Here is a 57671-nt window from a genome sequence, read left to right on the forward strand (position 1 = left end):
TGTTATTTCTACCGCCGTACAGTCCCGATTTAAACCCTATTGAGAAAAAATGGGCACAGGCTAAATTTCTACGCCAAGGATGGATGGAGAATAATCTACCTAAACTATTTCATAATATGGGTTGTACCAATTTTATTTTGGATTGACTATAAGGCCGCATTAACCCTGCCACAGGGAGCACTAACAACACATAGTTTGGATATAGAAGATACATCGACACAAAACCCCTTAAGCTGTATTACCCCGACTATTAGTACTCGAATTTTTGCCAGCTCTAATACAGGTGTGGATGAGGCCCGTAATGTCTTGGGTTTACAGCGCTTGACTTGTGCTGGATTTGATATCAAGAATCCTGAAGTATTAAGGCGCAGGTATTTGCGGTTCGGCGGTACAGACCAGCAGCGCATCAGCGACTTACAGAACATGGCCACTGGTGCCATTGAAGTACCCAAACTGCTATTGGCAGCCCGAGGCGGCTATGGGGCCATGCGTCTTTTGGAGCAGGTGAATTGGCAAAGCCTGGGTGATCAGATGCGTGAAAAAGGTACGATTTTGGCAGGTTTTAGTGATGTGACCGCCGTGCAATGTGCACTGTTGGCTCAAGGCAAAATGAGCAGCTTGGCGGCACCCATGCTATATAGCGAGTTTGGCAAAAAGCAGCCGGATGTGGTCAGTTGCCAAGGCTTTATTGATGCCATTACCCAGCCAAAGCTCAAAATAAGTTTGCCGCAGCAAGACATTTCAATGCTAAAAACACCTATGACAGGCACGCTATGGGGCGGCAACTTAAGTGTGGTATCGGCGCTGGCAGGTAGCCCTTATATACCTAATCCTGAAGGCGGAATTGTGTTTTTAGAAGATGTGGGGGAGCAGCCCTATCAAGTAGAGCGTATGCTATATAGCTTATATTTATCGGGTGCCTTTAAACGTCAGCAAGCTATTGTGCTTGGCGCCTTTAGTGGGACAGGGCAGGACAGTTATGATGCCCGCTATGACATGAGTTTGGTTGTTAAACAGTTAAAACAGATAACCCACTTACCTGTATTTACCGGCCTTCCATTTGGCCATGTGGCTCGTAAACAAAGCTTCCCACTGGGCGCGCAATGCCAGTTAAGTGCCTCTGATACTGGTATTGAGCTTGAGTTTAGCGGCTACCCAACCATAGCTGGTGAGTTGATTTATCCTGAAGGATTATGGCGCTAGATCGCGGCTAAGAAATATTAACGTATTAGGCATAATACTTTACATTAAAGTACTAAAGGTCGGTTTTCATTAAGCTATTATTGGAGGTCAATAAATAATTAAATAATAAGGATAATAAATATGTCAAATTCATCTAATAGCTCTAACGACAAGCAAGACAACAGCATCAATAAAGCTTTGGAGTCTCTTGAGAATACAACAGAAACTACCAGCAATGAAGAAGTTGTGGGTGTGGAAGTTGTGAAAGGCGATAAAATTATTTATGAAGAGGGCGACTTTGAAGAATTTAATAAAGCGCAGGACTTAGACTCTGATTCAGATAATTTGGCACAAGATTCAGCCGATTCTGATAAAGATGATGCCAGTCAAGTATCTAAAAAACAACAGGCCTCATCAGCTAATAAAGATCAAGAGTCTAATGATTCTAAAGAGACTGATTCCAAAAAAGATAATTCAGAGGCTGATGAACAAGACAGTGACTCTGACGACGAGCAAGCTAAAGACGAGCAGTCTGAAGATAACCAAAAAGATTCAGAAAGCAATGACTCTGACCAAGAAGGCTCAGGCAAAGACAAATATACCGCTGCTATCGCCAACCTGTATCAGTGGGCGGCTAAGCTAAAAGATGAGTTCATCACAGACAAAAAATCTGGCTTAGCAGACAGCGCTGAGTCTAAACAAGAATCAGACCCAGCAGATAGCGATAAGCAAGCGGACTCTGATAACTCAGATAACAAAGACAGCTCTGAGAAACAGGATTCTGAACAAGAGGATAAGCACAGCGTCTCAATTGCCAATATCTATCAATGGGCTGCAAAGTTAAAAGAAGATTTTGCCTCTGAAGCTTCTAATGTTACCCATGATGTGTCCGAAAAAGCCCTAGCTATGATGCTCACTAAGCTGCTTAATGCTGCACAGAGCGAGCTTAAAGCGTTTGATGCAAAACTTGATGGGGCAGAATCGCCTACAGAAAATTCAGAAGAGGAGCGTAGCAAGATTGCAGCCAAGAAAGACAAATATCAGGGTATGATTGATTTACTGCAAGGTGAATAATAAATTATATTATCGTAATTGAGCCGCTCAATCTGATTTTTAATAGTTTAATGTCAAGGCCTAAGATGATCCTTTTAGATTGTCTTGGGCTTTTTTTATTATCAATAAATAGAAGATAGCGACATATTATTTCTTATGATCAACAACCAGCTGCTCGGAATAGGAGTAATATCAAAGGTTTACTCCTTTAGTATGACTTTAGAAAGTTATGTTAACAATAAATAGTTTAGAAAAGCTTTATTTTTTTGAAGTTTAAGAGTATAAATACAGTTAAGGGCAATAGCAGACAAATGTCTGGTATCGCTTTTAGTCTACTTTGTATCTATGACGTCCAGTAGGCGTAACTTTTTTACAAATGCAGCAAATGCAGAGAGACATACACAAACGTAAGTAAATACAGGCATGCCATTGGCTGTCTATATCTACCTAATTTCATTAGTCAATAACCCTATAGGGTTAGTTCGCTTGTTTTCTTCCCTATTGACCCCATATATCTATTATGATAGCTGGAGTATTGTTGCTGCCTAATTCGATTATCGATAAGCTAAATTGAACTAAATTTCGATAACGTTAAAAAAAATGTACTTTGAAAGGTTCGTACTTTAGTAATACATAATGTATGAATAATTATTTTTGACAGAAGAAGTTTTTTTCATATTTTCTGAGTTGATAAGTTAAGTAGGAACGAGCATAATTCAGCCCACTCTACACAGATACTGGGCTAGCGTATCCATGTTGTTTTTTGTGATATCGTTAAAATCAGCTTGGTCTTTGGTAGAGTTAAACAGAGTTTTTAGTGGTTTATGATTAAGTAAGTAATTAAATTTAAATGGATTTTTAGTTATAGTGAATTCTTTTACTTATTTACACATAAGAAATACTAAAATAAGTTGCAGTATCTTTTTTTTAGTGTATAATACGTCGCCATCAAAGCCATATGTCGTTTCTGACTTATGCTATTCCAAACTAGCATAATAGATTCTGGATATGGTTAACACCACCTTTCTTTGAATACCTTTTGTCACAACGCTTTCTCAAAATTTAATGGAATAAAGAATTAGCTAAATGCATGTATATGTAGGATTTTTTGACCCTATAAGTATCTGCATATGACTGATTTTGGTGCCTTATGGACATTGGGTAAAGGTAAGCTAGGTTTTTTTAGTCGGAGTGTTAGTTTAAAACATCGTTTTATGTTTATTTACCTTAATAAAAGCGAAAACATAAAACAAAAAACATTTCTCTTTTAATGGAATCCTTATGAAAAAAATCATTTTAGCTACTTCTGCAATTATCCTAGGCTCAGCTGCTGCACATGCAGCCGACGGTACCATCACTATCACAGGTCAAATTACAGACAGAACTTGTACTGTAGACAGTAAGTCTAAAGATTTAGCGGTAGCACTACCTACTGTATCTGCTGCGTCATTAACTCCAGGTCAAACTGCAGGTCGTACTCCTTTCACTATTAACCTAACCGGCTGTTCAGAAGGTAAAGTAGCTACTTACTTCGAACCAGGTTCTACTGTAGATTATGATTCAGGGCGTCTAAACAACGCTACTGGCACTGCGACAAACGTACAGGTTCAGTTACTAGGCGATAACAACGCAGTTATTCCAGTACTTGCAAAAACAGCAGGTACTCAAGCGAACTCACAAGAGGTTACCGTTGCAGCTAATGGCTCAGCCGCTCTAAACTACTATGCTGAATACTACGCTAAAGCTCAAGCCACAGCCGGTGACGTAAAGACTTCTGTTAAGTACACGATTGTTTACCCATAGTCACTACTTTAGTCACTAGAAAGTTAACCATGTTGTAAGACTAAATGAGCTAAGGTAAGCAATTACCTTAGCTTTTATATTTTAAATTTCAGAAGGAATACAACATCATGCTATTGAATTGCAAATTATTAAACCGCAAAATGTGTAGAACGGCTCTACTGGCATTAATGCTACCTTTTACAGCTGCTAATGCTGATGTGGTTATCCATGGTACTCGTGTTGTATACCCTTCTGATGCTCGTGAAATAACCGTTAAGGTAACTAATGAAGGCACAAGCCCCGCCTTAGTGCAAGCTTGGATCGATGAAGGGGATGCTAAAATCACTCCCGATCAATCAAAATCCCCATTTGTTATTACCCCGCCTATCACTCGTGTTGAGCCGGGTAAAGGCCAATCATTACGAGTTAGTGCTTTGCCTGGGGTTAATTCACTTAGCAAAACTCAAGAAAGCTTGTTTTGGTTGAATGTATTAGATATTCCGCCGAAACCCACTAAAAAAGATGCTGATAGTGGCTCAGATAACTTTTTGCAATTGGCGATTCGCTCACGTCTTAAGTTCTTTTATCGTCCTGCAGGTCTTAAGGGGGATAGCTTGTCTGCTCCTAAACAATTACAGTGGTCAGTTCAAGGCAATACCTTGACCATTAAAAATCCTACTCCTTATCACGTTACTATTACTTCTATTGTGCAAAAACCTGTCGGTGCTGCAACAGATAAAGCAGAGGTGTTAACCGATGGGATGATGTTACTACCATTTTCTGAACAAAAAATTAATGTTAAAAATCCTAATCTAAAAGGTATGACCTTTACCACAATTAATGATTATGGTGGCCGAGTACAGCAGGCAGTTGAATAAAGGGTTGTTTCACCCCTTTGACTATTTTTAATCGTACGTGTTCAAATCATGCGTGAAGGATATGGGGTGGCTGAAACTATGGATAAGGCAAAAATAATCAAAAATTCTGTAAAGCGTACGTTTAGCTACTCGCTATTGTGTGGCGTGGTAACCTTAAGTCTTTCAGGTTTGGCATTGGCCGATGAGACTGCCGGAAATGAGAATGCTGGAGCGATTTCTGCAGATTTTGATTCAGCATTTTTGATTGGCGATGCCAAAAAAATTGATATTTCCAAGTTTGCTAATGGTAACCCTATTTTGCCAGGTGAATATAGCTTAGATGTTTATGTTAATGGTAATTGGTTTGGCAAACAGCGCTTGGTATTTAAACCTACCCCAGATGACAAAAGCTCATTTACTTGCTTTACGCCCAAACAGCTACTTGAATTCGGTATCAAAGCGGAACTGATTAAACAAAAGGCCAAAAACTCTGCCAACAGTTGTTTGCCACTTGAGCAGTGGGTAGATGAGGCCTTTTATAACTTTGATATGTCAAGTCTAAAGCTTGAGGTATCTATTCCTCAAGTTGCTATGCAGAATAATGCCCGAGGTTATGTCGATCCTAGCATTTGGGATAGGGGTATTAATGCTGGCTTTGCTTCTTATAACGCCAGTGCCTACAAGACCTTTGATAGTACTAACAATCAAGAAAACACCAATGCCTTTGTCTCGCTCAATGCTGGGCTTAACCTAGCCAGCTGGCAGCTGCGTCATAATGGCCAGTGGACGTGGTCAGACAATGAGGATGGTAAGTCAGAATACACTGCGGTAAACACCTATTTACAGCGTGCTTTTCCTGAGCAACGTGGAATACTTACTTTAGGTGATAGCTTTAGTCAAGGTGATATATTTGATACTTTCGGTTATCGCGGCGTAGCTTTTGCCAGTGATGATCGTATGTTGCCCAGTAGCTTAAGTGGTTATGCGCCACGCATTCGCGGTAATGCGAAGACCAATGCTAAGGTAGAGGTTCGCCAGCAAGGCCAGCTCATTTATCAAACCGACGTATCTGCCGGTAGCTTTGAGATTAACGATTTATATCCCACAGGCTTTGGTGGACAGCTAGACGTGTCTGTTATTGAAGCCGATGGCGAAGTACAGAAATTCTCTCTTCCTTACACCTCAGTGGCTCAAATGCTACGTCCTGGGCTAAGCCGCTATGCGGTGGTAGCGGGCAATTATCGCAATAAAGAGATTGATAAAGATCCTTTGATTTTACAAGGTCAATACCAGCGCGGTATTAATAACTTTATTACTGCCTATGGCGGTGCACAGGCCTCTGAAGACTATAAAGCTGTGACTTTGGGTAGCGCTTTTGCGACGCGATTGGGTGCGGTAGCTTTTGATGTCACCCACTCAGATACGGACTTTAAAAACCGGTCCCCAGAGACTGGACAAAGTTATCGTGTCAGTTATAGCAAACTTATTAGCCCGACCAATACCAATGTGACTTTAGCTGCTTATCGTTATTCAACACAAGGCTTTTACCGTTTGGCAGATGCTTTTAAAGCACAAGAACAGGATGAAGAGGGTATTGGTACCTTATATATTGGTAAACAGCGTAGTGAGTTTCAGGTGACCTTGAACCAAGGATTACCTAATAAGTGGGGTAACTTCTATTTAACTGGGGCTTGGGTGGATTATTGGGACAAACAAGAAGATACTAAACAGTATCAGTTCGGTTATAACAACACGTACAAAGGTGTCAGCTATGGCTTATCTGCCAATAAACGTGTGGTAGAAAATGCCACATCAGGCAAAGTTATCGACGATACTGAATATATGTTGACCTTGTCACTGCCACTATCGATTAAACGCAAAGCAGTCACTCTTAACTCATACGCTACTCAAGACAATATCACGGTGGGTATCAATGGCTCGCTTGGGGATAGAACAAGCTATGGCGCTACGTTATCTACTGACTATGGCGAAAACCCAAGCTTAAATACCAATGCTCAGTATCGCAGTAACTATGCTACTTTAGGCGGCACTTACTCTGTAGCCGATGGCTATCAACAACTGGGTCTGTCTGCTGGAGGTAACATAGTAGTACACCCAGAGGGTGTGGTATTTAGTCCTGATCAGGGAAGAACCATGGTATTGGTTTATGCACCAGGTGCTGAAGGTGCTAAAGTGAATAATACCGATGAGCTTACCATTAATAAATCTGGCTACGCAGTTATCCCTTACGTTACTCCTTACCGAATTAATGATGTATCATTAGATACCGTAGGCATGTCCGATGATGTAGAGCTTGAGGGTGCAAGTCAACGAATCGCTCCGTATGAAGGTTCGGTAACTAAGGTAGATTTTTTAACCAAATTAGGTAAAGCCATATACATCAATACGGTTGATGACAAAGGCAATACACTGCCTTTTGGTGCAGATGTTGTTGACTCAAACGATGAACATATTGGTATAGTTGCTCAAGGAAGCTTGGTATACTTACGGACACCAAAGTTATCTGATACCATCACCGTTAAATGGGGTGATGAACAAAATGAGCAGTGTCAAATGTCGTATGATATAACCAATTTAGCCAAAGATAAAACTCAACCAATGATTACCCTAGAAGGGGTATGTCATGGATTGTAAGAGCTACTTCTTGGCAGCGGCTGTACTTGTGGGCTGTAGCCTTGGTGCAACCCAAGCGCAGGCAGGCTGTTCTTTAAGCTATGGCTTTACTACGGTAAATATTAATATGGCCATTGGTAAGGTAGTGGCTAAGCCGAACGACCCAGTGGGTAAAGTTTTATACACTCGGCGCGTTAATATACCTGCTAATCCTAACTCTCAAATGGTTTGTGACTTTTGGAGTGGGGGCACAGTACAGGCAGTTATCTTAAATAATCAGGGGCTTGCAATGCAGCCTAGTATATATAAGACCAACGTACCAGGTATTGGTATTCGCTTGTATCGAGAGTTGATAGGTGGAGATGGTTTTTCGGGATATTACCCTTATTCTTCAAGTTTAAATAGGAATACAAGATACTCTTTAGGTGAAGGGTACTTTGTTATTGAAATTGTTAAGACGGGCGAGGCTACTGGTACAGGCAGCCTAGCGCAAGGTCTATACAGTAGTTATTACCTTGAAGGTTATTCTAATCGTCCCATTCTAACCAGTACTGTTACTGGTGATACCATTACGATTACCTCTTCTTCTTGTGAGATAAAAAGTAATGCCAATAAAGTGGTTCAGTTACCCACAATGAAGAATACAGACTTTAAAGGTGTGGGTTCTACCCAAGGCGAGCAGGCCTTTGATATCAATATCTTGTGTAATGGGGGTAAAAACATTCAGACACCTGATAAAATTAGTGTCAGCTTTGACTATGAAACTGCTAATAACAACAATAGTGTTCTAAAAAATATTGCTCCTACTAATACACAAGCAAAAGGGGTGGGTACGCAACTGGTATCTAAATATAATAAGGCTGATAAAGTTATTGCCAAGGGCGAGCCGCTAAGCCTTGGTACACTTAATGCCAGTCAAACCATAAGCTATACACTGCCAATGGTAGCCCGTTATTACCAAACCGATCGTGTGGTGACTGCAGGTGAGGTGAAGTCGATAGCCACAGTGACTATTGATTACGATTAATCTAAGTTAAGGTTAGTGCTTATCGTAGCGGTAGATAGCTATTTTGCGCTATAAATTAAAAAGCTCCTATTTCTAAAGCTGCTGTAATTGGCAAATTTTGGAATAGGGGCTTTTTAAGTTTATGAACACTTATTTAGAAATATTTATTTTAATAAGTAAGACAAACTCACTGCAAACAAAAAAGGCTTCCAATTGCTTGGAAGCCTTTTTCGTCGTACTTAATATGGTACCCGGAGCCGGACTTGAACCGGCACGCTATTGCTAGCGAGGGATTTTAAATCCCTTGTGTCTACCAATTTCACCACCCGGGCAAAACTTGTGATACTTGAGTCCTTAGTGGAGAACTCTGTAAGTGCGCGTATATTATCATAAAATTAATATTCGTCAACACTTTTTTTCTTTAACTTGTTAAAAGTTTAAGATCAAAATTGGAGGCTGAGGTCGGAATCGAACCGGCGTCCACGGATTTGCAATCCGCTGCATAACCACTCTGCCACCCAGCCATTTGAGGTGACCTATAATACCAAAAAAAATTAAAAATACAAGCTATGTTGGCCGTATTTTGCAAAAATAGTGATTATTCCGGCACATTTTTGCTATTTGACCTAAAAAAATGGCTTTTAACCAAGCGATATAGGCAATCAGCTGTGTTTAAACCATAAAAAGGGATATGTATGAGCTTATTTTTAATGCCAGAAATAAGCATAAAGCTGAGATAAGCCAACTAATTTTTATTAGTGACTTTAAGGGAGAATTTTATAGGGTTTATGGCAAACTGGGCGGATTATTTGACGCTCATAGGTTACAATATTGCAGAAAGCTGCCCCATACAGGGCTGCTTTTAAAATGATTGATTGTGTCCCTTAAACTACCTCTTAAATTTTGAGATGATGGAGCCAAAAATGAATGATGCTACTGCCACACGCCTTGATGGTAAAGCACTTGCAAAACAAATTGAGACAGAGTTAAGCCAGCGTGTTGCTGCTGTTATCAAAAAAACTGGCCGCACACCTATCTTAGCCACCATTTTAGTTGGTGATGATCCCGCCTCTGCCACTTATGTACGTATGAAGGGCAATGCTTGTAAGCGTGTGGGTATGGAGTCTATCCGTGTTGAGATGCCAGCGAGTACCACTACCGAGCAGCTATTGGCCAAGATTGATGAGCTAAATAACAACCCTGATGTCCATGGTATTTTGCTTCAGCATCCGGTTCCTGAGCAGATTGATGAGCGTGCTTGCTTTGACGCCATTGACTTAAATAAAGATGTGGATGGCGTAACTTCGCTCGGTTTTGGCCGTATGAGCATGGGTGAGCCCGCTTACGGATCATGTACCCCTCAAGGCATTATGTATTTACTTGAGCGCTATTTCTTAAAAAATGGCATCGAATTTGCAGGTAAAAATGCAGTAGTGGTTGGCCGCAGTGCTATTTTGGGTAAACCAATGGCGCAGATGCTATTAAATGCCAATTGCACCGTCACTATCTGTCATTCAAAAACGCAAAATTTAGAAGAGCATGTGGGTCGTGCAGATATCCTGGTTGGTGCCGTTGGCGTACCAGAGCTGATCAAAAAAGACTGGATCAAGCCTGGTGCCATTGTGGTAGATGCTGGTTTTCATCCGACTGAGGATGGTGGCGTAGGTGACATCGAGCTTAAAGGTATTGAGTCAATTGCAGCAGCCTACACCCCAGTTCCAGGTGGGGTAGGTCCAATGACCATTAATACGTTGATTCGTCAGACAGTTGAAGCGGCTGAAAAAGCAGCTCAGGCCTAATAGAGTTCTGTGGTTTAAGAAAGTTAGGTGAATGGGTAATACTGCCCGTTATACTTGCATGAACCCACGCTAATTGCTGGGATATTCCCAGCAGTTAGCGTTTATTGCTCATATTACCCAGGCTGAAATTATTTTAATAAAGATAAAAGGCTTAAGGAGAGTTTGCCGATGAGTTCCCCGCACCCAGATAACAGCTGGCAGCATAAAGTACAGTCAATAGGTATACTTATGATTGATATCAGTCATTATTTGGCACTATTGGTCATCGGTTTTGTGATTATCTGGGCTGCGGGTGCGGAGTTTGTGAGTATTGTTCAAGGCGGTAAAGCCGATTTAAAAGATATCCTAATGCTGTTTATTTATCTTGAGCTGTTGGCTATGATTGGCATTTATTTTAAGACCCATCGTTTGCCGGTGCAGTTTTTGATTTATATTGCCATCACGGCCTTATCTCGACATTTGGTGGTCGATGTGCAGGCAGTATCAGATACTTTCCACTTATGGTTACTGTTGACCATTACCGTGTCGATTTTTATTCTAAGTACCGCAGTATTTTTATTGACCTGGACGGCCAGTCAGTATGGTCGACCCGAAGACAATGTGTATAAGCTGACGCAGAAGAAGCCGAATAAGCTAAGTGAGTAAACACAGAGTTTAAATAAAAAATTCGCTATGGGCTTTACTACAAAGTCAGCCTCTTAGGTATATGGCCTTAGCATAGCGTTGTTTTGTTTTGAATAACCTGCCTAGAGCCAACCGGATTTACGAAACTGGCGATATAACACCACACAGGTGGTTAAAATAACGGCAAGTACCACAAAGTAAGCATATTGATAATGTAGTTCAGGCATAACATCGAAGTTCATACCGTATATTCCTGCCACGGCTGTCGGTACCGCTAAGATACCGGCCCAAGCTGCCAGTTTACGTACCACCTCATTCTGCCCCATATTGACCATGGCCATATAGGTATCCATCGCCACACTGAGCATCTCATTTAGTCCATTGACCGCATCTATCGCGCGCAGTAGATGATCATTGACATCTCTAAAGTAGGGCTTGGCTATACTGGGGAAAACAGAAACCAGCTCATTTTTTTTATGATTAATAAAGAAGTTACAGATGTCTTGCACCGGCAACATAACGGCTCGCATATGTACCAGCTGCGACTTTAAGATGTACAAGCTTTGCAAAATCTCTTTGCTAAATTTATAAGAAAAGATATTACGCTCTTGCTCACGTAAGTATTCGCCTAAGCTGTCAGTAATCGGCAGGTAGCTGTCCACCACATAATCCAGTACAGCATGTAGCACAAATACCGGTCCCATAGACATCTTCTCAGGGCGGCGATGGCAGTAGGCACGTACCGGTGCGTACGAGTTTGATGCCCCAGTACGTATGGTAATAATGTAATTGCTGCCCATAAACATGGAGGTGGTGCCATAGTGAATGTGATTATTGGCAAGATACGCGGTACGCACTACCACAAATAGTGATTCATTACCGTAGGTCTCAATTTTTGCACGTTGGTTTTCATTAAATGCATCTTCTAACGCCAGCTCATGAATATCAAAAGCCTTTTGAACCGCTTCAATGGTTTCAATACTGGGATCATATAAGCCCAACCAAATAAACTGACCCTTATTGGCCAGTGTTCTACTGACCTCATCTAAGTCGATCTTCTCGATAAATAGGCCTGTTTTGCGTGAATAGACACAGCAGTTAACAATCTCATTAATCCCTGAGCGTTCAAAATCTTCCACGCGCTCAGCATCAGGGTCATATACCGGCATAGTGGGGGACATAAAGGCGAGAGCTTGTTGCTCTTCTTTAGTTCTCAGATCTGACATACTACAGTCTCATGGCTGGGTTAACAAAAATGCGGTTTTAATATAGCTGTGGTTTTAATACCGGCAATACTTTATAAAGCATATTTTTTTAAGGTATCTATACTCACCAATTCTAGTAAGCTCTCATGACAGGCCTCAAGCTTAATTTTGGGCGCCATATCATGGTCTAAAGCATCCAACCAACGTAGTGCACAAAGACACCAATAATCTCCCGGTTTTAATCCTGGAAACCCAAATTCAGGTACAGGTGTGATTAAGTCATTGCCTGTTTTGGCCGAAAAGCTTAAAAATTCTGCGGTCATTTTCGCGCATACGGTGTGCTGGCCAATATCTTGAGGGCCGGTATGACAAAAGCCATTGCGATAATAGCCAGTAATGGGGTCAAAGCAGCAGCTGGCAAGCGCTGTGCCAAGTACATTTCTCTGGTTAAGTTTAGGATCGGGGTGATGTGATGACATATAAGAATCTCAGAGTAATCTTGAGTGGGCACATTATGTGCCTACTCATAAGGCGGCTATGGCTGCACAATGACATAAAGGTATGTAGCAGCCTACGACCAAAAATAATACACAAGGTTTAACATAGGGGGAGCTATTACTGATTATGCCGTTATTATGAGCCTATAAATCAGCAGCTTAGCACAATGAAATAGTAACACATTCAGGGGCCTCAAATCTGTTTAAGCCGGTCACAAACCAGCTGCATCTGAGTAAAGCATAGCGCCGAAAAATAAAATACAGTTAAGATGAGCTGATCTTAGTCAAAGCTCTTGTTAGTAACCATGACCTTAAATATTTATGCCCACAAGCTGTCTAAATGGGTCACTTAGCACCGGACAAAAAAAGACCTATTTTGTTGTGGCTATTTGTGACATTAATTAAGGCTTTGTCTAGGCGAAAGCGGTCAGCTATGCTAGACTTAATAACACAAAAAATCGCCTTATTAGATACTTTAAGCGTCCTAATTATCATAAAAACGTGTTAAAATAGCCGCTGTAGTCTGCGTTTAGACCTTTAAAGCGCTCGCATGGGAGTGGCAGAAGTATCCTAATCCTAGGCAGGTCGTATTAGACCCACTTAAAAAAGACATCATAAAAAAGATATAATAACTCACAGCAAAACGGTGTACGCCGTTTAATTGTGTGCTCAGTGAAAAAATGTGCTACATTCAAAACAGCCTTAGTAAAAAGCGTCTAGCAAGATTAAGTGCTCTGTTTTCAATGGTTTGTGTTCTCAATATCTCGATTACTAATACACTTTAACTAACGATTTGGTAATGGCTAAACTGCTTAAATGAAGAGTGTCGCCTCCAAACAAGGATTACTTGTGTCTGACAGTTCTACAACCTCCAATAACGCTCAACGTCAATCTTCAGATAAATTGTCCCATGTGGCAGACATCGATAACATTTGGTTATTACCAGATGGGGTCAGTGATTTATTGTCTGAAGAGGCACAAAAACAAGAATGGCTGCGTTACAAGTTAACCCGGCTGTTGGTCAGCCGTGGTTATGAGCTGATTTGTCCACCTATGATTGAGTTTACCGAGTCCTTACTGGGTAACGCATCAGAGGACTTAAAGCGTCAAACCTTTAAAATCATTGATCAGCTATCGGGCCGATTGATGGGGGTGCGTGCTGATATTACACCGCAGATTTTGCGTATTGATGCTCACTTAAATAAGATGGGCAAAGCCAATAAAATTGCCAGATACTGCTATGCCGGCCACGTTATACGCACTTTACCAGATGGTTTGTTTGGCTCACGTACACCGCTGCAATTAGGGGCAGAAATCTTTGGTAGTGACAGCTTAGATGCTGATATTGAGCTGATTGATGTGCTGTATTGCCTCATTAATAATCTCAATCTAAAAAAACACTTACACATAGACATAGGACATGTGGCTATTTTTGCGCGTTTAAAAGAGCTTGCTGGCTTGTCAGAAAATGACGCTTCGGTACTGATGAATTTATATGCCAATAAAGCTCTGCCTGAATTAAAGCAGGTCTGTGCTGAGCTGCCGATGGGCAATGACTTTTATCAATTGGCCGTATATGGCCATGATATGAATGCGCTTAAGCAGGCCTTATCGCAGACGGCAACGGAAGATAAAGCGATTATCAAGGCCGTGCAAGAAGTGCAGGCCATGGTCGCTCATATCAAGAATACGTATCAAAGCAATGTCAGCGTAGACATCACAGAGCTTGGATACCATTATCACACTGGCATTGTTTTTAATGCCTACTTTGAAAACGAGTCACAGGCGGTGGTACGTGGTGGTCGTTTTAATGGTGAAGGCTTTGATGCTGCGAGTCAGGCGTCTACGGCTATTTCCGAAGAACTGCCCTCACGTAGTGCCACGGGCTTTAGCTTAGAGGTGACTCGTTTGCAGCGCTTTATTAGCTTAAATGAATCTAAGCTAGTTTTAGTAAGCTTCGCGGATATGCAAGGCGTGCGCAGTGATGACAATGAGAAGTTGGCAAAAGATTTAACGACCAAGATTGCAGAGTTACGTGATCTAGGTCACCGAGTGGTGCGTCCTTTAAGCAGTGAAGATGCTCCCAATAATGTGACACACAAACTAATTTTAGAAGATGGTGAGTGGGTTTTACGGGCCGTATAATTTATCTGCTCTTGCAGCGTAGACGCAGCAGGGCGTAGATAGGTTTTGGGTTTTAAACTAAGTGCGCCACAATGACGCAATTTAATTTTTACAGTTCAATACGAGTGGTTAAGGATCAGTTATGGGAAAGAATGTTGTAGTACTAGGTAGCCAATGGGGCGATGAAGGTAAAGGCAAGATTGTTGACTTGCTTACCGAAAAAGCTTCTGCTGTAGCCCGCTTCCAAGGCGGTCACAATGCGGGTCACACTTTGGTGGTAGACGGCAAAAAAACAGTTCTACACTTAATTCCATCAGGTATTTTGCGTGATGACGTGACGTGCTTTATCGGTAATGGCGTGGTGTTGTCACCAGAGGCGCTACTTATCGAGATGAAAGAGCTTGAAGACAATAACGTGCCGGTTCGTGAGCGTCTAAAAATCTCACCAAACTGTCCATTAATCATGCCTTACCACATCGCACTTGACCAAGCGCGTGAAGCTAAGCGTGGTTCTGGTAAAATTGGTACGACAGGTCGTGGTATCGGTCCTGCTTATGAGGACAAAGTGGCACGCCGTGCCATCAAGCTGGCTGATTTGTTCCGCCCAGATTTAGAAGAAAAACTACGCAACTTAATTGAATACCACAATTTCCAATTGACTCAGTATTACAAAGTGGATGCCATCGACTTTGATACCACTTTTGCCCTATGCCAGCAGTGGCGTGATGAGCTAAAAGAGCTGGTTTGTGATGTGACTGAAGCCCTAAATCAATTGCGTCTGGCTGGCAAAAACCTAATGTTTGAGGGTGCTCAAGGTACGTTACTTGATATCGACCACGGTACTTATCCGTTCGTAACCAGCTCAAGCGTAACTGCCGGTGGTGTATCGACGGGTACGGGTATTGGTCCTTTATACTTAGACTACGTTTTGGGTATTACCAAGGCTTATACCACTCGTGTGGGTAGTGGTCCATTCCCAACTGAATTGTTCGATGATGTGGGTGCGCATTTGGCCAAAGTGGGTCATGAATTTGGTGCAACGACAGGTCGTGCCCGCCGCTGTGGTTGGTTTGATGCCGAAGCCCTACGCCGTGCTGTCGTATTAAATTCACTATCAGGTATCTGCTTAACCAAGCTTGATGTGTTAGATGGTTTGGATGAAATCCGTATTGGTGTGGGTTATGATATCCCTGAATCTGAGTTTGCTGCTGCCCATGACGGCGAGTTTTATGAGACGGTAACGCCAAAATATGAGACGTTACCAGGCTGGAAAGGCTCAACTGTAGGCATTACTAACTATGATGATCTACCAGAGGAAGCCAAAGCGTATATCAAGCGTATTGAGCAGTTAATTGATTGCCCTGTCGATATTATCTCAACTGGTCCTGACCGTGATGAAACCATCGTGCTACGCGACCCGTATGATGCCTAAGTCTTGTCTTATTGTGCTCAAACGATAAGATTTATCAAAACTGGCACGTCATAGCTTAATAAAAGACCCTATGTTATTTTAAACATGGGGTTTTTTTATCACTCGAATATTTAAGCAATCATAAGTCATTCGTCATCATTTTGGGAGACAGGTCATGGTACAACAGCTGTATTTAGAGGATTTAAAGGTGGGCGACAAATGGATAAGTGGTGAGGCATCCCTCAGCGAGGCTGAGATTAAAGATTTTGCCAAGGATTATGATCCCCAGCCCTATCATTTAGACAATGAGCGGGCTCGGGATACGTTTTTTGGCACTTTGGTCGCCAGTGGGTGGCAGACTGCTGGGGTTACCATGCGTTTAATGGTGCAGACCATTCCTATTGCTACCGGTTTGATTGGCGCTGGGGCACAGATTAGCTGGCCGGCGCCAACTTATCCGAATGATATCTTGCATATTGAAGCGGAGGTTGTTGACATTAAAGCGTCCAAATCTAAACCAGACCGTGGCATGGTGGTGGTACAAATCAATACCTTTAATCAAAATCAGCAAATAGTGCAGCGCTTTACGTGCACCATGCTGGCCTTTAAACGCACCGCTGGCATACCTCCCTTAAATAATGAGCATTTATTAGGGTCGCAGGTATAGGGTTAATCATGCTACAGTTTACCTTCTTGGGCACCTCGGCAGGCATCCCCACAAAAAAGCGTAATGTCACAGCCTTAGCCATTGAATGCCTCAACCCTTACGCCGCAAACAGTGCGCAACAAAGCGGCAGTAAAAAGCCTTGGGTCTTGATAGATTGTGGCGAGGCTACCCAGCATCAATTATTACACACTAAGCTGAGTGTTAGGCACTTAGCGGCTATCTGTATCACCCATGTGCATGGTGATCACTGTTATGGCTTGCCTGGGCTGCTTGCAAGTATGGCGATGTCGGGACGCACAGCGCCGCTGACCCTCATTGCCCCTAAGGCTATTTTAACCTTGATACAGGCAGTGCAATCCACTACAGATTTGTATTTGCCCTATGATATTGATTTTGTGGCCATAGAAGATAAGGTGTGCGCAGATCAGAGCGTAGCTAACCCAGTTGTCTTACAGTTATCTGCAGCGCATAAGCTTGAGATTGAAATCGTTAAGCTATCACATCGGGTTGCCTCATATGGCTTTGTGATAACTCAAGTGGTGCAGAGCCTTAAACTCAATACTCATAAATTAAAACAGCAGGGCATTGCGGCTACTGCTGCCTGGGGTCAGCTGCAGGCAGGGCAGGATGTGATGTTGGAAGATGGTCGCAAGCTGGTCTCTGTAGAGTATACTTACCGTGAGAGTCAGCAGTTAAAAGTGGTTGTTGGCGGGGATAATGACACCCCGGAATTATTGCAACAAGCAGTACAAGGTGCCAATGTGCTCATCCATGAGGCAACCTATACTCAGAGTGTCAGAGACAAAATCATGTCACGACCTGATGGCTTTGATCCGATGCACACCACAGCTAAGTGTATTGCTCAATTTGCGCAGGCGATGCAGTTGCCGGCATTGATTTTGACACATTTTAGTGCCCGTTATCACAGTTATGATGACCCTGAGAGTAAAGCACCTAATATGGCGGATATCCGCTTAGAGGTGGGGCAGTATTATCAAGGCAAGCTGTGGCTGGCGCGTGATTTTATGCGTTTTTTGGTGGACAGTGATGGGGTTCGTCAGCTGCCCACGTAAACAGCTTTAGGATAACTTACCTGGATTTAATAACAGCTTTGATTTAACACTTGCCTTGATTTACTCGTTACCTTGATTTACTCGTTGCCTTGATTTAATAACAGCTTTGATTTAACACTTGCCTTGATTTACTCGTTACCTTGATTTACTCGTTGCCTTGATTTAATAACAGCTGACCTATCCAGTGCCGAGAAAATTGATAAGCCACACGTCCTGAGCGACCACCGCGGCTTGAAGACCATAATAGAGCTTGCCCGCGTATCTCATCTGACCACTCAATGCCCTCAGCTTGCAGATAGTGGGCGACGATATTTACGTAAGTCTCTTGATTCATTGGATAAAATGACAGCCATAGGCCAAAGCGGTCAGACAAAGAGACAGTTTCATCAATGGTCTCGTAAGGGTTAACCTCATCGGTCTGGCCATCATAGATATTAACATTGTCTTTTATCAGCTGAGGCAGCAAATGGCGGCGGTTACTGGTGGCATAAACCAATAGCTTATCCTGCTCAGAGTCGAGCGCACCATCAAGCACGCTTTTTAAAGTACGGTAGTTCTCGTCTTGCCCATTAAAGGCTAAGTCATCACAATAAACGATGTAACGGCACGAGGTGTCCTCAGGCAGCTCATTAATGGCCTGACGAATTTTGTCCAGTACTTGTAAATCGTCACGAGAGACTTCAATCATGCGCAGACCTTGGTCTTTAAACTCATTTAGTAGTGCGCGAATTATGGAAGACTTGCCTGCGCCTCGAGTACCTGTCATTAGGACATGGTTGGCGGGATAGCCGGCCAAAAACTGCTTGGTATTTTGGATTATTTTTGTTTTTTGAGTGTCAATACCGATTAAATCGTCTAAAGACAGCGCGGAGCTAACCTGGATAGGCTCAAGTCGTCCTGTCATACCACCAACCCAGCGATAAGCCAGTTGGTTTGGATCGATTTCAAGCGAGGGGATAATGTGTTGTTTTAAAAATTCAGTCAGTAAGTGAGTTAAAGTATCATCCAAGGTAAGCGTATTTACAGAATTTGCCATGCTGACTCAGCCCTATCCAATTATCATTATAAGTAACAAGCCTAGAGTCAAAAATAGTGCCAGTAAAGGCTAGTGAATGCAAGCCATAACCCATGACACAGTGAACTTAGCCCGTTATCAATTACTCTTTCATTTAACTGCCAAAACCCATGTCAACTCTGCAAGTTATACCCTTTATCAGCGATAATACAGTACCGCTTATACTACAGCGAGTAGATGGTGAGCTTACCCAGCAAGGATATGTCCCGCTTAAAGCGCGACGTTTGGGTTATGAGGCGTCTGCGTCAGATACGCCTTGCTATCAAGGCATGACTCAGGCGGAGTATAAAAATGGCGTTTATATGATTAAATGGCAGTTGCAGCCGCTATCTACCAGTGCTGACTCGAGTCTAGATGTTGAGATGGCTCATATAAAACAGCTACAGCGGCTAAGTGTATTGAATCAAAGCTTAATGCCCTATCAATTTATAAAAGTAAGCACCATTCAGATACAAGATGAGTGGTGGCAGCTTAGCGGTTTGGTTATGCCGTATTTTGAGCAAGGTAGTATAAAAGATTATTTAGTCACTCAGTCGCTAACAGAGATTCAAAAGCTGCAACTGATTTTAAGTGTGGCAAAAAGTATCGCAAGCTTGCATCAGGCCGGATGGATCCATGGGGATATCAAGCCCAGCAATTTTTTGATAGCTATGCCGAAACACAAAAGACCAGATGCTGCCTCTGACTGGCAGGTTGTCATGATAGACTTGGCCTATGCGCAAGCCATTGATCGGCCGCTTTTTGATGATAGCAGCGTTATTAATAACAGCCTTAATAACAGTGTTAATAATAGCCTTAATAACAGTGTTAATGATAAGGCTGCACTGAGTGTCATGCAAAATCATCCTAGAGGAACCGCTGCCTATTTAGCCCCAGAATGCTGGCAGGGGCAGACTGTTTCAGTTCAAAGTGATGTCTATGCTTTTGGGATCATGCTGTATGAGATGCTGGTCGGCAGCAGGCCTTTTACCGTTGCTAAGGCTCAAGATCTGCGGCATTCATCGAGGCTGTGGGCTGTGGCACACTGTCAAACGCCTGTGCCTTTGCTACCGAGCCAATATCAGCATTGGCAATCGTTAATCGATCGGCTACTTACCAAGCACAGCCAGCAAAGGCCTAACAGTATGGATTGTGTGATTGAGGTATTAGAACAAGCGCAACATGCGCTATAATCGAGCAAATAGATATCTTCTGTCCGTTTGAAAATTAACTTTAAAATAAAATGTCATCCTAAAAAAGGCGCTAATTATGTTCTTGGTCGTACAAAGCGATACTATAAATATTCATGATATCAGCAGATTATCTCGTGAAGGCCGTACTATTATTGTTTACTTTATCAGTGGTAATACACCCGCCACTTACCATTATGAGACAGATAGTGATGCCTCTGAAGTTGAGTATAAAATATTTAAGAGTTTAGAGGAAAAGAAGTTGGTGGTTTAGCTTTATGAGCGGGGCGACGACAGTGCGAATAAGACAATACAATAGCGAGGTAGCGTCGCCCTTATCCCCTTAATCCCCTTATATTGGGTTTAAATTTCAGACAATAAAAAACCCGCTTTAAAAGCGGGTCTTTTATTTAATATTTGGTCTAAGAACAACTAACCGGATAAATGGTGGGGCTGGAGAGACTCGAACTCTCACACCTCTCGGCGCCAGAACCTAAATCTGGTGCGTCTACCAATTCCGCCACAGCCCCATTTATCATCACATTAACTTAAATTAATGCTTACTGGGTTAGTGCTTCTCAGTGGTTGTGTATTATATACATTTAAAATCACTTGGCAAGTATTTTTTATCAGCCGATATTAAAAAATAATCAATTTTAATCAGATTAATCGACTTGGGCGCTGAGGCCTACGTATAGCCAATAAAAACCGTAGCCAATAAAAAACCCGCTTTAAGGCGGGTCTTTTATTTAATATTTGGTCTAAGAACAACTAACCGGATAAATGGTGGGGCTGGAGAGACTCGAACTCTCACACCTCTCGGCGCCAGAACCTAAATCTGGTGCGTCTACCAATTCCGCCACAGCCCCATTTATCATCACATTAACTTAAATTAATGCTTACTGGGTTAGTGCTTCTCAGTGGTTGTGTATTATATACATTTAAAATCGCTTGGCAAGTATTTTTTTTAATTTTTCGACGTTTTTTAAGGTTAAATCGCAAACAGCGTTAGTTTTTATAGCGTTTATGCGATTTTGGCTTTCAATAAACGCTCTATTAATCACCCTCTAACCCAAGCAGCTTTATCTTGCGAGTTAAGGTATTGCGCCCCCAGCCGAGTAGGTCAGCAGCTTCACCTTTTCGACCTTTGCTGTATTCAAGCGCCACGCGAATCAATATTTTTTCAAATGTGGGAGTGGCCTGCTGCAAAATTTCGGTTTGTCCTTGCTGCAAAGCGGTATGGGCCCAATTTTGTAGCTGATCTTGCCAGCTATGGGCGCTGTTCACTAAGGCGGGCGGTGTGATGGTGACTGAGGCGGTGCTGGTTTGTCGGTGCTCATCAGACTGAGCGGTTGCTGCAAAGCTTGGAGAGTTGCCTTGTGTATAAGACGCCGCAGATGCAGTGGTGCTGGGTGCGGCAAAACCTGGGCTATTATTTGGCAGGTTGCTGAGAGTTTGCATACCTTGGCCCTCTAGTGCTTCAGGGTTTGCGGCATGAGCCAGATAGTGCTGTGCAAACTCGGTTAAATCAGGAGGCAAATCCTCCACACCGAGCCTCTCTCCTGTGGCCATCACGGTAATCCAGCGGCAAGCATTTTCAAGTTGACGTACATTTCCTGGCCAATCAAAGGCTTGCATAATATGTAGCGCCTCTGTAGTCAGCTGTTTTTTATCGGTTTTCATCTCAGTGGCCGCTTTGCTCATAAAGAACTCAACCAAATCAGGTATGTCATCGGGGCGCGCTCGTAGCGGCGGTAGCGGCAGTCGAATGACATTTAAGCGATAAAATAAATCTTCACGAAACTTGCCTTCTTTCACCAATTGTTCAAGGTTTTGGTGGGTAGCGGCAATGATGCGCACATCGACAGTAATCGGCTTTTGACCGCCCACTCGAAAGAATTCACCATTGGCCAAGACCCGTAGCAGCCGAGTCTGGGTACTAAAAGGCATGTCACCGATTTCGTCCAAAAACAGTGTCCCACCATTGGCCTGCTCAAAGCGGCCATGTCGCAAGGTGGTGGCGCCGGTAAATGCCCCTTTTTCATGACCGAACAGCTCAGATTCTATTAACTCGTGCGGAATAGCGGCCATATTAAGCGCAATAAAGGGCTTTTTTTGACGCGGTGAGTTTTGATGCAGCGCACCGGCCACCAGCTCCTTGCCCGTGCCTGACTCCCCGGTGATTAAGACAGTAATCGGCGAGGAGGCCAAGCGGCCAATGGCACGAAACACAGTTTGCATTGCTGGGGATTGACCGATGATGGGGGTAGATTCGCTTGCCGCTGAGGCTTTAGTCGCTACAGGGGAGCCTTTTTTGGTAGCAGGTTGTTTTTTTATCTCTGATGACGGCGTGGTATTAGGGCGCTGCATAGCCTCTTTTTTATCTGAAGCAGCACTTGGCACCTCTGAGTCTTCTGCCACTATGGCGTTGTCTACTAAGACCGCTGCCGGATTGGTGGTAATGGCTTTTTTAACCACACAGATTGCATGATCTAAATCAAAAGGCTTGGGCAGATATTCAAAAGCACCGGTGTCATAGCTGTCAACTGCGGATTTTAAGTCTGAGTGAGCCGTCATGATAATGACAGGTAGGCTGGGGAAGTTGGTGTGCATCCACTGACTAAAAGACAGTCCATCCATCATCGGCATGCGAATGTCAGTTAATATCACATCAGGCAATATGTCTTTTGGCTCACTGCCATTTAATACACTATTTAACCTAGCCCAGGCCCCTTTGGCATTGCTAAAAGCTTGCACTTGCAAGCCGGCATCACTAAAGGAGTCCTCTAAAATAAGTCTTAAAGCAGGATCATCATCGATTAACCATAAGCTGTGTTTTGTTGTCATTGTCTGAGTTTCCATTGTCGTGAATATTTAGCAAGTAATTGGCAGTTTGCAGAGGATAACTTTTGCAGAGGATAACTAAGGGGCAGGGGGCATCCTCTATTTGCAGCTTTGAGTCCAGCTCATCAGTGAGCATCCGGCGCCGCCTTCGGTGTTAATTGCAGCGGCAAATAAATATTAAACTGGGTATCCCCGGGCTGTGAATGCACCTCAATAGCGCCCTCATGACTATGCAAAATCTCTTGTACTAAGGCCAATCCAAGCCCCGTACCATTAGCACGCCCCGTCACTAAAGGAAAAAATATGCGACCAATTAAATCGCTATCAATGCCGGCGCCATTGTCTTCAATACTCACTTTAATCACTTGACGATGATGCACTGTGCCAATGGTGTATTGATGCTCAATGCGGGTGGTAACTTTAAGCTGTGGCTGATAGTCAGCAGCAAGCAGACTGGTGTCTTGCTCAAGCATCGCCTCACACGCATTGTTAACTAAGTTCAAAAATACTTGAATCAGCTGGTTTTTATCGGCGGTAAGCTCTGGTAGCGATAAGTCATAATCGCGCTGGATGCTGACTTTAGGATACTGAGTCTGTGTTAATAGCAGCACATGCTCTAGCGGCTCGTGGATATTTATTTGCTGCAAATCAGGCAATTGATTGGAGCCCAAGAGCTGTTCAATAAGCTGGGTGAGCCGATCGGTTTCGCTGATGACAATATTGGCATAAGTGGTCAGTTTTTTGGCATCCACTTGCGTCATCTCGCCTAACTGATCTGAGGGCAATTTAGTATGCTGAGTTTGCTTGATTAATAGCTGCGCTGCCCCGCGAATACCCGCCAATGGGTTTTTGACCTCGTGCGCCACTGAGCGTAGCATTTCACGAGATACATCGTGCTGCTCTTGTAGCCGCTGCTCTTTATCTAGCCGGCTTTGGCGATCGCCTTGCCATATCTCAATCAAAAAATAAACCCGATCCTCTTGCTCGATAGGCGTCACGCTATAATGCACATATAAAGGATAAATAACGCCTCGAATATGACGGCTGTATTCAATAAAAGGCTGGCGATAATCACAAGCATTGTGAAACTGAGTACGCAGCTTGTCTTGAGCCTCTGCTAATTCGGCTACACTCAGCTCTGCACCACTTTCGTTGGCACTGGGCATCAGTAGCTGCAGTACATTAAGCCCGATAAGACGGGTCTTACTGACCGATAACAACTGCTCGATTTGGCCATTTACCCATTCGATAGTCAGATCATCAGCGACCCAGAGCACACCGGTATAGAGGTTTTGCAGTAATAAAAGGGTATTTGAGGGGGCCATAAATATGCTTTTAATAAGAGTTATGATAAAAGGTGCAAGAATAGTACCAAGTCCTATATCAGCTTAATCCACAACTTGCGCCAAATTGGCTCATCTTACTTAGCCAATCCGCTAAGCTTGTGCTCATAAATAGTGCAAATAAGGGTGATATTGATTTATTTTAGTGCATAACTAGTCTTGTTAATGTTGTTTTTTGACTATTTTGCTCTAAATCATAACGTTACTATGACCAAGGGGGTAGCAGGCAAGATGAGAGGTTATATAGGCTGCTTGATGCCACATCCCGCTGGGTTTAGTAGATGAAAAACATATGAATAACGCATTCGTGCTAGTATAGCGGTGTTAAAATTCGTACAATGCACCACAAAATTTTAGTGTTAGCACACTACCTCAATGTCATGTCAGTTATGTCAGCCTATCTTCTTTCAATCCACTATTCTTAAAAGTATTTGTCTATGCCAAGCAAAAACCCAGCCGATACGGTTTCTATCTATGTGCCAGGTGCGTCCATCAATTCTCAAACAGCGTCAGACAGCACTCAACCTGCTGCCAGTGCTTATCATCACAAAGCCAACCACAATCAAAATCGCAGTATAGAACAAAGTGCTCAGCAAGCCGCTGAACAGTCGCTGCATACTGACGAAATTGTGGCGCCAAAAGTGGGCTTTGTCTCATTGGGCTGTCCTAAGGCCTTAGTCGACAGTGAGCGCATTATCACTGAGCTGACCCGTGATGGGTACCGTGTTGCCTCAGATTATAATGGTGCCGACTTAGTGGTCGTTAATACCTGTGGTTTTATTGAGTCTGCAGTGCAAGAATCACTCGATGCCATTGGTGAGGCACTTAATAAAAATGGCAAAGTGATTGTCACCGGCTGCTTGGGTAAAGATGCGCAAAAAATCCGCGACATGCACCCTGCTGTACTGGCAGTGACTGGTGCTCACGCTTATGACGAGGTCATTACGGCAGTATCAACACATGCCCCCATGCCTCAGGCTATTCAAGATAAAAAAGCTTATGATCCCAAAATTGACTTGATTGACTTAGCTGGCGTGAAGCTCACGCCAAGTCACTATGCTTATCTTAAAATCTCAGAGGGCTGTAACCACCGCTGTACGTTTTGTATCATTCCAAGCCTACGTGGGGACTTAGTATCACGTCCTATTGAGCAGGTAATGGGCGAGGCGATGGCGCTAAAAAAAGCGGGCGTGAAAGAGATTTTAGTCATCTCACAAGACACCTCAGCTTATGGCGTTGATTTAAAATATAAGACCTCTTTTTGGGACGGTATGCCGCTTAAGTCTAAGTTTTTTGACATGTGTCAAGCATTGGCAAAAGTAGGTATCTGGGTGCGTCTACATTATGTCTATCCTTATCCGCATGTGGATAAGGTGGTCGAGCTTATGGCCAAGCCTGGCGACCGCGGTGGCTTACTGCCGTATTTGGACATTCCTTTGCAGCATGCCAGTCCAAGCGTTCTAAAAGCCATGAAACGCCCTGCGCACAGTGAAAATACGCTGGCTCGTATTCAAAAATGGCGCGAAATTAATCCCGATATTGTGATTCGCTCTACCTTCGTGGTCGGATTCCCAGGAGAGACAGAAGAAGACTTTGAGTACTTGCTTGAGTGGTTAAAACAGGCCAAGCTTGATCGAGTGGGCTGCTTTACTTATTCAGAAATTGAAGGTGCGGTGGCCAATGACTTGCCAAATCCAGTGCCTGAAGCGATAAAACAAGAGCGTTACGAGCGCTTTATGGCCGTACAGCAGCAAATCTCTGAGCAAAAACTGCAAGAAAAAGTGGGCAAAACCATGACCGTATTGGTCGATGAGATTGACACAGAAGAGCAAATTGCCATTTGTCGCAGCTATGCTGATGCCCCTGAGATTGACGGCCATGTATATGTCGATAATATCGTGCAGAACGGCATGATGATGGTTAAGGTTGGTGATATGCTGACGGTCACCATCGATGAGGCCAGTGAGTATGATTTATTTGCCTCTTATGATGCGGTGCAAGCTTTGGCTTAAGGCACTTGTTACCTATTTTTTAGCTGCGAAGCTTTGGCAAAATCAAGCTCAGCAGCCGTTTATCGGGCTATGGACTGCCCCAGTATCAAAATAGCGCTATAAGCAGATAGCGTTTTTTGGTAAACTTTACCGAATTTAGCTTAATTTTTCGTTCGTTTTTTATTTGGCTGAATATTTACTCTTCTATTTAGTTTTTATTTGGCTTTGAGAAGGCTTTTAGCCAGCCAAAAATGTCGCAAAAAATGCAAGCCTAATCCATAGTAACTAAATTGGTCCAAACAATATAGCAAGGTGCCTTATGTCTGACAAAAACCCGCAGTATTCACGTATTTTACTTAAGCTATCAGGAGAAGCCTTAGCTGGTGGTCTGGGAATGGGAATTGATACGTCCGTTCTGGACAAAATGAGCCTAGCCATTGCTCATTTGTGCGGTTTGGGGGTGCAAGTAGGTATCGTTGTGGGCGGCGGCAACTTATATCGTGGCAGCCAACTTCAAAAAGAGGGGTTGGTAGGGCGTGTTACAGGCGATCAAATGGGTATGTTGGCGACCGTAATGAATGGTCTGGCCATGCGTGATGCTCTAGAGCGCCGCAATATTAATACCCGTTTGATGTCTGCACTGCCTATCGGTGAGGTGACTGAAAGCTACAGTAGCCGCAATGCCATTCGTTATCTAAAAAATGGGGATGTGTGTATCTTTGTGGCTGGCACCGGCAACCCATTTTTTACCACTGATACCGCCGCTTGCTTACGTGGCATTGAGATTGAAGCGGGCGTTATCCTAAAAGCCACTAAGGTGGATGGCGTATACGATAAAGATCCTAGTGAGCATGCAGATGCCAAGAAGTATGATGCGCTGACCTTTGATGAAGTACTTGAGCAAAAACTTGGGGTTATGGATTTAACGGCCATTGCCTTATGCCGTGAGCACAATGTGCCGCTACAAGTATTTGATATGAATAAGCCTAATTCGTTATTGAACGTAATTATGGGTGAAAATGAAGGCACGCGCGTTTTTCACTAAGTCGCTGATAGCCACCCATTGGTTTTACTGAGTTAAATAATAACCCGGCTACTTTGATCGTTAGTGGCTCAAAACCGTTAATGGCTCAAAATAGTCGGACAAGCTTGATTGATAACTGTTTAGCTATAAAGGATAGATTATGATTAATGATATTAAAAAAGACGGTGAAGACCGTATGAAAAAAACCCTAGAAGCATTAGAGAATGCTTTTAGCAAAGTACGTACTGGCCGTGCCCATCCCGGCATGCTATCTGGGGTAATGGTGAGCTACTATGGCGCTGATACGCCGCTAAACCAAGTGGCCAGCGTTAACGTTGAAGACTCACGTACGCTATTGGTTCAGCCTTTTGAGCGCTCAATGGTACAAGCTGTAGACAAAGCAATTCGTGAGGCGGACTTGGGTCTAAACCCAATGACAGCCGATGTGATTCGCGTGCCTATGCCTGCATTGACGGAAGAGACCCGCCGTGACATGCAGAAGCTTGCCCGTGGTGAAGCCGAAAACAGCCGTGTGTCTATTCGCAACGTACGCCGCGATATGCTTAATGATATTAAAGAGTTGGCTAAAGAAAAAGAAATCAGTGAAGATGACGAGCGCCGCGCCAGTGACGACATCCAAAAAATCACTGACAAATATATCGCAAGCATCGATAGCAAGCTTGAAGCCAAAGAAAAAGAGCTGATGGAAGTATAAGTCAAGCCATAACACGCAAGCTGTGCCAAGCTAATTGGTGAGACGCTAATGAGCACCGCTGTGGTTGATAATGACCCAAAACAGCACAGCCTTGCAGAAAACCTAGCGGACCGGCTCAAGTGAGTGGTTCGCTAGGTTTGCCTTATTAGGTTGTATTGAGCCTATGTCTTAAGGGCTAGCGCTAGGCAGATGTTATTCCTATTGCTCACTTAGATCTAGGCTAATGCAACCCACATTCACCAAGACAATCAGATAAAGATTATTATGACTGAGCCTGTATCTTCAAATCCCCTAAACCCTGATGATTCCCTGACTGTGCCTGCAGTATTGCCCAAGCACATCGCCATTATTATGGATGGTAACAACCGCTATGCAAAAGCGCATGGCATGGCAAAGGGTCAAGGGCATGTGGCGGGCAAAGAGTCTTTAGATCCGCTGGTCGAGTACTGTGTAAAAATCGGTATTGAGGTCCTGACTGTTTTTGCCTTTTCGAGTGAAAACTGGCAGCGTCCGCCCAGTGAAGTGGCATTGTTAATGCGCTTATTGTCGGCTACCATTACCGAACAGATGCCGCGGATGCAAAAGTATAATATTCGTTTAAGATTTATTGGTGATAGAAGTCAATTAAGCGAAGAGCTGCAAGCACAAATGGCGGATGCAGAAGCAAAAACGGCTGCTCATGACGCGATGACCTTGGTGATTGCGATTAGTTATGGTGGGCAATGGGACATTGCCAATGCAGCGCGTCAGTTAGCGCAGCAAGTGGCCCAAGGGGCATTGGCGGCTGAAGATATCACTGTGGCCACTTTGGGTCAAAAGGTGCAACTGGCTGATGTTCCCGACGTGGATATGCTCATTCGTACGGGGGGCGAGTATCGAATTTCTAACTTCTTATTGTGGCAATCAGCTTATGCCGAACTGTTCTTCACCGACACACTCTGGCCTGATTTTGCTGCCAAAGAGCTCAATAGCATGTTGTTTGAGTTCTCCCGCCGTCAGCGCCGCTTTGGTAAGACCAGTGAGCAGGTAGAGGGTAGCGTACAAAGCTCAGCAGATACACATGCTAAGTGATGCTCTGGTGATTTATGTGGTAAAAGTCATGTATCAAAATTAAGGGGACTTATCTAGACTCCTTAAAGCATGATGCAATCATAATTTGAACCCCAATCATAAAATAAAAAAGGTATCTAGTATGTGGACACGCATTAAGACGGCTATCATCTTGGTCATTATTGTGGGTGTCGCAATATTTACTGATCAGTCCAAAGTCTCTGTTCAGCCTTATTTATTTCTAGGGCTTATGGCAGTTGGCGTGACTATTGCCAGCTATGAGTGGACCAAGCTTATGCCTAAGTGGCATGTGCCGGCACTGTTTGTGGTGTTGGTGTTGGCGATAACCATGGCAACTATGATGTTGCCAAACTCTTGGCCGGCTTGGTGGAGCGCTTCTACTTTGATTTGGCTGATGGCTTTGTCTTGGGTAACTCAGTTTCCAGCCACCACCGGTTGGTATGGTAAGCAGCTATCTATACTGGGCATGGTGCTGTTAACGGCTGCCATTAGCGCCATGTATTATTTATGGCTGCAGTCACCTTGGTGGCTGATGTATGTGTTTTTGCTGGTGTGGTGCGCAGACAGTGGGGCTTATTTTGTGGGCCGCAAACTTGGTAAGCGCAAAATGTCGCCCAATGTCTCTCCAAATAAGAGTATGGAGGGTCTGGCAGGTGGTCTAGCGACAGGCTTCATAGTGGTTATTGCCATCAGCTTCTTTAAGCTGCAATTGACGACCACTCAGCTTGCCTTATTCGTAGGCTTGTCTTTGGTGACCATACTGGCGTCAGTACTGGGTGATTTGTTTGAATCTATGCTCAAGCGCCAAGCTGGGGTGAAAGACTCTGGCAGTATTTTGCCAGGTCATGGCGGCGTATTAGACCGCATTGATTCGCTACTTTCTGCCACCCCCATCTTTGCTTTGGGCTTTTGGGGCCTGCAATACTCAGGCCTGTTGGCATTTGGCTAATATTTTTATTACCCACCCCATTTATGTGGCCTGTCTTTAAGGCAACTGTTAAGGCTGTTTGAGATCAGCACTGCTTTGAACTCACAGCCTTATTTTTTAGTATTTTATTTCTTCAGACGTATTAAAGGTACCTTATGACCCAACGCATTGCCGTACTCGGGGCAACCGGCTCCATCGGTGACAGCACTTTGTCTATACTAGCGGCTCACCCTGAACATTATCAAGTTTATGCCTTATCCGGTCATGGCCGTTTAGACAAGTTATTTGAATTGTGTCAGCAGTTTCGTCCTAGCCGTGTGGCAGTACCAGAGAATAAGGTAGATGATTTTGCCACACGTTTAGCCGCCGCTCAGATAGCTTGTGAGGTGGTGGGCGGACAAGCTGGCCTTGATGATATTGCGCTAGACCCTCAAGTGGATACGGTGGTTGCGGCCATTGTGGGCGCAGCAGGGCTTGCCTCAACTTTGAGTGCGGCCAAAGCTGGTAAACGGGTGCTACTGGCCAATAAAGAGGCGCTAGTGATGGCCGGCAGCTTGATGATGCAAGCCGTACGCGACAATGGTGCTACCTTATTGCCGCTAGATTCTGAGCACAATGCGATCTTTCAATGTCTGCCACCTCAAATACAACAAAACAATACCGCCATTCACGACGCCAGTCATGGGGTAAAAAAACTGTGGTTGACTGCCTCAGGGGGACCGTTTTTAAATAAAACTTGGGAGCAGATGCAGGCGGCCAGCGTGAGCGAAGCGGTCAAGCACCCCAACTGGTCTATGGGGCAAAAGATATCGGTTGATTCAGCCACTATGATGAATAAAGGGCTTGAGCTGATTGAAGCTTGTCATTTATTTGATTTGGCAGAATCACAAATCAATGTGGTTATCCATCCGCAAAGCATCATTCACTCTTTGGTGGAGTACTGTGATGGCAGCTTCTTGGCACAGATGGGCAGCCCTGATATGCGCACGCCTATTGCCCATGCTCTGGCTTATCCCAATCGCATAAGCGCTGGTGTTGAATCTTTAGATTTATATCAGCTGTCGTCTTTAGAATTTATTAAACCAGATTTGAAAAAATTTGCTTGTCTAAAACTGGCCCGTGAGGCCATGCAGTCAGGGCAGGCGGCCAGCATCACACTTAACGCTGCCAATGAAGTGGCGGTAGAGGCATTTATAAAACAGCAAGTTTCATTAACCGACATTGCATTGATTAATGCTCAGGTATTAGACAAGATGCTTGGCAAAGATAAGTCCGTTGCGGGCCATGCTGATATCAGCGTTCGCCAAATAACTGAGTTAAATGATATTTTGATGATAGATAAAATTGCTCGTGAGCAAGCCCAACTAGAGGTTATGGCATGTCGCAATTAATGACCATGTTATTGTTCTTTTTGGCCTTTGTGGCCATATTAGGGCCACTGGTCGCTCTGCACGAGTGGGGGCACTATATTGTGGCACGTATGTGCGGCGTAAAAGTGCTGACTTACTCTATCGGCTTTGGGCCAAAGCTTGCCAGCTGGACCAGCAAAAAAACCGGTATTAATTATCGTCTCTCAGCACTGCCGTTAGGCGGCTATGTGAAGATGCTAGATGAGCGCGAAGGGGCAGTGGCTGAGCATGAAAAGCACTTGGCCTTTAATAATCAGCATCCGCTAAAAAAGATTGCTATTGTGGCAGCAGGGCCCGTGATGAATTTTATCATCGCCATTGCGCTGTTCTCAGTGCTGTTTTTGGTACCAAGCGAGCAGCTTAATACCCGAATAGGCTCAATCTTACCGGACACGCCGGCCGCTACCGTTAACTTGCCCAAAGGCGACAAAATTATTGCCGTTGACGGACACAAGGTTCAAACTTGGGAAGAGATTAATTACCGCTTGGCCGATCGTATGGGTGAAAGCGGTGCCGTGGGGGTTACCTTACAACAAGTAGCGCCAAGCACCGATACCCAGACAGCGGCGCTCTCCTCTGCTGCACGCTCTGAGACGATGCAGGTTGAGATACCCATTAAGAACTTTATGCAGGGCGAAGACTCAGGAAAAGACACGTTAACCAGTCTTGGGGTGATGCCTTGGCAGCCGCACATTGAGCCCATCATCGGTCAATTGACTCAGGATGGTGCCGCCATTCGTCAGGGTATGAAGGTCGGCGATAAGATAGTGGCCATCAATGATCAGCCTATTAATGATTGGCTGGATGCGACCCGTATTATCCGTGCCAATCCAGAAACCTTGCTAAGCTTCAAGGTGCTACGAAAGGATGCGCAAGGACTTGAAAAACCTGTCATGCTTCAAATTATGCCCCAGGGCAAAAAAGCGACCGCCGGTCAGACATATGGTCAAATTGGGGCAGGCGTGAGCCCGGTTGAGATTGTAGTACCCGATGATTATAAAACGATGGTATCCTACGACCCTATCAGTGCAGTAGGTAAAGCCTTTGCTAAGACCGGTCAGCTGGCGACCATGACCTTAAATTCTATGGGTAAAATGATCACAGGTAAGGTGGGACTTGATAACTTATCCGGCCCAATAACCATTGCCGTTATCAGTAAACAAAGCTTTGAAATCAGTTGGGAGCAAGTGCTGGCCAACGCTGGCCTTATCAGCCTAAGCTTGGCTGTGCTAAATCTGCTACCCATTCCGGTATTAGATGGCGGTCACTTATTATATTACTTAATAGAGCTGATTCGAGGTAAGCCGGTGTCAGAAAGAATGCAAATTATTGGCTTTAATATGGGCTTTTTGTTCTTGCTGGCGTTTATGATATTGGCAATTACCAATGACTTTAGTCGTTATTTTTAATCAAAATTACTGGATTTTATTAATTTTATAGCTTTAAATAGTTTGTTATATTGGGTGTTTTGAACTGAATGTTTCATGACAAACTAAAAAAATTACCTTACCTTTAGCACGTTCTTTGAATTACGGATTGTATGTATGCAAACGTCTTTATTTAAAATGTCTCAACTAATAGCAGTCCCTGCCTTTGCAGCAATAATGGCTGTTTCTGCTCAAGCTGCGGATACGGTAATCACCGATATCCAATTTGAGGGCTTACAGCGTTTAACACCTGAGAGCTTATATCCTCTGCTCAATACCAATGTAGGCGACACAATTAGTGACCAAGATTTGGCGCAAAGCATTGAAGCTTTATATGCCACAGGTGACTTTGCTAACATTCAAGCAAAAACAGAAAATGGCCGCTTAACCTATTATGTGGTAGAGCGTCCTATCGTTGCTGAAATTAATTTTGAGGGTAACAAGCTTATCCCAAAACAAGGCTTAGAAGATGGTCTAAAATACGCCGGCATCGCAGTGGGTGAGGTATTAAAGCAGTCCACAGTACAAAACGTAGCCAACGAACTACAGCAGCAGTATATCGGTCAAGGCTATTACAACAGTGATATCGAAGTTGATCAGCAGCTATTAGATGGCAACCGCGTAAAATTGACTGTGCGCTTTATCGAAGGTAAAGCGGCCAAAGTGGTCGATATTAACGTGATTGGTAATAAGTACTTTAGCGATGAAGACATCAAAGATGTGTTTGCGGTAAAAGAGTCCTCATGGACGCGTATGCTGTCGAAATCAGACCGTTATGCCAAAGAAAAGCTGGCAGCAAGCTTAGAGAACCTCAAAGCCATGTATATGAACGAAGGCTTTGTTAACTTTAGCGTAGATAATGCCATTTTAAACATCAATGAAAGCAAAGATAAAGTTTTTATTGAAGTCAGTTTGACAGAAGGTGAGCAGTATAAATTTGGTCAAGCTAACTTTTTAGGTAACCCCACTTACAGCAAAGATAAATTAGACGATAAGATTGCCTTTAAACCCGGAGAGCAGTTTTCACAAGCCAAGCTTGAGCAGTCAACCACAGCCTTAAAGAACTATTATGGCGATGATGGCTACTATTTTGCCCAAATTCGACCCATTACCCGTATTAACGACGAAACAAAAACCGTTGATATTGATTACTTCATTGATCCGGCCCGTCCTGTGTACGTTCGCCGTATTAACTTCAACGGCAATATTAAGACCCAAGATGAAGTGCTGCGCCGTGAAATGCGTCAGTTAGAGGGCAGCTTAGCCTCGAGCGAAAAAATTCAAAGCTCAAGAGTGCGCTTGATGCGTACCGGCTTCTTTAAAGGCGTCAATGTGGATGTCAAACCTGTGCCTAACAGCCCTGATCAAGTGGACGTCAACTTCGTGGTAGAAGAGCAGCCTTCTGGTAGCTCAACCATCGCCGCCGGTTACTCACAAAGTGGCGGTGTGACCTTCCAGCTAGACTTCAGTCAGCGTAACTTTATGGGTACAGGTAACCGAGTAAATGCTGCCTTATCACGCTCACAGACGCGCGACTCATATAGCTTAGGCTTCACCGACCCGTACTTCACTGAGAACGGGGTGTCTCAAGGGGTGAGCGGCTATTACAGAAAGACCAAATATGATGATCGCAACGTCAGTAACTATGTGACAGACTCTTACGGTGGTACGTTAAACTACAGCTATCCTATTGATGAAACCAAGCGCATTAGTGCAGGCTTCAACTATGACAATACGGAAGTTCGTGGTGGCCGCTTTATGGGTATCTCCAATGCCTATGACTTGTTAAAAGAGGGCGGTGAAGCTAAGTCTTATAGCGCCGATAGCGAATCTAATACATCAGGTACCAACTTTAAGAATGACTATAACACCTATAGTTTATTGTTAGGCTGGGACTACAGCACCTTAGACAGACCTGTGTTCCCGACGAAGGGTATGAACCACACCGTGAACCTAGATTTAGGCTTTGGTGATCAAACCTACCAAAAAATCGTCTATAAAGGTAACGTTTACTACCCGCTGGCCAAAGACTTCGTCGCCCGTGGTTATGCAAAACTGGGCTACGGTAACGACTTACCGTTTTATGAGAACTTCTACGCAGGGGGCTATGGCTCAGTGCGCGGTTATGAGTCTTCAAGCTTAGGTCCACGCTCTCCTTACTTTGCACAAATGGATCGTTATGAGCAAGATTTAGAGACCTTTGGTAAAGGGTATGGCGAAGAGGTGGGTGGTAATGCGCTGGCGACTGTGGGTGCTGAGCTGATTTTACCGATGCCATTTAAGGGCGACTGGGCAGACCAAGTGCGTCCGGTGCTCTTCGTTGAGGGTGGTCAAGTATTTGATACCACTGACAAAGAAGACAAAAAAGTTAAGTTTGTGGATGGCAAATTTGAAGAGTCTGCAGATGGCGTGCCACTGCTAAGACAAGATAACTCTATGCGTTATAGTGCCGGTGCTGGTGTGACTTGGTACACGCCTATTGGTCCCATCTCTTTAAGCTATGCCAAACCTTTTGGTGATAAAGAGGGCGACAAAACAGAAGAAGTCCAATTCCAGATTGGTAGTACTTTCTAAGCCTGCCTTTATCTGTCATCACTTGCTATTCATAAATTAAAAAGCCATTTCAATTTCACTGATTTGGCTTTTTAGTTTAAAATCACCCTCATTTATTTTACCCGGCCACTTGCTGCTTAAAGATAGCCATAAGGATTGATACTGTCGCTATGAGCCATATAGACTCCATAAGCCCCGCTAAGCCGTCTGTCACACTGGCTGATGTCATTGCTGCCATCACCGTGCGTCAGCCTGTCTTGAACCAGTCGCAGCTAACCGCTGAGCAGTTACAAATAACGCTCACAGGTATCGGCAGCTTAGATGAGGCCAGTACAGCACAGATAAGTTTTTTAAATGACAAAGCCTATGCGTCGGCACTGCCCAGCACACAGGCCGCTGTGGTACTGGTGGCGCAAGACAGTGCCAGTGCGGTGCCAGCTCATAGTGTGGCTGTGGTGGTCGCCTCTCCTTATGCGGCCTATGCCAGTGTCACGCATCTGTTTGAGCCTCAGGCTTTAGATGCGAATGCCGCGACCTTTATTCATCCGACAGCGCAAGTGTCCAGCAGTGCGCTACTGGGTGAGGGCGTGTCTATTGGGCCATTTTGTGTGGTGGGTGATCAGGTAAAAATTGGCTCAGGTACTCGGCTGCATGCCCAAGTACACATTGAGCCGCATGCCATCATAGGCGATAACTGTGAGCTGTATCCGCAGGTATTTATTGGTCATGATACCCAGATGGGCGATCAAGTTCGCATTCATGCAGGCGCCAGTGTGGGCTCAGAAGGCTTTGGTTTTGCCCCTTTAGGCAATACTGCCGTTCAGGGCTGGGAGCGTATTGTGCAATTAGGACGCGTCGTCATCGGCAACAAAGTACGCATTGGCAGTAACACGTGTATCGACCGTGGGGCTATTGGCGATACCCTCATTGAAGATAATGTCATTATAGATAATTTGGTACAAATTGGTCATAATGTGAAGGTTGGTGCGGGTACTGCCATTGCCGGTAATGCCGGTATTGCTGGTAGCGTTATCATAGGTAAAAGCTGTATGATAGGCGGTGGTGTGGGTATTGCCGGCCACCTACAGATAGCTGATGGCGTGGTATTAACAGGCATGACACTGGTAACAAAATCCATTAAAAAGCCTGGCGTCTACTCTTCAGGGGTGGCTGCTATGCCCGCCATGGATTGGCGCCGTGCTATGGTAAAATTGCGCGCGTTAGGAAAAAAAGACAATTAAATCAATTAAAAAAACATCATTATAATTATATTTTAGGCGAGGATGGCCCATGACAATTAACTGTGACACGATAACCCCAACGGCAGCGGCCACCACTCAAAATGAGTGGCAAATGACTGCAGAAGACCACCAAGCTTTAGCCGACCAAGGGGTCAGCTTACCGCTACGATTCGAGGCGCTAAAACGCTACTTACCACATAGATACCCTTTTATGTTGGTCGATAGAGTCACCGATTGTAGCTCTGGTCAGTGGATAAGCGGCTATAAAAATGTCACTATTAACGAGCCATTTTTTCAAGGGCACTTCCCTGAGCAGCCTATTATGCCTGGGGTATTAATTGTTGAAGCTTTAGCACAAGTCTCTGGTGTCTTGGCGTTTATTAGCCGTGGTATCTCTGCTGCAGATGGTCATTTGTTTTTATTTGCAGGTGTTGATAAAGTGCGATTTAGATGCCCTGTGGTGCCTGGTGACAAGCTAATATTAAAATCTAGGCTATTGACTCAAAAGCGTGATGTGTATAAGTTTGAATGTAAAGCTTATGTTGAGGATACGCTAGCGGCCAGTGCTGAGCTGATGATTATGCGTCAAGACAGTCGCTCAAAATAGGTCTATTTAAGCCCAGCTATAGACCAAATCTCTAAGATAAAACTTTAGATATCGGCGGCTGATAAATTTATTTGCCCTTTTTAACACTTGGCCGCTTTTTGCCCCGCTTAAGCTTTAGTGAGGCGATATGAGGTCCTATAGCTGCGGCTACCCCTTACTTATATTCACTTAAATAACAGGTTGCTTTAATGACACAAATCCATCCCACTGCCATCGTCTCGAGCACAGCGGAGATTCACGAAACAGCTTCGATAGGACCTTACTGTATCGTGGGAGATAATGTCAGTATTGGGGCTGGCACGAAGCTATTGCGTCATGTGGTGGTCACCAAAAACACCCGTATTGGTAAAAATAATGAGATTTTTCAGTTTGCCAGTATCGGTGAAGACTGCCAGGATCTAAAATACAATGGTGAGGAGACTTGGCTTGAGATTGGTGACAACAACTCAATACGTGAAGCTTGTAGCTTCCATAGAGGCACCATTCAAGACAATAGCTTAACTAAGATTGGCAGCAATAATTTATTTATGGTAAATACTCACATTGCCCATGACTGCATCGTTGGTGATGGTAATATTTTGGCCAATAACGTGGGCGTAGCTGGGCATGTGCATATTGGTAACAATGTGATTTTGGGCGGCAATGCTGGGGTGCATCAATTTTGTCAAATCGGTGACTACAGCTTAGTGGGTGGCGGTAGCGTTATCCTAAAAGATGTGGCAGCCATGACGTTGGTTTCAGGCAACCCCGCACAAGCGCACGGTTTGAATATCGAAGGCATGCGCCGTAAGGACTGGTCAAAAGAGACCATTAACACCTTGCGTACCGCTTATAAGCTCATCTTTAAATCCGGAAAAACCACCGAAGAGGTGATAGAGGAGCTGACCCAAGACTTCTTACCGCAAGAGCCAAAAGTTCAACTTTTAATTGATTCATTATTAAGCAGTAAGCGGGGAATTATTCGCTAATTTAAATTTAATTTAAGTAAGTAAAATCAAATAGTTTTCAAAGCCATAACCGAAAGTTATGGCTTTTTTGTTTTATAGTCGCTTGACTTTTAAACGCTGATGAAACAGACTACTTTGTAATTAGTTGTAAATACATATTACTAGAAGCCAGTTGGTGTTAACGGGCGTGACAAATGTCTATCACTGAATACTACTAAATTGGCAAAGATTAAGACTAAGCCTTGGATGGCTGGAGAACGAAGATGTCAAACAAACAAAATCATGCCCAGTGGAGCTCGAAAGTGGGCTTTATTATGGCTGCCGTTGGTTCGGCGGTTGGCTTGGGAAATATTTGGAAATTCCCGTATATGGTAGGCGAAAGTGGGGGTTCTGCTTTCGTATTGGCATATTTGTTGTGTATCGCGCTGATAGGTTTTCCTATCTTAGTGGCTGAATGGATGATCGGCCGCCGCGGACAAAAAAACCCGATGGACTCTTTTTCTGATGTGGCCGCAAGTGAAGGCAAAAGCAGAAATTGGGCCATCGTTGGTGTGGTGGGTATTTTAGGTGCCTTTTTAATTCTATCGTTTTATAGTGTGATCGGTGGCTGGGCCTTGAACTATATGGTTAAGCTAGGTTCTGGCACTTTTACTGGCTTAAATGGTGAAGCGGTAGAAGGCGTGTTTAACGGTATGTTGGCCTCTCCTGGCACCTTGACCATTTGGCACACAATATTTATGGGTGTCACTGCAATTATTGTGGCGCTTGGCGTGACCAGTGGTATCGAAAAAGCTTCAAAAATTATGATTCCTATGTTGGCGCTTTTGCTATTCGTCATCGTAGGCTACAACATTATGAATGGTGGTTTTGCAGAAGCGGTGACTTATTTATTCTCACCTGACTTATCTAAGTTGACCGGTCCTGACTCATCAACCATTATCTTATCAGCGTTAGGTCATGCCTTTTTTACCTTATCTTTGGGTATGGGTATCATGGTCACTTATGGCTCTTACTTGGGTAAAAACATCAGCTTATTGAGCATGGCGCGTACTGTGGTTATCTTGGATACCGTGATTGCTCTTGTAGCAGGTTTGGCGATTTTCCCAATTATCTTTAGTCATGGTATGGATCCTGCTGCAGGCCCTGGCCTTATCTTTGTAAGCTTACCGATTGCCTTTGGTAGTATGACAGCAGGCGCACTTTTGGGTACCTTGTTCTTCTTATTGGTGACCTTTGCAGCGCTGACCTCTTCTATTTCATTGATTGAGCCCTCTATTGAGTTCTTAGAAGAGCGTACGTCAATGAGCCGTACGACCTCGGTTATCGTGGCCACTATCGCCATTTGGTTATTGGGTGTGGCGGCATTATTGTCTTTCAACCTATGGTCAGATGTACTTATCTTCGGCAACAATATCTTTGATTTATTAGATAAGTTGACCAGCAAATTTATGTTGCCATTGGCCGGCTTGGCCGCGATTGTATTTGCCGGCTGGGTCATGAGCCAAGACAGCGTACGTCAAGAGCTGGGGCTTTCAGGTGGTGCTTGGACCTTGTGGCAAATAGTGGCTAAGTTTATTGCACCAATTGGGGTAATTATTGTCTTTATTAATACTTTGATAAGCTAATGGCAGAGTGTCACAATAAACAATTAAACAGTGAATCAAACAAAAACCCCTAGCATTGCTAGGGGTTTTTGTTTGAGATGAAATGTCAATAATCCAGCTAATCTGTAATGTAGTAGGGCTTAGCCTTGCTGCTGAATGATGTTAAGCATACGGCGTAAAGGCTCTGCAGCACCCCACAGTAGTTGGTCACCAACAGTGAAGGCACCTAGGTACTCAGGTCCCATATTAAGCTTACGTAGACGGCCAAGTGCCACGGTTAAGGTACCGGTAACGGCGACAGGCGTCAGACGCTGCATGGTCTGCTCTTTGTCATCTTCTACGAAGTCTAACCATTGATTGCCGCTGTTCTTTAATGCCGCTTCAATTTCCTCTAGTGGAATATCTTGTTTTAGCTTAATGGTTAAGCCTTGAGCATGACAACGCATTGAGCCAACACGAACGCATAGGCCATCGATTGGGATAATATCCGCACCTTGGTTGTTTAGAATTTTGTTGGTTTCAACGCCGCCTTTCCATTCTTCACGAGATTGCTTGTTTTCAAGCTGGCTGTCAATATAAGGGATTAAGCTGCCGGCGAGTGGAACACCAAAGTACTGGGTAGGGAAGCTGTCGCTGCGCTGAGTTTCGGCAATTTTTTTATCAATGGCCAAGATGGCGCTGGCAGGATTGGCCAACTCGTCAGCGACTGAGTCGCGTAATAAGCCCATGCCGCTGATGAGCTCGCGCATGTTGTTGGCACCTGAGCCACTAGCGGCTTGGTAGGTCATGGCTGATACCCACTCCACCCAGCCACGGTTGAATAACTCGCCAATGGCCATCAGCATCAGTGATACTGTACAGTTACCACCGATAAAGTCTTTGGTACCTTGTTGTAGCGCCTCATCGATAACTGAGCGGTTAACCGGATCTAGGATAATGACGCTATCTTGCTCCATGCGTAGGCTGCTGGCGGCATCGACCCAGTAACCTTGCCAACCTGAATCACGCAGTGGGCCATGTACCGCTTTTGTGTAGTCGCCGCCTTGACAAGTGATAATCACGTCACAGCTGCTGAGCGCTTCGATATCATGAGCATCTTTTAGTGTAGCACTGTCTTCGGTGTGCGTGACGCCCTCAAAGCTTGGTGCATCACCACCGGCGTTACTGGTCGAAAAGAAAATGGGGGTGATATTTGCAAAATCATTTTCCTCAACCATACGCTGCATAAGCACAGAACCTACCATGCCACGCCATCCAACAAGACCTACTTTTAATTGACTCATGAAATACCCCTTGTGTATTCGTCTAAAATGATTTATTTAATGAATAACGCTGTGCTCAGATTTGCTCAATAAGCGGCAGAGCTTGGCTACAAAATACAGTAGCCAAGTTACTTGTTTGCCTTTAATTACAAACGAAATAACTTATACGCAACCGATTACATTGCCTTGATATGATATAAAATGCAAGAGCAGCGGCTTAATTTTTATGCTTTTTTTTATCAAGATTGGTTTTGCGCCGCTTAGCTGTTGTATTGGCAGGTGTTTTTAGCCCAATTTGATACAGCGTGATTGTTGATACCTTTGTTTTTGATACCCTTATTGTGAATACCTTGGTTTTTATTCTCTAACTTTCCACCCACTGGATACTTTATGCTCGATATATTACATACTACGTTTCAAATATTGGCAGGTCTGATTATCTTTGCCAGTGCTTGGGGGCTATTGCCGCTGGATAACTGGTGGGTGAGGGGGGTAGATTTTCCTAGGATTCAGTTTTTGGTTATTGGGGTGGTAAGCTTAATAGGCTTGTTGCTACTAACGCCAGACTGGCAGTGGCCTGAGATTGCATTGATAATAGCCTTGGTACTGGCCATAGGCTTTCAGCTGCGTATGGTATTGCCTTATACTCGGCTATGGAAGCAAGAGGTGCTATTGGCTAAGGCGATGGACAATCCGGTACAAGTGAAGCTGATGGTATCTAATGTGCTCACGCCCAACAACAATACCCAAGCGTTGGTAGATTTAGTGAGTCAAAAACAGCCCGATATTTTAATCACCTTAGAGTCGGATAAGAAGTGGGAGCGGGCACTTGAAGCCATTGAGTCTGAGTATCCTTATACGGTAAAGGTGCCGTTAGATAACTTATATGGCATGCATTTGTACTCCAAGCTTGAGCTGATTGACCCTGAAGTGAAGTATCTGCTCATCGACGATATCCCCTCTATCCATACTCAAGTGCGGCTCAGTAATGATGAGGTGATTTGGCTGTATTGTTTGCATCCTATGCCGCCCAGTCCAACTGAGGCCGATAAGTCCACCACGCGAGATGCGGAGTTATTAATAGTGGGCCGTCATATTAAGGCCAATGACCAGACTGCGATTTTGGCGGGAGACTTAAACGATGTGGCTTGGTCAAAAACCACCTTAATGTTCCAGCGTATCTCGGGGCTGTTAGATCCGCGTATCGGGCGCTTTTTTATCAATACCTTTCATGTCAACTATCCGTTTTTGCGCTGGGCCTTAGACCATATTTTTCATAGTCCCTGCTTTACCTTAGTGAATATTGAGCGCTTGCCCTCTATCGGCTCCGATCATTTTCCAGTATTGACCACATTACAATATGAACATTGCGCTCAAGCGGAGCAAGAGCAAAATGCCACCTCTGCCACGCTTAAAGATAAGCAAGAAACCGCAGAAAAAATTGAAGAGGGCAAAAAAGAGGGGGTGCGTTTATCTGAGGAGCATGCCGAGCAGCAAAATGGGGATAATACGGAAGCGGAGATGACGACCACACCACCACCGCAGAGGCCTTAAGCTTGTAAGCAAATGCTTACGCTAAAATGGGCTTTTGCCTGCTATGCAGCCAAGTGAGTTGAGCATACAATGGGCACATCAACACAAGGATGGCACGGATAGCAGTGTTGATTAAATAACTTAACTGTGCTGTTAGAGATTTCAGCAAGTTTTATTGGTTTATTGCCCTGTAAACTCACTAAAACTTCTCATTTAGGTTATTTATTAGACTAAGGAAGAGTCTAAAAAGGAAATAATAATAATAAATCGCGCCCCAAGACCCAAGTCTCTGCCCTAGACTTGGGTTTTTTCTTATCTACCATTTGTAGTCAGCATTAACTTTAATAAGCATCGGCTTGTTGACACAACAGACACTCACATTCAAACTAAGTAGCTGTCTACTCTCCTTCTACTATTCTTCTGCTATCCTTGTCATCGTAAGTTTTGCTGCGCTTTTTTTTCAGCCGCTTTTTTTCAATAAACGTATCACTGTAGCTGAGCTGGTTGGCATCATATAACGTGCTATACACCTCTAAAGTCTCATCAATCATTTGCTGCATGGTGAATTTATCTGTGATAGAGGGGCGCATCACATTCTCTAATTGGCTGCGAATAACTTTACACAGCGCGTAGGCTGTATTTTCTTTGACCAAACCTTGCGGGTATAAAGGACGCAAAATCTCATTAAAAGCGGCTTTGTTCCAGCCCACCACAGGCGTGCCTAAGTGAATGGCTTGTAAGATATTAATACCAATAGATTCAGGTTGATTGGCAAGGCCCAGCACTAAGTTAGCCGCTGCCAGCCACTCACGCATGTCATTGCGTTTAGAGCCAATGAAGGTGAACTTATCTTGAAGCTCTAACGCATTAACCCGCTGTAAAAATTCATCGTGCACCACACCATGACGCGACTCATCATCCATAATAATAATATGAATATTGGGAAAAGCCTCACCCAAATTACCCACCACATCTATCAGCCACTCTTGTCCATACTCTTGCCCTATAATGGTGGGAAACAGTAGCCACTTTTTGTGCTCAAGCTCAGGATATTCAGCAAAAGTGCGGCGTAGCCAGTACACAGAAGGGTTGTAACGGTAAGGAAAGCTGCGGGTATCGACGCCTCGATAGATACGAGTAATAGAGCGGGGTGGGTTTTTGAGCTCTTTGAGCCCCTGCATCAGATAATCACTGACGCTATCAGAGACGGTAATTAAACGGTCGACATTAAGCAGCGCGCGCGAGTAATTATTAAGTGGATAAAAGCCATACATGGTCGCCACAAGCTTAGGTTTTCGCTTAACCTTGGCGCCTTTTAATGCCCAATGCAATATCCAAGCCGGCGTGCGTGAATGGATATGAATAATATCCGGCTGATGCTTCTCAATAAGCCTGCGAAGCGGCAGCACTTGGCGTAGCGCCAGCCAAGACTTCTTTTCTAAAGACAGCTGATTATAGATGTTACCATCACGCTCAAGGCGCTTGACCAAATCGTGCTCTTTGTCAGCTGAGGAGATAATAATCGAGGTGTGTCCCCGTTTTACCAAGGCGCGGCCAAGATGAAAAATCCCTCGTTCGGATTCATCGTGCTTTAAAGAAGAGAGCAGGCGCATCACTTTCATAAGGGCAACTGAGTCAGTGGAGTAATTGAACGATTGAGTAAACCATATAGGGTTTTAAGGCTTTTGATTGGAGCCCCTTATATGGTGTTTAGAACACTGGGCATTTATTAACGGTACTAAATCAATAATACCCTAAAAACCGAGTCAAAATAAGTGGCGGACGCAATTGAAAGCGTCTAATGAATAGCCGGCCACATTGTCAGTCAAAATGCACCAAAAAACAAGGCTGATACGACCAATAAAACTTATCAGGCTAACGTGATTCGGACAAATGAGCCGCCGATGGCAACACTTGTTTTTCAGTGAGGTATTTCCAGTAACGCTGCGGCAAATACTGCTTGTGTAGCCGAGGGTTTTTGCGCTCTTTAATGGTCACATTGGCAAAATAGCCTTGCCAAAACCTTTGATAACGCAGCTCTTGTTCACTGTGAATACTGGCAGGATTGTGTATCACTTGATCATCAAGCTCTGAGATAAGCTGTAAGGGTGCGGGGCCCGCTTGCGTCGATTGGCTTTTGTCATAATAAATACCATAACCACGCACCAAATCATAGATGGCCCAGTTTTGATCTTGATAGCGCTGCCGAAAGTGCTCTCCAATCAGTGGTAGGACATTAAAGTCCGGCTCTACGCGCGAAAAATAAATATCTTCTATCGTATGCTCAAAGCGTACAAACGCCTCCATTCGGTGTTTTTCACGCCCCACAGATTTTACAATTTTGGACAGCTCAAGTACCGCCATATGCCCCAAATCTTGTAGTACTTGCCGAGCAGGAAAATCTAGCGCATATTTAATCACTTGGAACAATACAGCGCCAATATCGGACTGCTCTGATAAAAACCCCCATAAAATTTGGCGCATACCTGAGTGGCCGAATAAAGCATGGAGCTTAACTAACACCCGCTGTGCCTTATCTTCATCGAAATCAACGTAGTGAGCAGTATCAATAAGTGACAGCTGGTAGCTGCGCTGGTCGGCCCACTGCAAATAAGGCTGATTTTGCAGTCGCTGCTCATACACATAAAAAACTGCGCTAAGCCACCCCTCAAAGCTTGAAGGGTACACAATAATAGGCGCGGTGTTGGTGATGAGGGATTGGGTCATAGGTGTCACCTATCTATTTCATCAAGCGGGCTGTCTAAAATAGCGCCAGTTGGCCACTGCGCTGATCGCCAAACTTGGTTTGGGTTTGCCCCAGCACAAATTGACGGAAGTTATCACGAGTTAAGTGCGCTAGGTGTTCGTTTTTACCTGTGGTGGCAATAAAATACTTGGCACGATTGACCGCGGCTCCCATTTTTTTTAGATGATCCAAGGTAATCTGATTAAAGCGGCGGGCTTTGATGATTTTTTTGGCAGTTTTTACCCCAATACCAGGCACGCGTAAGATAACTTCATAAGGGGCGGTCTGGATGTTGACCGGAAAATGCTCACGGTGACGAATGGCCCAGGCAAGCTTTGGGTCGCAGTCTAAATCTAAAAATGGCGACTGCGGTTCTACAATCTCATGAGCAGCAAAGCCATAAAAGCGCATCAACCAGTCGGCTTGATACAAGCGGTTTTCACGTACTAAGGGCACTGGGGTGCCGATCGCGGGCAGGCGGCTATCGGACAACATAGGCACATAGCCTGAGTAATACACCCGCTTAAGATCATACTTTTTATAAAAGTGGTTTGACAGTTGAATGACTTGCAAGTCGGTCTCTTGACTGGCGCCTACTATCATTTGACTGGTTTGGCCAGCTGGGGTGAATTTGGGAGCGAACTTGTGCTTTTTTCGGCTCTCTTTAATGGTAATGATGTTATCTTTTACCGTCTGCATGGGTGCTTGCAGCTCAGCATGATTCTTTTCAGGGGCCAATAGCGCAAGGCCAGACTTGGTGGGTATCTCGATATTGACACTTAGACGATCAGCATATAGGCCGGCTTGATATAACAGCTCTTTGCTGGCACCGGGTATGGTCTTTAGGTGAATATAGCCATTAAAGCCTTCTCGAGTGCGCAACAGCTTGGCCACTGCCACCAAGCGCTCCATAGTATGGTCGCCACTTTTGAAGATGCCTGAGCTTAAAAATAGCCCTTCTATATAATTACGCCGATAAAACTGCATGGTTAAATCAACCACTTCCTCGACCGTAAAAGCGGCACGCACAGTGTCGTTACTGCGCCTTGAGGTACAATACGCGCAGTCATAAATGCAGTGATTGGTGAGTAGGATTTTGAGTAGACTAACGCAGCGGCCATCTTCGGTATAGCTGTGGCAAATGCCACTTTTTGAGGCGTCTCCCAAAGCGCCGCCTTGGTTTTTTCGATTGCCGCCTGAAGAGGAGCAAGACACGTCATACTTGGCCGCATCGGCTAAGATATTTAATTTGGCCTGTAATTTGTCGTAATTAATCGAACCCATAAGCCTCTACTTTACTCGCTGTTATCTAAAGAATACCGCCCCTTTATGATAACAAACTTAACCAGAGACTTAAGGGATTATCAGCCAAAACGCAGTTTTATACGACAGCTAGTGTCGTTATAGACCTTTGCATCAGCGCCTAAAAATAAGCCATTTTAATTACTTGGTATTGTGGGTATATACCGACATTAACAGACCGAAACCTGCCATCAAGGTAATAATGGCCGTGCCGCCGTAACTGATCAGCGGCAGCGGTACCCCAACGATTGGCAAGATACCGCCCACCATACCAATATTAACGAACACATACACAAAAAATGACATGCCAATGGCGCCGGCAAGCAGTCTGCCGTAAGTATCGACATGCACAGAGGCGATAAACAGTGAGCGCACCAAAATACAGGCATATAAAAACATCAGCACGCTGACGCCAAGCAGCCCAAACTCTTCTGAGAAAGCAGCAATAATAAAATCAGTGTGTCCTTCCGGCAAAAAGTGCAGATGTGATTGAGTCCCCTCTAGATAGCCTTTACCTGTCAGCCCGCCAGCACCGATGGCTGTCTTAGACTGAGTGATGTTCCATCCCGCACCCAGCATATCCGCCTCGGGGTTTAACAGTGTCAATACCCGCTGTTTTTGATAGTCGTGCATAAAGAACATCCAGCCGGCCCAGACCAGCGGAATCATCAAACCAATGGCTGAGCCAATCATCCACCAAGGTAGACCGGCTAAAAACAGCACAAAAAAGCCACTGGCGGCAACCAATAGCGAGGTGCCCAAATCTGGCTCTTTAGCAATGAGTAATACTGGCACAACAATAATGGCCAATGTCGAGGCCACTGTTATCAAGTTGGGCGGCAAATCGCGGCGTGACAGATACCAAGCACACATCATAGGTAAGCCAAGCTTCATAAACTCTGAAGGCTGCACGCTACCGAAACCAGGAATGGCAATCCAGCGCTGAGCACCCATACGCACCTCGCCGATGAGGTCGACCAATATCAAAGAGAACAGGCCTATCACATAAAAAAACGGCGTGAAATCACGATACATCCCAGGCGGTATCTGCGCCATACCTATCATCACCGAAAAAGCGATTAGATAGCTGACCATCTGACGGGTTACCATCGCCACATCTTGGGTTGAAGCACTGTATAAAATGGCCAGACCAATAAAACAGACGGTCAAAAGCAGTAACATCAACCAAGGGTCAATGTGTATGCGTTGCCAGATACTAATGTTGTCATCTCGGCCAAAATGATGTGTTTGCCGAGAAAATCGATATTGTTGGTTCTTTGACATAGGGCGGTTTTTTTACTGAAGTTAGTAAAGGGGGCGTGCATCGTAGCGATATTGAGTTGAACCACTCAATTAAGCCATCAATTATCTAGTGTTGCTGCGTTTTTGACAAACCTGACAGCTCAATAGCAAATAATCTAAACACGAGCAATAGTTTGGTAAGAAGTGGGACGCTATAGTTTAGCGTGACTATGGCAAATTTGATAGTATCAATGTACCAACTTTATCTCTAATTTTTTGTATGATGAGTAAACCTGCTTCTTATAAGCACAGCTGCCCATGCGCGCTAATCTGACATAACAATTAAGTAACGACAGATCGATTAACCTGCTATAAATTGCAACGTGCTATCAATTAAAACCTTGATTAATTTATCTTAAGTTTGATACAACCTTTACTGGATACCGCACCACTATGAACAGCCCCATAAAATTCCCGCTAGGTGTAACCGCTGCCGCCCTCTTATTAGCCACCAGCTGTACGAGTATGGCTGAGACCTCAGGCGCAAGCATTAATGAGCAAAGAAAAATCAGGCCCGTGAGTGCTGGCAACACCCAAACCGATGCGCTAGGCAATCTTATTCGCACTAAAGAGCTGACTATTGAGCAAAGCACCACCATTCGTCCAGCCAATACCAATCATTATCCCAATCAGCCTAATTATAATACTGGATTTGGTGAACAAAATTACAGCTTCACCCAGTGGTTAAATAGTGCCTCTTATCGGGCAGGTGATGTGGGGCAATACCAGCGATACTTGGCCGGTTATGTGGGTAGCGATAGTGTGCCACCGCTTGATCAGTTGTTGACCACAGCGCGCAGCTGGGAAAAATGTGGATATGAGCAGTATCAGTTACCGCCGCGTGAGCTGTGGTCGAATATGATACCGACCCTACGGCTATATGATCAGCTCAAAAAACAAGGGGTCATTCCAGCCACCGCTGAGATTCGCTCCACTTATCGTTCACCTGGGTTAAATGCTTGTGCTGGCGGAGCAGGGGCCAGTAAACACATGACCAATGGCGCCATTGATATCTGGGTGCCTGAGTATGAGTCGCAGCCTTGGTATAAGAGCGGTATGCAAGATAAACTGTGTCAGTTTTGGTCAAGTCAAGGTGAGGCCTATAACTTTGGTTTGGGGTTATATTCCACAGGCGCCATACATCTAGATACCCAAGGCTATCGTACCTGGGGCGCTCAGTACTCAGACCCTAACTCTTATTGCCGCTATATAAATTAAGTCAACCGAAATATTGATAATATTCTTATTACTTATGTAAAAATGGTGTATAATATGTACGGTCCTGGTCTTAAGTTCTATCTTAACAAATGAGTTAACACTTGTATCAGGGCTTAATATTATCCTCTGTCAATTTCTTGAATACTCTCTACGCCACACTTCTTTGTGTATGATAATTAGCCTCGGTTTGCCGGATGAACTTTAGGTTCATGCTTTTTGCATAATTAACAGCGCTTAGCGCTGGGTGAACGAAAGTAATAATTATTCATGAGCGGTATAGAGGGTAGACACCATTTGAGGCATAAGCATTGAAAATAACATCATCATCGTATCTGGCAGTGTTAAGCTGTTTTATAATGGCAACGCCTATCGTTGCTTGCAAACCGACAGATACTTTGTTTAGTCAGACCAAGGCCGAAGAGTGGCGAGACATTACGGACACCGGCTTGCCTGCTATCACTCCTATTGGTTTGCCAGAATTTAGTCAAAAAATTGAATTGATCGGTGACGAGGCAAATCTATCTCATCAAGACAGCTTCTCGCTGCACAATCTGCCTGAGCCTATTGGTGCTGATAGAACCAAGCTTTCTACTAAGTATGGTCAAGGAGACAAAGATCTCTGCCCAAAGCTTGTCGAATCTGAACTTGATGCGGTCCAGATTGAGCGAGATTTCAACGCATCAGCCAGCAACTCTTGTGACTACTATTTATATCCTGATAAAGGCCAAACTCTCTCCGTACATACTGAGCCTAGAAGCATCAAAGCCTATTTGATTTCTCCTATGCAGCATGATTTCGATAATGGTGCGGTGCTTGTGGAACAAGCTGACAAATACGTGGTTCGATTGAAGTTTGCAGGCATGGCTTATCCGTTAGATCAGCAGCAAGGTGAGGTGACTATTAATCTTCAGTAGCCATAAACCCTTTACTGGATTGACCGTCTGAACCTAACAATTTAAGCAGCCTATCCACAAAAAAAGACACCCACGTAAAGCGGGTGTCTTTTTTTTTGCGCTTAGATATATAAAGAGCGCCAATAAAAGGCAGTACTTTACTTAAGCTTTTGTAGTTGTGAGTTTTTTGCAATGTCGGGCTTGCCCACAGTGACGATGATAAATTTATCTGGGGTCAGGGTGTCACGTAGGGCAGTATTGACCTGGTCGATACGTGCACCTTCGACTCTATTGATGTAGTCAGTAATATACGAGTCAGGCAGCTTATTAAAATTAAGCACACCCAGCATACCGTTGATACCGGCATTACTGGCAAAGCCCATCGGATAGCTATTAATCAGACTCTCTTGGGTCAGTTTAAATTCTTGAGCGGTGATGCCTTGTTTTAAGGTGTCATTGACCGTCTGTAATGTGGCGGCGATGGCCTCATCGGCTTTTTCATTACGGGTTGAGAAACGGATAGTATAAGGGCCTGGTGCTTGCATCGGGGTCATACTGCCATAAATACCATAGGTATAACCAAGCTCCTTGCGCACTTTACCCATGAGGCGTGAGCTAAAGCCACTACCGGCGAGCACTTCATTACCTATACTAAAGTCAGTGCCACGCTGTATGCCCTTGGCACTAGGGTCTATGCGATAGCCTTGTTGACCGATCATCACTGAGGTTTGGTCGCTGTCATAATCGACATGCACCCACTTGCTTTGTTTAATGGGGGTAGGATTGGGTAATTTGGGCGCCGGCTTACCTTGAGGCAGTGCTTGGGTAATGGCTTCTGCTGCCTGTTTTGCCTGCGATAAGCTTAGATCTCCTGTAAGACTTAAAGTGGCGTTTTGCGCCACAAAGTAGGTGTCATGAAACTTCTGTAAATCATTACGGGTCAAAGCAGGAATACTTTGCTGCGTGCCATAAGGGGAATGGGCATAAGGATGCGAGCCGTACAGGGTCTGGCTAAAGGTGGTACTGGCTAAATAGGAGGGGTTTTGCATCATTTGTTTGAGCGCCAGTACTTGCTGGGCCTTACTGCGCTCGAGCACTTGCGCATCAAAGCGCGGCTGGGTGATTATACTGCTCATCAAGGACAAGGCAGGGTCTAGATGCTCAGCGTCAGATAAGCTGCGCAAATTTACCACAAATTGGTCTTTGTAAGCGGCGCTGGATAGCTCAATCCCAAGCTGCTCAGTCGCTTCAGCGAATGCCGTCTCATCAAGATCTCTGGTGCCTTTGGTGAGTAAGTCGGCGACCATGCTGGCCAGCCCAAAGCCTTGTTTGCGAATACTCTCATCACGGGCACTGCCTGCGTTAAAGCGTAAATCCACATCAACAATGGGCAGCTGCTTGGTCTGGACGAATATCACAGGGACACCGTTACTGGTGGTGAAGTGCTGAAACTTGGGAATGGATAGGCTAAGCTTTTGCTCGTTTTTTAAGCTCTCAAGCTTATCGATGGCTTTGATTGGCTGCGTGATGTCCACATCAGCGCTGGCATGCTCACCGCTGGGCATCTCTGTGGCAGCTTGAGCAGAAGCGGCGCCCATGGTGAATGTGGCCAACAAGGCGGTGGTAAGTAAAGCCGGTTTAACAGATAAAAAAGGCGGCACATGTGCTTTCATAACAAAATCCGTAATTAGGTTTTATAGTTTTAAAAAGGGTGTTTTATTGGTGGTCAATGGCAATTGGTCTGGCGTTTATTGGCGCATAATTAGCGGTTTTATGGTTTAGCTGGCATGGGCTGATCTGGCATAGAATTAGAGGCAGGCAGGACGCTACGTGTATCACCAGGCTCCACATACATCACATTTAAGTTATTATTAACTAAATATTTGCTTGCAGCTGCATTGACATCTGCGCTGGTTACTTTGGCCAACTTATCAGGTAAAGTGGTGACCAAACGATCATCCAAACCGCGTACTTGTAAGCTGCCTATCATATTGGCTTGACCGGCCATACTGTCTTGCGAGAACACAAAGCCATTTATTGCGTTGTTGCGAGCCCGCTCAAGCTCTTGCTTGCTGATGGTCTGGGTTTTTAATGTATCCATCTCATCTATAATTGCTTTTTGTGCTTGAGCCAAGCTTACTCCCTCACGAGGAGTGGCTTGCACCATAAACAGCCCATCACCCCGTTCATAAGCATCATAATAAGCCACCACTGAAGCCAGTAAACCTTGCTTGCGTACTAAGTTTTTTTCGAAGCGTGCAGCATAGCCGCCATCCATAATATATTGCAGCATTAACAGCTCATAGACCTCTTTATCAGAGCTGTTAGCGGTTATGGCGCTGGGCAGAGTGGGCACATTAAATGCCATAATTAAGGTGGGAACATTGACCGTTTCTTTTACAGTCTGCTGCTGATATCCGCGAAAAGCTTGCTGCTGTACTGAGGGACGCTGAGGAATGGGTTTGTGCTTGATCGACCCAAAATAATGCTCAACTTTTTTTAGGGTCTCTTTAGGATTGACATCACCCACGATAACCAAGGTGGCGTTGTTTGGGGCATACCAGGTGTCATACCACTGTTGTAAGTCTTTGATATCGGTATTGGCAATCTCATCCATCGGGCCAATGACGGACTCGCCTTTGGGGCTATCAGGCAGGGCCATTTTGCGAAACTTTTCAAAGGCGCGCGCCAAAGGATTGTCATCGGTACGTTGGCGGCGCTCCTCCATCACCACGTTGCGCTCTTGGGCAAACTCTTGGACAAATTCATCACTGTCAAAGCGCAGATTCACCATGCGATCAGACTCAAGCTCTAATGCCAAATCAAGGCGATTTACTGGAAACATCTCATAGTAGCCGGTGTAGTCATAGCTGGTAAAGGCATTATGATCGCCGCCAAACTTGGCAATTAAGCGATCAAAGTCGGCACCTGAGACTTTTTTGGTGCCTTTAAACATCATGTGTTCAAGCAGATGTGAGATACCGCCTTTGTCCTTAGGCTCATCGGTTGACCCCACACCATACCAAATTTGAGTCATGGCAACCGGCGCTCTGTGGTCCTCTTTAATGATGACTTTTAACCCATTATCTAGTTGATATTCATGACGGCTATCATCATCAGCAAAGTGTGTGTCCGCTGAGGATACAGCGGGACGGGCAGCCTTGTTATCTGTGTCACTTTGGGCTGCAGGTAAGCTACTGCAAGCGGCCAGCGCTGTGACGGTCATTGCCGCCAATACGCTCAGCTTGAGGCGCTTGATACCCGTATGAGGTGAGGCTTGGGGTGATGAGGCAAGGGTTGGGTGTGAATTTGATGAAGTGTGATGGCCGGTTGCTGGGCAATGGGTTAAAAAATCAGTTTTCATGCAGTCCTCAAGTTATCGGTTTAAGAAGGTGTTATAACCTATAGGCTGTTCAATAGAGCAATAAAATCATTAGTATGGGGTTAATTTTAATTATTATAGCTATAGATAGCATAGGGTAGCGTTATTGGCACCGTTGTCATATGCCTATAATGTGAACTTTTATTACCCAATCTTTATTGTTGGCACGCGATGATGGTATTTTGCGCGGTTTTAGCAGATGGATGTTCTGCTGACGCCTATACCAATACAGTATCAATAGTGATAACCCATACCGTTATAACCCTAATTGTATAGTGGCTTTAGTTTCACTACAGCTGGTGGCTGAATTTTGCTATAATTATCCGTTACCCTATTTTTAGTAAGTTTGAGCTTTTGTGGCGACTGCCACCCGAGTGTGTTTCCCGATTAGTGGGTCTTTTGATAAGGGCAGTGTTATAGCGAATCAAAAAGACCCTCCCTTTTAGTAATGTGCTGGTTAAACAGCAGGCGAGGCGTTTATGTCATCTACTTCCACATCGAATACCGCTGGTATCACTTATCCTAAGGCCTATGACGTTGTTGTCATTGGTGGGGGACATGCCGGTACCGAAGCAGCATTGGCGGCTGCGCGTATGGGCGCACAAACGCTATTGCTGACCCATAATATTGAGACATTAGGACAGATGAGCTGTAACCCAGCCATTGGGGGTATTGGCAAATCGCACTTGGTACGTGAGATTGATGCGTTAGGCGGCGCTATGGCTTTGGCCACTGATAAGGCAGGTATCCAGTTTCGGGTATTAAACAGCCGTAAAGGGGCTGCAGTGCGTGCCACCCGAGCTCAAGCCGATCGTATTTTGTACAAAGCCGCCATTCGCCATACGCTAGAAAATCAGCCTAACTTAGATTTATTTCAGCAAGGCGCTGATGATATTTTGGTCGAAAATGGCAAAGCCTGTGCGGTAGTAACGGCGACGGGTATTATCTTTCGAACCAAGACAGTGGTGCTGACGTCAGGCACTTTCTTAGGCGGTGTGATCCACATTGGCTTAGATAACTCTAAAGGCGGACGTGCCGGCGACCAGCCCTCAATCAAATTGGCTGAGCGTTTGCGTGAATTAAAGCTGCCTGTGGGGCGATTAAAGACAGGGACACCTGCGCGTATCGATGCACGCACGGTAGACTTCAGTGTGATGCAGACGCAGCCAGGGGATACGCCGCTACCTGTCATGAGCTTTATGGGTAATGTGGATATGCATCCTGAGCAGGTGAACTGCTTTATCACCCATACCAATGAAAAGACGCACGACATTATCCGTAAGCATCTAGACCGCTCACCTCTGTTTTCAGGTACTATTGAAGGGGTAGGTCCGCGCTATTGTCCCTCCATTGAGGATAAAATCCACCGTTTTGCGGACAAAAATAGCCATCAGATTTTTATTGAGCCAGAAGGCTTGACTACCCATGAGCTATACCCAAATGGTATCTCAACCAGTCTGCCCTTTGACGTGCAGCTTGAGTTTATTCGTACCATGGCCGGTCTAGAGAATGCACATATTACTCGCCCAGGCTATGCCATCGAGTATGATTACTTTAATCCGCAAAATCTTAAGCCCACGTTAGAAACCAAGTCTATTGATAGCTTATACTTTGCCGGTCAAATTAATGGTACCACAGGCTATGAAGAAGCTGGCGTGCAGGGGTTATTGGCCGGTGTCAACGCCGCCTTATCTACCCAAGACAATCCAGTAATGGACAGCTGGACACCACGCCGTGACCAAGCGTATCTGGGCGTGTTGGTCGATGACTTAATTACCCACGGGACAAAAGAGCCATATCGTATGTTCACCAGCCGCGCCGAATACCGTCTATTGCTGCGTGAAGACAATGCCGATCAGCGTTTGACTGAGATTGGTCGCAAGCTTGGCTTAGTGGATGATACCCGCTGGCAGGCTTATCAGCAAAAAATGGAATCGATGGCCACTGAATCTGCGCGTCTAAAAGACTTGTGGGCCACACCGCACAACGAGCTTGGCAAAAAATTCACTGAGCAAACCGGTGAAGTGTTGTCAAAAGAGGCCACCGCTTATGACTTATTAAAGCGTCCCAATGTGGGCTTTAACGACATCGCTGCGGTCACGGGTGCACAAGTGGCGGCTGATGTGGGTGGACAGATTGAAATCTCAGTCAAATATGCAGGCTATATCGATCGTCAGCAAGAAGACATTGATCAGATGAAGCGCTTAGAGAATACGCAGCTGCCTGCTGATTTTGATTATAAAGCGGTATCAGGTCTGTCCAATGAGATTGTACAAAAGCTCAATGATATTCGTCCGGCAACTTTGGCCCAGGCCAGCCGCATCAGCGGGGTTACCCCAGCTGCCATTCAGCTTTTGGGTATGACGTTGAAAAAACAGAAAAAAGCCAAAGCGGCGTTAGATATCTAGTCGCCTAGTCGCACTGAGCACTGGCGAGGTTTAGTTAGCGCCGAGGCTTACTTAGTGCTAAGTGCTAGACAAAAAATTGTGCGGCAATTATGATGAACTCAACCGCTAGCTATAACCAAGCTTTGAGAGAGCCATGATTGACGCCATTGTCTTTGCTTTAAATATTGTACTGCCCAACCTGATACTGATGGGGTTGGGCTTTTTTATGTATAAACAGGGTCAAATTAGTAAAGCCTTTATTGATCAAGCCTCAAAGCTGGTATTTAACTATGCTTTGCCTTGTTTGCTGTTTTTTAGCGTCATAAAAAGTAAGGTGGACTTTGCTGAGCAGTTAAACCTAATTGCGGCAGGTCTGCTGGTGACGTTAGTGTTATTTTTTGGCTCAGAAATTTATGCTAAGTACTTTATTGAGCGTAATGAAGATAAAGGTGTATTCGTCCAAGGCGTCTTTCGCAGTAACATGGCCATTATTGGCTTGGCCACAGTGGCCAACGCTTATGGCAATGAGGGGCTGAGTATCGGTGCGGTTTATATGGGGGTGATTACTCTGGTATTTAACGTGCTTGCAGTGATTACTTTAACCCGTACCCCAACAGGCGAATCAAAGCCACAAGCCCGTCAGCGTGGCTACGCCCTTATGCTGGGTAAAAAAATAGTTACCAATCCATTAATTCTCTCCTTATTGGCCGCCTTTGCTTACAAAGCTTTGGCTGCCTCTTTAAACCTTCCTCAACTACCCAATGTGGTGACTCAGACCGGCTCACTTCTAGCTGCATTATCTCTGCCTTTGGCACTGATTTGTGCTGGTGCCACTATTGATATGCGCTCTATGCTTGCCTTATCTGGGCTATCTATGCAGGCCAGTGTGGGCCGTATTGTTATCGCACCTGTCTTAGCGGTATTGGTAGGACTTGCGTTTGGGCTTACTGGGGTGCACTTAGGTGTTTTATTTTTGATGGTTGCATCACCGACAGCCGCAGCCAGCTATGTCATGGCCAAGGCTATGGGAGGCAATGAAGTGCTTGCTGCCAATATCCTAGCTTTTACCACTGTCTTCTCCTTGTTTGGAATGGCAATAGGGGCGGCCATTTTACGTGGGCTTGGGTGGATGTAAGGCTAAAAGACGGATGCCATTAATAACAGCTAACGGCTAGCCAACCTTGTCATTGCGCATTGATAATGTTACAGTTTTGCGCCTGTGGCCTACGCGTCAATTGTTTTAATCCGTATACAGTGAATTTGTGATTATGATCAAAAAAATCAGCACTCAAGTGTGCTGGGTGAGTGCTATGTTAATGGCACTGCCTGCTCAAGCGTTGCCCACCAGTGAAGTGATTTTTGCCAAAGGCAGTGATTGTGGACAGTATCAAGGTGATTTAACCACAGGCCGAATGTTTAGTGTTGAAATGACGGCTAACCAGACGCTAGTTGTGAAGACCGATGGTCATGTACAAAGTGTGACCGATAGCAAAGGACGGCTGCTTAATGATGAAGGCGGTGCCAATTATCGTTACGTTGCTAAGGGCTCTGGTACACATACTATTAAGCTGGTTGGCCGCGTTGAAAGCCAAGTAGAATTTTGTGTGTTGCAATAAAGTACAGCGCCTTTGAAAAAAGACAGTTAACCATTGTGTGCCCCTAGCTTGAGTGCTATATTAATTGATATAAAGGACTGAAATTAACTGTTTAAAAAGTTTCACAGCACTTTATCAAACTAGAGTGGGCGACAGGGAGTATGGCACTATGAAATCAAAATGGTTTAT

46 protein-coding genes and 4 tRNA genes (1 of these 50 running past the window's edge) are annotated in these 57671 nt (G+C 44.5%); 34 read left to right on the forward strand and 16 right to left on the reverse strand.

Annotated features, from left to right (window positions below):
- From JMX92_RS13755 to JMX92_RS06355, 7 genes are all read left to right on the forward strand, one after another.
- A partial coding sequence (locus tag JMX92_RS13755; protein ID WP_413786862.1) for a transposase occupies nucleotides 1-146 on the forward strand: 146 nt, incomplete at its 5' end.
- A 49-nt stretch (nucleotides 147-195) separates the two neighbouring features.
- Nucleotides 196-1203, forward strand: coding sequence for an LD-carboxypeptidase (locus JMX92_RS06330; RefSeq protein WP_227675287.1), 1008 nt, complete (start codon nucleotides 196-198; stop codon nucleotides 1201-1203).
- Nucleotides 1204-1323: 120 nt separating this feature from the next.
- Nucleotides 1324-2256, forward strand: coding sequence for a hypothetical protein (locus tag JMX92_RS06335; protein ID WP_201544545.1), 933 nt, complete (start codon nucleotides 1324-1326; stop codon nucleotides 2254-2256).
- A 1260-nt stretch (nucleotides 2257-3516) separates the two neighbouring features.
- Entirely contained in the window at nucleotides 3517-4038 is a 522-nt protein-coding gene (locus JMX92_RS06340) for a fimbrial protein (protein WP_201544546.1), read from the forward strand.
- A gap of 107 nt (nucleotides 4039-4145) precedes the next feature.
- A complete protein-coding gene (locus JMX92_RS06345) occupies nucleotides 4146-4895 on the forward strand; it encodes a molecular chaperone (protein ID WP_201544548.1) in 750 nt (249 codons plus the stop codon).
- 78 nt (nucleotides 4896-4973) lie between these two features.
- Entirely contained in the window at nucleotides 4974-7529 is a 2556-nt protein-coding gene (locus JMX92_RS06350; RefSeq protein WP_201544594.1) for a fimbria/pilus outer membrane usher protein, read from the forward strand.
- Nucleotides 7519-8535 (forward strand): fimbrial protein, encoded by a 1017-nt coding sequence (locus JMX92_RS06355; protein WP_011961033.1) that lies wholly within the window; start codon nucleotides 7519-7521, stop codon nucleotides 8533-8535. The genes JMX92_RS06350 and JMX92_RS06355 overlap by 11 nt, the downstream gene beginning before the upstream one ends.
- A 224-nt stretch (nucleotides 8536-8759) precedes the next feature.
- Here the strand turns inward: JMX92_RS06355 and JMX92_RS06360 are convergent.
- Nucleotides 8760-8846, reverse strand: a tRNA-Leu gene (locus tag JMX92_RS06360).
- Between the two features lie 118 nt (nucleotides 8847-8964).
- Nucleotides 8965-9038 (reverse strand) — tRNA-Cys (locus JMX92_RS06365).
- 399 nt (nucleotides 9039-9437) lie between these two features.
- Here JMX92_RS06365 and folD point away from each other — a divergent pair.
- Both folD and JMX92_RS06375 read left to right on the forward strand, forming a co-directional pair.
- Nucleotides 9438-10313 (forward strand): bifunctional methylenetetrahydrofolate dehydrogenase/methenyltetrahydrofolate cyclohydrolase FolD, encoded by an 876-nt coding sequence (folD, locus tag JMX92_RS06370; protein WP_011961032.1) that lies wholly within the window; start codon nucleotides 9438-9440, stop codon nucleotides 10311-10313.
- Nucleotides 10314-10481: 168 nt separating this feature from the next.
- Complete coding sequence (locus tag JMX92_RS06375) at nucleotides 10482-10958, forward strand: phosphate-starvation-inducible protein PsiE (protein ID WP_011961031.1); 477 nt, start codon at nucleotides 10482-10484, stop codon at nucleotides 10956-10958.
- A gap of 101 nt (nucleotides 10959-11059) precedes the next feature.
- Here the strand turns inward: JMX92_RS06375 and corA are convergent, their stop codons facing one another.
- Nucleotides 11060-12163 (reverse strand): magnesium/cobalt transporter CorA, encoded by a 1104-nt coding sequence (gene corA, locus JMX92_RS06380; RefSeq protein WP_011961030.1) that lies wholly within the window; start codon nucleotides 12161-12163, stop codon nucleotides 11060-11062.
- A 71-nt stretch (nucleotides 12164-12234) separates the two neighbouring features.
- Nucleotides 12235-12621, reverse strand: a complete 387-nt coding sequence (locus JMX92_RS06385) for a DUF2237 family protein (RefSeq protein ID WP_110816865.1) — start codon at nucleotides 12619-12621, stop codon at nucleotides 12235-12237.
- Nucleotides 12622-13488: 867 nt separating this feature from the next.
- Between JMX92_RS06385 and JMX92_RS06390 the strand changes: the two genes are divergently transcribed.
- From JMX92_RS06390 to JMX92_RS06405, 4 genes are all read left to right on the forward strand, one after another.
- Nucleotides 13489-14784, forward strand: coding sequence for an ATP phosphoribosyltransferase regulatory subunit (locus JMX92_RS06390; RefSeq protein WP_201544550.1), 1296 nt, complete (start codon nucleotides 13489-13491; stop codon nucleotides 14782-14784).
- Between the two features lie 121 nt (nucleotides 14785-14905).
- Nucleotides 14906-16195 (forward strand): adenylosuccinate synthase, encoded by a 1290-nt coding sequence (locus JMX92_RS06395; protein WP_011961027.1) that lies wholly within the window; start codon nucleotides 14906-14908, stop codon nucleotides 16193-16195.
- A 154-nt stretch (nucleotides 16196-16349) separates the two neighbouring features.
- The gene (locus JMX92_RS06400; RefSeq protein WP_011961026.1) at nucleotides 16350-16841 is read left to right on the forward strand and encodes a MaoC family dehydratase; all 492 of its coding nucleotides are present in this window, start codon (nucleotides 16350-16352) and stop codon (nucleotides 16839-16841) included.
- A gap of 8 nt (nucleotides 16842-16849) precedes the next feature.
- Complete coding sequence (locus tag JMX92_RS06405; protein WP_201544552.1) at nucleotides 16850-17914, forward strand: ribonuclease Z; 1065 nt, start codon at nucleotides 16850-16852, stop codon at nucleotides 17912-17914.
- Between the two features lie 145 nt (nucleotides 17915-18059).
- Here the strand turns inward: JMX92_RS06405 and JMX92_RS06410 are convergent, their stop codons facing one another.
- Nucleotides 18060-18950 carry an ATP-binding protein gene (locus JMX92_RS06410; protein WP_201544554.1) on the reverse strand — a complete coding sequence of 297 codons (891 nt, stop codon included), beginning with the start codon at nucleotides 18948-18950 and terminating at the stop codon, nucleotides 18060-18062.
- Between the two features lie 149 nt (nucleotides 18951-19099).
- Here JMX92_RS06410 and JMX92_RS06415 point away from each other — a divergent pair, with 149 nt between their 5' ends.
- Both JMX92_RS06415 and JMX92_RS06420 read left to right on the forward strand, forming a co-directional pair.
- The gene (locus tag JMX92_RS06415; protein ID WP_201544563.1) at nucleotides 19100-20161 is read left to right on the forward strand and encodes a protein kinase domain-containing protein; all 1062 of its coding nucleotides are present in this window, start codon (nucleotides 19100-19102) and stop codon (nucleotides 20159-20161) included.
- 76 nt (nucleotides 20162-20237) lie between these two features.
- On the forward strand, nucleotides 20238-20432 hold the full coding sequence (locus tag JMX92_RS06420) for a hypothetical protein (RefSeq protein ID WP_041773346.1): 195 nt from the start codon (nucleotides 20238-20240) through the stop codon (nucleotides 20430-20432).
- A gap of 171 nt (nucleotides 20433-20603) precedes the next feature.
- Here the strand turns inward: JMX92_RS06420 and JMX92_RS06425 are convergent.
- From JMX92_RS06425 to JMX92_RS06440, 4 genes are all read right to left on the reverse strand, one after another.
- A tRNA-Leu gene (locus JMX92_RS06425) sits at nucleotides 20604-20688 on the reverse strand.
- A gap of 254 nt (nucleotides 20689-20942) precedes the next feature.
- Nucleotides 20943-21027, reverse strand: a tRNA-Leu gene (locus JMX92_RS06430).
- A 187-nt stretch (nucleotides 21028-21214) separates the two neighbouring features.
- Nucleotides 21215-23005: a sigma 54-interacting transcriptional regulator gene (locus JMX92_RS06435; RefSeq protein WP_201544565.1), complete on the reverse strand. Its 1791-nt coding sequence runs from the start codon at nucleotides 23003-23005 to the stop codon at nucleotides 21215-21217.
- A gap of 122 nt (nucleotides 23006-23127) precedes the next feature.
- A complete protein-coding gene (locus JMX92_RS06440; RefSeq protein ID WP_201544567.1) occupies nucleotides 23128-24327 on the reverse strand; it encodes a two-component system sensor histidine kinase NtrB in 1200 nt (399 codons plus the stop codon).
- A gap of 455 nt (nucleotides 24328-24782) precedes the next feature.
- Between JMX92_RS06440 and rimO the strand changes: the two genes are divergently transcribed.
- From rimO to JMX92_RS06500, 12 genes are all read left to right on the forward strand, one after another.
- A complete protein-coding gene (gene rimO / locus JMX92_RS06445) occupies nucleotides 24783-26357 on the forward strand; it encodes a 30S ribosomal protein S12 methylthiotransferase RimO (RefSeq protein ID WP_227675288.1) in 1575 nt (524 codons plus the stop codon).
- Nucleotides 26358-26655: 298 nt separating this feature from the next.
- Nucleotides 26656-27381: a UMP kinase gene (gene pyrH, locus JMX92_RS06450; RefSeq protein ID WP_011961019.1), complete on the forward strand. Its 726-nt coding sequence runs from the start codon at nucleotides 26656-26658 to the stop codon at nucleotides 27379-27381.
- Nucleotides 27382-27520: 139 nt separating this feature from the next.
- Nucleotides 27521-28075: a ribosome recycling factor gene (gene frr, locus JMX92_RS06455; RefSeq protein ID WP_110816855.1), complete on the forward strand. Its 555-nt coding sequence runs from the start codon at nucleotides 27521-27523 to the stop codon at nucleotides 28073-28075.
- 264 nt (nucleotides 28076-28339) lie between these two features.
- Entirely contained in the window at nucleotides 28340-29146 is an 807-nt protein-coding gene (uppS, locus tag JMX92_RS06460) for a polyprenyl diphosphate synthase (RefSeq protein WP_201544569.1), read from the forward strand.
- Between the two features lie 121 nt (nucleotides 29147-29267).
- Nucleotides 29268-30095: a phosphatidate cytidylyltransferase gene (locus tag JMX92_RS06465; RefSeq protein ID WP_201544571.1), complete on the forward strand. Its 828-nt coding sequence runs from the start codon at nucleotides 29268-29270 to the stop codon at nucleotides 30093-30095.
- 134 nt (nucleotides 30096-30229) lie between these two features.
- Entirely contained in the window at nucleotides 30230-31465 is a 1236-nt protein-coding gene (ispC, locus tag JMX92_RS06470; RefSeq protein ID WP_110816853.1) for a 1-deoxy-D-xylulose-5-phosphate reductoisomerase, read from the forward strand.
- Nucleotides 31465-32892 (forward strand): RIP metalloprotease RseP, encoded by a 1428-nt coding sequence (gene rseP, locus JMX92_RS06475; protein WP_201544598.1) that lies wholly within the window; start codon nucleotides 31465-31467, stop codon nucleotides 32890-32892. Before ispC ends, rseP begins: the two co-directional genes overlap by 1 nt.
- Before the next feature lie 135 nt (nucleotides 32893-33027).
- The gene (gene bamA, locus JMX92_RS06480; protein ID WP_155587099.1) at nucleotides 33028-35484 is read left to right on the forward strand and encodes an outer membrane protein assembly factor BamA; all 2457 of its coding nucleotides are present in this window, start codon (nucleotides 33028-33030) and stop codon (nucleotides 35482-35484) included.
- Between the two features lie 149 nt (nucleotides 35485-35633).
- Nucleotides 35634-36704 (forward strand): UDP-3-O-(3-hydroxymyristoyl)glucosamine N-acyltransferase, encoded by a 1071-nt coding sequence (gene lpxD / locus JMX92_RS06485; RefSeq protein WP_201544573.1) that lies wholly within the window; start codon nucleotides 35634-35636, stop codon nucleotides 36702-36704.
- A gap of 112 nt (nucleotides 36705-36816) precedes the next feature.
- Nucleotides 36817-37311 (forward strand): 3-hydroxyacyl-ACP dehydratase FabZ, encoded by a 495-nt coding sequence (gene fabZ, locus JMX92_RS06490; RefSeq protein ID WP_041773760.1) that lies wholly within the window; start codon nucleotides 36817-36819, stop codon nucleotides 37309-37311.
- 188 nt (nucleotides 37312-37499) lie between these two features.
- A complete protein-coding gene (gene lpxA, locus JMX92_RS06495) occupies nucleotides 37500-38279 on the forward strand; it encodes an acyl-ACP--UDP-N-acetylglucosamine O-acyltransferase (protein WP_011961010.1) in 780 nt (259 codons plus the stop codon).
- Nucleotides 38280-38521: 242 nt separating this feature from the next.
- Nucleotides 38522-39883, forward strand: coding sequence for a sodium-dependent transporter (locus JMX92_RS06500; protein WP_011961009.1), 1362 nt, complete (start codon nucleotides 38522-38524; stop codon nucleotides 39881-39883).
- Between the two features lie 119 nt (nucleotides 39884-40002).
- Here JMX92_RS06500 and asd read toward each other — a convergent pair whose 3' ends face one another.
- The gene (asd, locus tag JMX92_RS06505) at nucleotides 40003-41145 is read right to left on the reverse strand and encodes an aspartate-semialdehyde dehydrogenase (RefSeq protein ID WP_011961008.1); all 1143 of its coding nucleotides are present in this window, start codon (nucleotides 41143-41145) and stop codon (nucleotides 40003-40005) included.
- 369 nt (nucleotides 41146-41514) lie between these two features.
- Here asd and JMX92_RS06510 point away from each other — a divergent pair, with 369 nt between their 5' ends.
- Nucleotides 41515-42678, forward strand: a complete 1164-nt coding sequence (locus JMX92_RS06510; protein WP_201544582.1) for an endonuclease/exonuclease/phosphatase family protein — start codon at nucleotides 41515-41517, stop codon at nucleotides 42676-42678.
- A 377-nt stretch (nucleotides 42679-43055) separates the two neighbouring features.
- Here the strand turns inward: JMX92_RS06510 and JMX92_RS06515 are convergent, their stop codons facing one another.
- From JMX92_RS06515 to rodA, 4 genes are all read right to left on the reverse strand, one after another.
- Nucleotides 43056-44279: a glycosyltransferase gene (locus JMX92_RS06515; RefSeq protein WP_201544584.1), complete on the reverse strand. Its 1224-nt coding sequence runs from the start codon at nucleotides 44277-44279 to the stop codon at nucleotides 43056-43058.
- 253 nt (nucleotides 44280-44532) lie between these two features.
- Nucleotides 44533-45384: a TIGR03915 family putative DNA repair protein gene (locus JMX92_RS06520; RefSeq protein WP_201544586.1), complete on the reverse strand. Its 852-nt coding sequence runs from the start codon at nucleotides 45382-45384 to the stop codon at nucleotides 44533-44535.
- A 34-nt stretch (nucleotides 45385-45418) separates the two neighbouring features.
- A complete protein-coding gene (locus JMX92_RS06525) occupies nucleotides 45419-46687 on the reverse strand; it encodes a putative DNA modification/repair radical SAM protein (protein ID WP_201544588.1) in 1269 nt (422 codons plus the stop codon).
- Nucleotides 46688-46846: 159 nt separating this feature from the next.
- A complete protein-coding gene (gene rodA, locus JMX92_RS06530) occupies nucleotides 46847-47989 on the reverse strand; it encodes a rod shape-determining protein RodA (RefSeq protein WP_011961003.1) in 1143 nt (380 codons plus the stop codon).
- A 411-nt stretch (nucleotides 47990-48400) separates the two neighbouring features.
- Between rodA and JMX92_RS06535 the strand changes: the two genes are divergently transcribed.
- On the forward strand, nucleotides 48401-49225 hold the full coding sequence (locus tag JMX92_RS06535) for a D-Ala-D-Ala carboxypeptidase family metallohydrolase (protein ID WP_201544590.1): 825 nt from the start codon (nucleotides 48401-48403) through the stop codon (nucleotides 49223-49225).
- A 356-nt stretch (nucleotides 49226-49581) separates the two neighbouring features.
- The gene (locus tag JMX92_RS06540; RefSeq protein WP_110816845.1) at nucleotides 49582-50139 is read left to right on the forward strand and encodes a hypothetical protein; all 558 of its coding nucleotides are present in this window, start codon (nucleotides 49582-49584) and stop codon (nucleotides 50137-50139) included.
- Between the two features lie 137 nt (nucleotides 50140-50276).
- On the opposite strand, the gene JMX92_RS06545 is transcribed toward JMX92_RS06540, so the two are convergent.
- The gene (locus tag JMX92_RS06545) at nucleotides 50277-51791 is read right to left on the reverse strand and encodes a M16 family metallopeptidase (RefSeq protein ID WP_155587091.1); all 1515 of its coding nucleotides are present in this window, start codon (nucleotides 51789-51791) and stop codon (nucleotides 50277-50279) included.
- A gap of 98 nt (nucleotides 51792-51889) precedes the next feature.
- Complete coding sequence (locus JMX92_RS06550; protein WP_201544592.1) at nucleotides 51890-53482, reverse strand: M16 family metallopeptidase; 1593 nt, start codon at nucleotides 53480-53482, stop codon at nucleotides 51890-51892.
- A gap of 497 nt (nucleotides 53483-53979) precedes the next feature.
- Between JMX92_RS06550 and mnmG the strand changes: the two genes are divergently transcribed.
- The 4 genes from mnmG to JMX92_RS06570 form a co-directional block, all read left to right on the forward strand.
- Nucleotides 53980-55908 (forward strand): tRNA uridine-5-carboxymethylaminomethyl(34) synthesis enzyme MnmG, encoded by a 1929-nt coding sequence (gene mnmG / locus JMX92_RS06555; protein WP_413786861.1) that lies wholly within the window; start codon nucleotides 53980-53982, stop codon nucleotides 55906-55908.
- Nucleotides 55909-56041: 133 nt separating this feature from the next.
- Nucleotides 56042-57022, forward strand: a complete 981-nt coding sequence (locus JMX92_RS06560) for an AEC family transporter (RefSeq protein ID WP_110816842.1) — start codon at nucleotides 56042-56044, stop codon at nucleotides 57020-57022.
- A 133-nt stretch (nucleotides 57023-57155) separates the two neighbouring features.
- On the forward strand, nucleotides 57156-57503 hold the full coding sequence (locus tag JMX92_RS06565; protein ID WP_227675289.1) for a hypothetical protein: 348 nt from the start codon (nucleotides 57156-57158) through the stop codon (nucleotides 57501-57503).
- Between the two features lie 148 nt (nucleotides 57504-57651).
- A protein-coding gene (locus tag JMX92_RS06570; RefSeq protein WP_110816841.1) for a hypothetical protein crosses the window boundary here: on the forward strand, nucleotides 57652-57671 show its beginning. Its footprint extends 328 nt past the window's final position; the window shows 20 of its 348 coding nt (coding positions 1-20); its start codon is at nucleotides 57652-57654; the stop codon falls past the right edge of the window.

The organism is Psychrobacter sp. H7-1, from assembly GCF_904846585.1.
GTDB lineage: Bacteria > Pseudomonadota > Gammaproteobacteria > Pseudomonadales > Moraxellaceae > Psychrobacter > Psychrobacter raelei.

Coding starts and splice junctions, on each gene's coding strand:
- JMX92_RS06335 (WP_201544545.1), top strand. CDS start 1,324: ATGTCAAATTCATCTAATAGCTCTAACGACAAGCAAGACAACAGCATC.
- JMX92_RS06340 (WP_201544546.1), top strand. CDS start 3,517: ATGAAAAAAATCATTTTAGCTACTTCTGCAATTATCCTAGGCTCAGCT.
- JMX92_RS06345 (WP_201544548.1), top strand. CDS start 4,146: ATGCTATTGAATTGCAAATTATTAAACCGCAAAATGTGTAGAACGGCT.
- JMX92_RS06350 (WP_201544594.1), top strand. CDS start 4,974: ATGGATAAGGCAAAAATAATCAAAAATTCTGTAAAGCGTACGTTTAGC.
- JMX92_RS06355 (WP_011961033.1), top strand. CDS start 7,519: ATGGATTGTAAGAGCTACTTCTTGGCAGCGGCTGTACTTGTGGGCTGT.
- folD (WP_011961032.1), top strand. CDS start 9,438: ATGAATGATGCTACTGCCACACGCCTTGATGGTAAAGCACTTGCAAAA.
- JMX92_RS06375 (WP_011961031.1), top strand. CDS start 10,482: ATGAGTTCCCCGCACCCAGATAACAGCTGGCAGCATAAAGTACAGTCA.
- corA (WP_011961030.1), bottom strand. CDS start 12,163: ATGTCAGATCTGAGAACTAAAGAAGAGCAACAAGCTCTCGCCTTTATG.
- JMX92_RS06385 (WP_110816865.1), bottom strand. CDS start 12,621: ATGTCATCACATCACCCCGATCCTAAACTTAACCAGAGAAATGTACTT.
- JMX92_RS06395 (WP_011961027.1), top strand. CDS start 14,906: ATGGGAAAGAATGTTGTAGTACTAGGTAGCCAATGGGGCGATGAAGGT.
- JMX92_RS06400 (WP_011961026.1), top strand. CDS start 16,350: ATGGTACAACAGCTGTATTTAGAGGATTTAAAGGTGGGCGACAAATGG.
- JMX92_RS06405 (WP_201544552.1), top strand. CDS start 16,850: ATGCTACAGTTTACCTTCTTGGGCACCTCGGCAGGCATCCCCACAAAA.
- JMX92_RS06410 (WP_201544554.1), bottom strand. CDS start 18,950: ATGGCAAATTCTGTAAATACGCTTACCTTGGATGATACTTTAACTCAC.
- JMX92_RS06415 (WP_201544563.1), top strand. CDS start 19,100: ATGTCAACTCTGCAAGTTATACCCTTTATCAGCGATAATACAGTACCG.
- JMX92_RS06420 (WP_041773346.1), top strand. CDS start 20,238: ATGTTCTTGGTCGTACAAAGCGATACTATAAATATTCATGATATCAGC.
- JMX92_RS06435 (WP_201544565.1), bottom strand. CDS start 23,005: ATGACAACAAAACACAGCTTATGGTTAATCGATGATGATCCTGCTTTA.
- JMX92_RS06440 (WP_201544567.1), bottom strand. CDS start 24,327: ATGGCCCCCTCAAATACCCTTTTATTACTGCAAAACCTCTATACCGGT.
- rimO (WP_227675288.1), top strand. CDS start 24,783: ATGCCAAGCAAAAACCCAGCCGATACGGTTTCTATCTATGTGCCAGGT.
- pyrH (WP_011961019.1), top strand. CDS start 26,656: ATGTCTGACAAAAACCCGCAGTATTCACGTATTTTACTTAAGCTATCA.
- frr (WP_110816855.1), top strand. CDS start 27,521: ATGATTAATGATATTAAAAAAGACGGTGAAGACCGTATGAAAAAAACC.
- uppS (WP_201544569.1), top strand. CDS start 28,340: ATGACTGAGCCTGTATCTTCAAATCCCCTAAACCCTGATGATTCCCTG.
- JMX92_RS06465 (WP_201544571.1), top strand. CDS start 29,268: ATGTGGACACGCATTAAGACGGCTATCATCTTGGTCATTATTGTGGGT.
- ispC (WP_110816853.1), top strand. CDS start 30,230: ATGACCCAACGCATTGCCGTACTCGGGGCAACCGGCTCCATCGGTGAC.
- rseP (WP_201544598.1), top strand. CDS start 31,465: ATGACCATGTTATTGTTCTTTTTGGCCTTTGTGGCCATATTAGGGCCA.
- bamA (WP_155587099.1), top strand. CDS start 33,028: ATGCAAACGTCTTTATTTAAAATGTCTCAACTAATAGCAGTCCCTGCC.
- lpxD (WP_201544573.1), top strand. CDS start 35,634: ATGAGCCATATAGACTCCATAAGCCCCGCTAAGCCGTCTGTCACACTG.
- fabZ (WP_041773760.1), top strand. CDS start 36,817: ATGACTGCAGAAGACCACCAAGCTTTAGCCGACCAAGGGGTCAGCTTA.
- lpxA (WP_011961010.1), top strand. CDS start 37,500: ATGACACAAATCCATCCCACTGCCATCGTCTCGAGCACAGCGGAGATT.
- JMX92_RS06500 (WP_011961009.1), top strand. CDS start 38,522: ATGTCAAACAAACAAAATCATGCCCAGTGGAGCTCGAAAGTGGGCTTT.
- asd (WP_011961008.1), bottom strand. CDS start 41,145: ATGAGTCAATTAAAAGTAGGTCTTGTTGGATGGCGTGGCATGGTAGGT.
- JMX92_RS06510 (WP_201544582.1), top strand. CDS start 41,515: ATGCTCGATATATTACATACTACGTTTCAAATATTGGCAGGTCTGATT.
- JMX92_RS06515 (WP_201544584.1), bottom strand. CDS start 44,279: ATGAAAGTGATGCGCCTGCTCTCTTCTTTAAAGCACGATGAATCCGAA.
- JMX92_RS06520 (WP_201544586.1), bottom strand. CDS start 45,384: ATGACCCAATCCCTCATCACCAACACCGCGCCTATTATTGTGTACCCT.
- JMX92_RS06525 (WP_201544588.1), bottom strand. CDS start 46,687: ATGGGTTCGATTAATTACGACAAATTACAGGCCAAATTAAATATCTTA.
- rodA (WP_011961003.1), bottom strand. CDS start 47,989: ATGTCAAAGAACCAACAATATCGATTTTCTCGGCAAACACATCATTTT.
- JMX92_RS06535 (WP_201544590.1), top strand. CDS start 48,401: ATGAACAGCCCCATAAAATTCCCGCTAGGTGTAACCGCTGCCGCCCTC.
- JMX92_RS06540 (WP_110816845.1), top strand. CDS start 49,582: ATGGCAACGCCTATCGTTGCTTGCAAACCGACAGATACTTTGTTTAGT.
- JMX92_RS06545 (WP_155587091.1), bottom strand. CDS start 51,791: ATGAAAGCACATGTGCCGCCTTTTTTATCTGTTAAACCGGCTTTACTT.
- JMX92_RS06550 (WP_201544592.1), bottom strand. CDS start 53,482: ATGAAAACTGATTTTTTAACCCATTGCCCAGCAACCGGCCATCACACT.
- mnmG (WP_413786861.1), top strand. CDS start 53,980: ATGTCATCTACTTCCACATCGAATACCGCTGGTATCACTTATCCTAAG.
- JMX92_RS06560 (WP_110816842.1), top strand. CDS start 56,042: ATGATTGACGCCATTGTCTTTGCTTTAAATATTGTACTGCCCAACCTG.
- JMX92_RS06565 (WP_227675289.1), top strand. CDS start 57,156: ATGATCAAAAAAATCAGCACTCAAGTGTGCTGGGTGAGTGCTATGTTA.